Annotated in this window: 55 protein-coding genes (2 of these 55 running past the window's edge); 29 read left to right on the top strand and 26 right to left on the bottom strand. The window is 70.7% G+C overall.

Annotated features, from left to right (window positions below):
- Together ABH940_RS13290 and ABH940_RS13285 are read right to left on the bottom strand one after the other, a co-directional pair.
- On the bottom strand, positions 1-1,070 hold the beginning of the coding sequence (locus tag ABH940_RS13290) for a ricin-type beta-trefoil lectin domain protein (protein WP_370105330.1). Its footprint begins 1,324 nt before the window's first position; only the first 1,070 of its 2,394 coding nucleotides appear in the window; its start codon is at positions 1,068-1,070; the stop codon falls past the left edge of the window.
- Between the two features lie 225 nt (positions 1,071-1,295).
- A complete protein-coding gene (locus ABH940_RS13285) occupies positions 1,296-1,649 on the bottom strand; it encodes a glycoside hydrolase family 95-like protein (protein WP_370063000.1) in 354 nt (117 codons plus the stop codon).
- 27 nt (positions 1,650-1,676) lie between these two features.
- Here ABH940_RS13285 and ABH940_RS13280 point away from each other — a divergent pair, with 27 nt between their 5' ends.
- Together ABH940_RS13280 and ABH940_RS13275 are read left to right on the top strand one after the other, a co-directional pair.
- Positions 1,677-2,153 (top strand): hypothetical protein, encoded by a 477-nt coding sequence (locus tag ABH940_RS13280; protein WP_370062928.1) that lies wholly within the window; start codon positions 1,677-1,679, stop codon positions 2,151-2,153.
- Positions 2,154-2,229: 76 nt separating this feature from the next.
- Positions 2,230-2,871 carry a class I SAM-dependent methyltransferase gene (locus ABH940_RS13275; RefSeq protein WP_370105329.1) on the top strand — a complete coding sequence of 214 codons (642 nt, stop codon included), beginning with the start codon at positions 2,230-2,232 and terminating at the stop codon, positions 2,869-2,871.
- 178 nt (positions 2,872-3,049) lie between these two features.
- Here ABH940_RS13275 and ABH940_RS13270 read toward each other — a convergent pair whose 3' ends face one another.
- Complete coding sequence (locus ABH940_RS13270) at positions 3,050-3,538, bottom strand: GNAT family N-acetyltransferase (RefSeq protein ID WP_370062924.1); 489 nt, start codon at positions 3,536-3,538, stop codon at positions 3,050-3,052.
- Between the two features lie 331 nt (positions 3,539-3,869).
- Here ABH940_RS13270 and ABH940_RS13265 point away from each other — a divergent pair, with 331 nt between their 5' ends.
- Together ABH940_RS13265 and ABH940_RS13260 are read left to right on the top strand one after the other, a co-directional pair.
- Positions 3,870-4,208 carry an RNA polymerase-binding protein RbpA gene (locus ABH940_RS13265; protein ID WP_370062922.1) on the top strand — a complete coding sequence of 113 codons (339 nt, stop codon included), beginning with the start codon at positions 3,870-3,872 and terminating at the stop codon, positions 4,206-4,208.
- A gap of 419 nt (positions 4,209-4,627) precedes the next feature.
- Entirely contained in the window at positions 4,628-4,882 is a 255-nt protein-coding gene (locus tag ABH940_RS13260; protein WP_370105328.1) for a DUF2630 family protein, read from the top strand.
- Positions 4,883-5,182: 300 nt separating this feature from the next.
- On the opposite strand, the gene ABH940_RS13255 is transcribed toward ABH940_RS13260, so the two are convergent.
- On the bottom strand, positions 5,183-6,088 hold the full coding sequence (locus ABH940_RS13255) for a hypothetical protein (protein ID WP_370105327.1): 906 nt from the start codon (positions 6,086-6,088) through the stop codon (positions 5,183-5,185).
- 338 nt (positions 6,089-6,426) lie between these two features.
- Between ABH940_RS13255 and ABH940_RS13250 the strand changes: the two genes are divergently transcribed.
- On the top strand, positions 6,427-7,326 hold the full coding sequence (locus ABH940_RS13250; RefSeq protein WP_370062916.1) for a cyclopropane-fatty-acyl-phospholipid synthase family protein: 900 nt from the start codon (positions 6,427-6,429) through the stop codon (positions 7,324-7,326).
- Positions 7,327-7,393: 67 nt separating this feature from the next.
- Positions 7,394-8,554 carry a hypothetical protein gene (locus ABH940_RS13245; protein WP_370105326.1) on the top strand — a complete coding sequence of 387 codons (1,161 nt, stop codon included), beginning with the start codon at positions 7,394-7,396 and terminating at the stop codon, positions 8,552-8,554.
- 56 nt (positions 8,555-8,610) lie between these two features.
- On the opposite strand, the gene ABH940_RS13240 is transcribed toward ABH940_RS13245, so the two are convergent.
- The 5 genes from ABH940_RS13240 to ABH940_RS13220 are packed head-to-tail and all read right to left on the bottom strand — an operon-like array spanning position 8,611 to position 13,276.
- Positions 8,611-10,137 (bottom strand): cytochrome P450, encoded by a 1,527-nt coding sequence (locus tag ABH940_RS13240; RefSeq protein WP_370062912.1) that lies wholly within the window; start codon positions 10,135-10,137, stop codon positions 8,611-8,613.
- Positions 10,134-10,784 carry an ATP/GTP-binding protein gene (locus ABH940_RS13235; protein WP_370062910.1) on the bottom strand — a complete coding sequence of 217 codons (651 nt, stop codon included), beginning with the start codon at positions 10,782-10,784 and terminating at the stop codon, positions 10,134-10,136. Before ABH940_RS13235 ends, ABH940_RS13240 begins: the two co-directional genes overlap by 4 nt.
- The gene (locus tag ABH940_RS13230; RefSeq protein ID WP_370062908.1) at positions 10,765-11,145 is read right to left on the bottom strand and encodes a DUF742 domain-containing protein; all 381 of its coding nucleotides are present in this window, start codon (positions 11,143-11,145) and stop codon (positions 10,765-10,767) included. The genes ABH940_RS13235 and ABH940_RS13230 overlap by 20 nt, the downstream gene beginning before the upstream one ends.
- Positions 11,142-11,549, bottom strand: a complete 408-nt coding sequence (locus tag ABH940_RS13225; protein WP_370062906.1) for a roadblock/LC7 domain-containing protein — start codon at positions 11,547-11,549, stop codon at positions 11,142-11,144. The genes ABH940_RS13230 and ABH940_RS13225 overlap by 4 nt, the downstream gene beginning before the upstream one ends.
- Positions 11,546-13,276, bottom strand: a complete 1,731-nt coding sequence (locus ABH940_RS13220; protein ID WP_370105325.1) for an ATP-binding protein — start codon at positions 13,274-13,276, stop codon at positions 11,546-11,548. Before ABH940_RS13220 ends, ABH940_RS13225 begins: the two co-directional genes overlap by 4 nt.
- Before the next feature lie 642 nt (positions 13,277-13,918).
- Between ABH940_RS13220 and ABH940_RS13215 the strand changes: the two genes are divergently transcribed.
- The gene (locus tag ABH940_RS13215) at positions 13,919-14,221 is read left to right on the top strand and encodes a putative quinol monooxygenase (protein WP_370062902.1); all 303 of its coding nucleotides are present in this window, start codon (positions 13,919-13,921) and stop codon (positions 14,219-14,221) included.
- 213 nt (positions 14,222-14,434) lie between these two features.
- Here ABH940_RS13215 and ABH940_RS13210 read toward each other — a convergent pair whose 3' ends face one another.
- On the bottom strand, positions 14,435-14,821 hold the full coding sequence (locus ABH940_RS13210; protein ID WP_370062900.1) for a hypothetical protein: 387 nt from the start codon (positions 14,819-14,821) through the stop codon (positions 14,435-14,437).
- 674 nt (positions 14,822-15,495) lie between these two features.
- Between ABH940_RS13210 and ABH940_RS13205 the strand changes: the two genes are divergently transcribed.
- Together ABH940_RS13205 and ABH940_RS13200 are read left to right on the top strand one after the other, a co-directional pair.
- Complete coding sequence (locus ABH940_RS13205) at positions 15,496-19,005, top strand: choice-of-anchor D domain-containing protein (RefSeq protein WP_370105324.1); 3,510 nt, start codon at positions 15,496-15,498, stop codon at positions 19,003-19,005.
- A gap of 248 nt (positions 19,006-19,253) precedes the next feature.
- Positions 19,254-19,472 carry a hypothetical protein gene (locus ABH940_RS13200; protein ID WP_370062896.1) on the top strand — a complete coding sequence of 73 codons (219 nt, stop codon included), beginning with the start codon at positions 19,254-19,256 and terminating at the stop codon, positions 19,470-19,472.
- Between the two features lie 37 nt (positions 19,473-19,509).
- Here ABH940_RS13200 and ABH940_RS13195 read toward each other — a convergent pair whose 3' ends face one another.
- A complete protein-coding gene (locus tag ABH940_RS13195) occupies positions 19,510-21,753 on the bottom strand; it encodes an FUSC family protein (RefSeq protein WP_370062894.1) in 2,244 nt (747 codons plus the stop codon).
- Between the two features lie 332 nt (positions 21,754-22,085).
- Here ABH940_RS13195 and ABH940_RS13190 point away from each other — a divergent pair, with 332 nt between their 5' ends.
- From ABH940_RS13190 to ABH940_RS13170, 5 genes are all read left to right on the top strand, one after another.
- Positions 22,086-23,687: a serine hydrolase gene (locus tag ABH940_RS13190; RefSeq protein ID WP_370105323.1), complete on the top strand. Its 1,602-nt coding sequence runs from the start codon at positions 22,086-22,088 to the stop codon at positions 23,685-23,687.
- Between the two features lie 142 nt (positions 23,688-23,829).
- Positions 23,830-24,657, top strand: coding sequence for a sulfurtransferase (locus ABH940_RS13185; protein ID WP_370105322.1), 828 nt, complete (start codon positions 23,830-23,832; stop codon positions 24,655-24,657).
- Between the two features lie 52 nt (positions 24,658-24,709).
- Entirely contained in the window at positions 24,710-26,374 is a 1,665-nt protein-coding gene (locus ABH940_RS13180; protein WP_370062888.1) for a DUF1416 domain-containing protein, read from the top strand.
- Positions 26,375-26,509: 135 nt separating this feature from the next.
- Positions 26,510-28,348, top strand: a complete 1,839-nt coding sequence (locus ABH940_RS13175) for a glycoside hydrolase family 15 protein (protein ID WP_370062886.1) — start codon at positions 26,510-26,512, stop codon at positions 28,346-28,348.
- 275 nt (positions 28,349-28,623) lie between these two features.
- A complete protein-coding gene (locus tag ABH940_RS13170; RefSeq protein ID WP_370062884.1) occupies positions 28,624-29,403 on the top strand; it encodes an SDR family oxidoreductase in 780 nt (259 codons plus the stop codon).
- Positions 29,404-29,431: 28 nt separating this feature from the next.
- On the opposite strand, the gene ABH940_RS13165 is transcribed toward ABH940_RS13170, so the two are convergent.
- Positions 29,432-30,199 carry an SOS response-associated peptidase gene (locus tag ABH940_RS13165; RefSeq protein ID WP_370105321.1) on the bottom strand — a complete coding sequence of 256 codons (768 nt, stop codon included), beginning with the start codon at positions 30,197-30,199 and terminating at the stop codon, positions 29,432-29,434.
- A gap of 158 nt (positions 30,200-30,357) precedes the next feature.
- On the bottom strand, positions 30,358-31,263 hold the full coding sequence (locus ABH940_RS13160; protein ID WP_370062880.1) for an alpha/beta fold hydrolase: 906 nt from the start codon (positions 31,261-31,263) through the stop codon (positions 30,358-30,360).
- A gap of 80 nt (positions 31,264-31,343) precedes the next feature.
- Between ABH940_RS13160 and ABH940_RS13155 the strand changes: the two genes are divergently transcribed.
- Positions 31,344-31,964, top strand: coding sequence for a TetR/AcrR family transcriptional regulator (locus tag ABH940_RS13155; protein WP_370105320.1), 621 nt, complete (start codon positions 31,344-31,346; stop codon positions 31,962-31,964).
- Between the two features lie 154 nt (positions 31,965-32,118).
- Here ABH940_RS13155 and ABH940_RS13150 read toward each other — a convergent pair whose 3' ends face one another.
- Positions 32,119-32,520, bottom strand: a complete 402-nt coding sequence (locus tag ABH940_RS13150; protein ID WP_370062997.1) for a PPOX class F420-dependent oxidoreductase — start codon at positions 32,518-32,520, stop codon at positions 32,119-32,121.
- A 384-nt stretch (positions 32,521-32,904) separates the two neighbouring features.
- Here ABH940_RS13150 and ABH940_RS13145 point away from each other — a divergent pair, with 384 nt between their 5' ends.
- Both ABH940_RS13145 and ABH940_RS13140 read left to right on the top strand, forming a co-directional pair.
- Positions 32,905-33,999, top strand: a complete 1,095-nt coding sequence (locus ABH940_RS13145; protein ID WP_370105319.1) for a mannosyltransferase family protein — start codon at positions 32,905-32,907, stop codon at positions 33,997-33,999.
- Positions 34,000-34,077: 78 nt separating this feature from the next.
- On the top strand, positions 34,078-34,326 hold the full coding sequence (locus ABH940_RS13140) for a hypothetical protein (RefSeq protein WP_370062874.1): 249 nt from the start codon (positions 34,078-34,080) through the stop codon (positions 34,324-34,326).
- 27 nt (positions 34,327-34,353) lie between these two features.
- On the opposite strand, the gene ABH940_RS13135 is transcribed toward ABH940_RS13140, so the two are convergent.
- Complete coding sequence (locus ABH940_RS13135) at positions 34,354-34,947, bottom strand: transglutaminase family protein (RefSeq protein ID WP_370062872.1); 594 nt, start codon at positions 34,945-34,947, stop codon at positions 34,354-34,356.
- A 999-nt stretch (positions 34,948-35,946) separates the two neighbouring features.
- Between ABH940_RS13135 and ABH940_RS13130 the strand changes: the two genes are divergently transcribed.
- Both ABH940_RS13130 and ABH940_RS13125 read left to right on the top strand, forming a co-directional pair.
- The gene (locus tag ABH940_RS13130) at positions 35,947-37,161 is read left to right on the top strand and encodes a glycosyltransferase (protein ID WP_370062870.1); all 1,215 of its coding nucleotides are present in this window, start codon (positions 35,947-35,949) and stop codon (positions 37,159-37,161) included.
- 327 nt (positions 37,162-37,488) lie between these two features.
- On the top strand, positions 37,489-37,635 hold the full coding sequence (locus ABH940_RS13125; RefSeq protein WP_370062868.1) for a hypothetical protein: 147 nt from the start codon (positions 37,489-37,491) through the stop codon (positions 37,633-37,635).
- A gap of 143 nt (positions 37,636-37,778) precedes the next feature.
- On the opposite strand, the gene ABH940_RS13120 is transcribed toward ABH940_RS13125, so the two are convergent.
- Positions 37,779-38,513, bottom strand: a complete 735-nt coding sequence (locus ABH940_RS13120) for a DUF429 domain-containing protein (protein ID WP_370062866.1) — start codon at positions 38,511-38,513, stop codon at positions 37,779-37,781.
- A 143-nt stretch (positions 38,514-38,656) separates the two neighbouring features.
- Here ABH940_RS13120 and ABH940_RS13115 point away from each other — a divergent pair, with 143 nt between their 5' ends.
- Entirely contained in the window at positions 38,657-38,791 is a 135-nt protein-coding gene (locus ABH940_RS13115; protein ID WP_370062864.1) for a hypothetical protein, read from the top strand.
- Positions 38,792-38,884: 93 nt separating this feature from the next.
- On the opposite strand, the gene ABH940_RS13110 is transcribed toward ABH940_RS13115, so the two are convergent.
- From ABH940_RS13110 to ABH940_RS13100, 3 genes are all read right to left on the bottom strand, one after another.
- On the bottom strand, positions 38,885-39,694 hold the full coding sequence (locus ABH940_RS13110; protein WP_370062862.1) for an SUKH-3 domain-containing protein: 810 nt from the start codon (positions 39,692-39,694) through the stop codon (positions 38,885-38,887).
- 211 nt (positions 39,695-39,905) lie between these two features.
- Positions 39,906-40,787: a helix-turn-helix transcriptional regulator gene (locus tag ABH940_RS13105; protein ID WP_370105318.1), complete on the bottom strand. Its 882-nt coding sequence runs from the start codon at positions 40,785-40,787 to the stop codon at positions 39,906-39,908.
- 77 nt (positions 40,788-40,864) lie between these two features.
- Positions 40,865-41,080 carry a tautomerase family protein gene (locus tag ABH940_RS13100; protein ID WP_370062858.1) on the bottom strand — a complete coding sequence of 72 codons (216 nt, stop codon included), beginning with the start codon at positions 41,078-41,080 and terminating at the stop codon, positions 40,865-40,867.
- A 560-nt stretch (positions 41,081-41,640) separates the two neighbouring features.
- Between ABH940_RS13100 and ABH940_RS13095 the strand changes: the two genes are divergently transcribed.
- Entirely contained in the window at positions 41,641-42,369 is a 729-nt protein-coding gene (locus tag ABH940_RS13095) for a hypothetical protein (RefSeq protein WP_370062856.1), read from the top strand.
- Between the two features lie 66 nt (positions 42,370-42,435).
- Here ABH940_RS13095 and ABH940_RS13090 read toward each other — a convergent pair whose 3' ends face one another.
- Together ABH940_RS13090 and ABH940_RS13085 are read right to left on the bottom strand one after the other, a co-directional pair.
- On the bottom strand, positions 42,436-43,392 hold the full coding sequence (locus ABH940_RS13090) for an aldo/keto reductase (RefSeq protein ID WP_370062854.1): 957 nt from the start codon (positions 43,390-43,392) through the stop codon (positions 42,436-42,438).
- A gap of 48 nt (positions 43,393-43,440) precedes the next feature.
- Positions 43,441-44,067, bottom strand: a complete 627-nt coding sequence (locus tag ABH940_RS13085) for a maleylpyruvate isomerase N-terminal domain-containing protein (protein WP_370062852.1) — start codon at positions 44,065-44,067, stop codon at positions 43,441-43,443.
- A 282-nt stretch (positions 44,068-44,349) separates the two neighbouring features.
- Between ABH940_RS13085 and ABH940_RS13080 the strand changes: the two genes are divergently transcribed.
- The 5 genes from ABH940_RS13080 (at position 44,350) to ABH940_RS13060 (ending at position 48,461) form a co-directional block, all read left to right on the top strand.
- Positions 44,350-44,988 carry a GntR family transcriptional regulator gene (locus ABH940_RS13080; protein WP_370062850.1) on the top strand — a complete coding sequence of 213 codons (639 nt, stop codon included), beginning with the start codon at positions 44,350-44,352 and terminating at the stop codon, positions 44,986-44,988.
- Between the two features lie 105 nt (positions 44,989-45,093).
- Positions 45,094-45,795: a DUF969 domain-containing protein gene (locus ABH940_RS13075; protein ID WP_370062848.1), complete on the top strand. Its 702-nt coding sequence runs from the start codon at positions 45,094-45,096 to the stop codon at positions 45,793-45,795.
- On the top strand, positions 45,792-46,760 hold the full coding sequence (locus tag ABH940_RS13070; RefSeq protein WP_370105317.1) for a DUF979 domain-containing protein: 969 nt from the start codon (positions 45,792-45,794) through the stop codon (positions 46,758-46,760). The genes ABH940_RS13075 and ABH940_RS13070 overlap by 4 nt, the downstream gene beginning before the upstream one ends.
- A 16-nt stretch (positions 46,761-46,776) precedes the next feature.
- On the top strand, positions 46,777-47,406 hold the full coding sequence (pcp, locus tag ABH940_RS13065; protein ID WP_370062844.1) for a pyroglutamyl-peptidase I: 630 nt from the start codon (positions 46,777-46,779) through the stop codon (positions 47,404-47,406).
- Positions 47,403-48,461, top strand: a complete 1,059-nt coding sequence (locus ABH940_RS13060) for a DUF2891 domain-containing protein (protein ID WP_370105316.1) — start codon at positions 47,403-47,405, stop codon at positions 48,459-48,461. Before pcp ends, ABH940_RS13060 begins: the two co-directional genes overlap by 4 nt.
- 76 nt (positions 48,462-48,537) lie before the next feature.
- Here ABH940_RS13060 and ABH940_RS13055 read toward each other — a convergent pair whose 3' ends face one another.
- A complete protein-coding gene (locus ABH940_RS13055; protein WP_370062840.1) occupies positions 48,538-49,662 on the bottom strand; it encodes an alkene reductase in 1,125 nt (374 codons plus the stop codon).
- A gap of 100 nt (positions 49,663-49,762) precedes the next feature.
- Here ABH940_RS13055 and ABH940_RS13050 point away from each other — a divergent pair, with 100 nt between their 5' ends.
- Positions 49,763-50,683, top strand: coding sequence for a sigma-70 family RNA polymerase sigma factor (locus ABH940_RS13050; protein ID WP_370062838.1), 921 nt, complete (start codon positions 49,763-49,765; stop codon positions 50,681-50,683).
- 25 nt (positions 50,684-50,708) lie between these two features.
- On the opposite strand, the gene ABH940_RS13045 is transcribed toward ABH940_RS13050, so the two are convergent.
- The 3 genes from ABH940_RS13045 to ABH940_RS13035 form a co-directional block, all read right to left on the bottom strand.
- Entirely contained in the window at positions 50,709-51,608 is a 900-nt protein-coding gene (locus tag ABH940_RS13045) for a polysaccharide deacetylase family protein (protein ID WP_370062836.1), read from the bottom strand.
- A 103-nt stretch (positions 51,609-51,711) separates the two neighbouring features.
- Positions 51,712-52,350, bottom strand: coding sequence for a maleylpyruvate isomerase N-terminal domain-containing protein (locus tag ABH940_RS13040; protein ID WP_370062834.1), 639 nt, complete (start codon positions 52,348-52,350; stop codon positions 51,712-51,714).
- Between the two features lie 171 nt (positions 52,351-52,521).
- Positions 52,522-53,838: an aminotransferase class I/II-fold pyridoxal phosphate-dependent enzyme gene (locus ABH940_RS13035; RefSeq protein ID WP_370062832.1), complete on the bottom strand. Its 1,317-nt coding sequence runs from the start codon at positions 53,836-53,838 to the stop codon at positions 52,522-52,524.
- A gap of 170 nt (positions 53,839-54,008) precedes the next feature.
- Here ABH940_RS13035 and ABH940_RS13030 point away from each other — a divergent pair, with 170 nt between their 5' ends.
- Positions 54,009-54,635 carry an FMN-binding negative transcriptional regulator gene (locus tag ABH940_RS13030; RefSeq protein ID WP_370062830.1) on the top strand — a complete coding sequence of 209 codons (627 nt, stop codon included), beginning with the start codon at positions 54,009-54,011 and terminating at the stop codon, positions 54,633-54,635.
- Between the two features lie 86 nt (positions 54,636-54,721).
- Entirely contained in the window at positions 54,722-55,678 is a 957-nt protein-coding gene (locus ABH940_RS13025; RefSeq protein ID WP_370105315.1) for a phosphotransferase family protein, read from the top strand.
- Between the two features lie 25 nt (positions 55,679-55,703).
- Here the strand turns inward: ABH940_RS13025 and zwf are convergent, their stop codons facing one another.
- Positions 55,704-56,420: the 3' portion of a glucose-6-phosphate dehydrogenase gene (gene zwf, locus ABH940_RS13020; RefSeq protein WP_370105314.1), read on the bottom strand. Its footprint extends 648 nt past the window's final position; the window shows 717 of its 1,365 coding nt (coding positions 649-1,365); its start codon lies off the right edge, out of view — the gene reads right to left on this strand; it ends in the stop codon at positions 55,704-55,706.

The following is a 56,420-nucleotide window of genomic DNA, read 5'->3' as shown; positions in this document are numbered from 1 at the left end:
TCGAGGTACTGCCAGCCGGGCCGGGCGAACTGCGTGGTGTGCGCGGTCACCCAGGTGGTCTCGCCGATCGTGTAGTTGCCGCTCCAGGGCTGGTTCGCGATGTCCATGCCGTCGGTGGAGAAGTACAGGTTGGGATAGAGCGCGGCGATGACCGGCCAGTTGATGTAGGCGGTCATCTTCCCGTCGATGTAGTCGCGGTTGATGGCGCGGGCCACGGCCCCTGCTCCGGAGTCGGCGTCCTCGGAGCCGTTCTCGCTCGCCCACAGCGGCTGGCCGAGTGCCTGGGCGTTGGCGGTGCTCGGGCAGGAGGTGTAGCTGCCCAAGTAGCCGCAGGGGTAGTGGACGCCGACGATGTCCACGGCGCTCCTGAAGGCGGAGTCGGTGGTCATGCTGTCGGCCACGGACCAGTCCGAGTCGGCGGCCACGACCTTGACGGACCCGTAACCGGCAGTGACCAGGGCGGTCTTGAGGTTCTCGTACCAGGTGGCGTTGTAGCCACGCTCGTTCCAGCCGCCCAGGTAGTCCATGGTCAGTCCGTGGGATTTGGCGCAACCGAGCCATGACAGCAGGTAGTTGATGGTGTCGCTGGACCAGAAGTTGCCCGAGCCGCCGTCGATCCAGCCCGGTGCACCCCAGGCGAGTCCGTAGAGCTTGATGGCGGGGTTGCGCTGCTTGGCCTGCTCCATGAGCCACCACTCGTAGCCCTGGTTGCAGTCGACCGTGCCCTTGGTGTGCTCGATGCTGGGTTCGGCTCCGTCGGTGGAGTTGGTGTCCCCTCCGATCTCCGTCTTGAGGATCTGCAGGGAGGCACCGTAGCCGGGCTTGAACAGGTAGTCGAGCAGTTGGCTGCGCTGGGGTTCGGGATAGTCGATCAGCAGCCGGGAGTTGCCTCCGCCGCCGCTGATCGCGCCGACGCCGTCGAAGCTACGGCCGCTGTCGGCGCCGTTGATCGTGATGCTGGTCGCAATCGCGGCGGTCGCCGCGGACAGGTTGGTCGCCGCAGATACGGCGGGCGCCGCGGACCCGGCGGTCGCCGCGGACACAGCGGACACAGCGGACGCGGGCGTCATCGCGAGGAGCAGAACGAGCAGGCCCAGTAAGGATGCGCGCCGACCTGATCGTCGACGCGGTGATCTCAAGACGCTCACAAGGACTCCCAGGGGACGGTGAGAGATGAGGAACAGGGTCCGGCGCGTCGGACAACCCTCGCCAGCCCTGTTGAGAATTGATCGACTCCACGGCTCAACTACGCAGAATCAATCAGTTCTGAACATAAGGGCACTGTCTGCACGCCGTCAATGGGTGTGCACGGCGACGTCGAACGCTGTGGTCGTGGCACCTGACTGTGCGTCAGACCCTGGGCCAAGGCGGTAGTTCCCCGGTGTGGGCATGCAGACCCGGATGGGCTCACCGCCGCTCTCCACGGCGCAGCCCGTATCCGGCGTGATCGCCGATCCGTCTTCACGGTCGAACCACAGGGGCCCTGCCGTGCTCGGGCACACGACTGCGACCACGGTGTCGGGCTGGGATGTCGTGATCCTGGCTTCGGTCAGGGCGCCGCGCTCCCAGTGGAGGTCGACGGTGACGCCCCCTCGCGCGCGCAGGCCCCGGACGGAGCCGCTGGGCCAGTGCGGGCGAGCAGGGAATATGCACTATCAGGTGCACCCGGAAACCTCTTGGAGGCAACCAGTGACGACCGCCCTGGCACCGCTCACCGGCCGCGCCCTGATCGACGCGCCCCTCTTCGACAAGCTCACCCAGCGCATCACCAAGGACCACCCGAGCTCGACCAGGCGACGGCCGAGCGGATCCTCGATCAGGCGATCGCGTTCCTCGCGACCGCTGCGGTCGCCACCCAGCCGATCGGCCCCAGCGCCCTGGTCGACATTGGCTGGCACACGTTCCTGCTCCACACCCGCGACTACACCGCGTTCTGCGACCGCGTCGCGGGCCGGTTCATCCACCACGAGCCCGACACTGGTGACGGCCCCGGCGTCCCGCTCTCAGCCGCGATCAACGCCCTGCGCGCCAACGGCTTCACCATCGACAGCGAGCTCTGGGGCCCGCTCGGTGACGACCTCACCATGAACGCCGACTGTGACTCCCGCTGCCATCAGTGCCACGCCGGGTGCTCCGACAGCCCCTCCCACTGACCAACACCGCCCCGCAACCTGCGCCCGGTCCCTACCGTTGAAGGGATCGGGCGCAGCCCGTCGGGAAGGAGCCACGATGGAGTCGGCCACGATCGAGCAAGCCTGGGAGCGCTACGCCACCAGCGGGCGCACCCCACGCCGCGACGTGAACGCCGCCGGACAGGCCACCTGGTTCAACTGGACCTCCCACCAGGACTACGGCCCCGACGAGACGATCCTCGGCCCGCTCACGGATCGCAGCGTGCTTGAGCTCGGCTCTGGGACCGGCTGCAACCTCGCCCACCTCACGACCCGAGGCGCCCACTGCACCGGCATGGACGTCTCCCCCACCCAGAACGCCAAGGCCCGCGAACGCTGGGGCCACATGCCCGGCCTCGCGTTCATCACCGGCGAGGCCCTGGAGTTCCTCACCGCCACCGACGAGACCTTCGACGTCGTGTACTCGGTGTTCGGCGCGCACTGGTTCACCAACCCCGACATGCTCCTCCCGCTCGTCCGAAAGCGCCTCAGCGCAGGTGGTGTGTACGCGTTCTCGAACACCGCAGCCGAGGACGTGCCTCCGCTCGGGCCCAAGGCGGCGGTCACGCGGTTCGACTTCACCCGAGCGACCTGGGAGTTCACGCTTCGCAGCCACGGTCTCCACAACGTCCACGTCGAGGTCCTCCCTCCGCCGGCCGACGGCGGACAGCGGACCGGTCTCGCCGTCGGCCGAACCTGAGGAGCGCCGTGGACGAGTACCTTGCCGAGGAGCACGTCCTCGAGGATGACGTAGACGTCGTGGTCGGAGTGACGGGTGGCCATGCCCTCGTGGGCCCGGCCCGTGGAGCCCTGGAGGACGAGCCCGACGGCGGCCGGGTCGGCCGTCGCCTCGGCGGCGAACGCCGCGAAATCCAGCGTCACGCCAGGTTCTTGCGCATCAGCGTGCACATCGTCTCGTACCGCTGGAGTGAGCCGTCCTCGGCCTCCACGTCCCAGGAATCGAGCTCGCGACCGAAGGCCCGGTAGCCCAGGCGTTCGTAGAGGGCGCGGGCGCGCGGGTTGCTCTCCTCGACTCCGAGTTCGGCGCGGGTCAGGCCCCGGGCGCCGATCCGCTGCTCGGCGGAACGGATCAGCAGCGTGCCGATCCCGCAGGACTGGAGGGCCGGGTGGACGCCGAGTTGCCAGAGCGTGCCGGCGCCGGGCTTGACCGTGTAGTCGATGCCGCCGACCGCCACAGGGAGCCCGACCGGCGTGCACACCGCCAGGTAGTCGATCTCGCCCGCCTCGGCGCGGCGGATCTGGTGGACGAGCTCGCGCACGTGCTTGGAGGAACCGGCCCAGCCGCAGGACGGCAGGTCCGCGTCGGCGAGGCCGCGCACCGACAGGTGCAGCCTGATCTCGGTCATCGCCGCATCCCTTCGACTCCGACAGCGGCCGTCTCCCATTTCAGCAAGCCGGCCCCCGCGCCGTCCAAGAGATTTCGGACCGGCCCCGACGTCAGCCGGAAGGGCTTACGCTCGCGGCCGGGGCCGGGCATCCGCGGAGTTCGGGCGTCCGGGGGCAGCAGCGTCACGCGGGCGTCCTCGGGCGTCGGTCCCGCCCTCGCCGCGTATCCGGCGGGGGCCCGGTTCACTGTTCGGTCCGGGGCCCGTGGACCAGGTCGACGGCGGATGGCCGTACGCTGACCCTTTCCATGCTCATCCGTGGCGTGGACATCGAGGCCGAGGAGAGTAGAGCGTGGCACAGGGACGGACAGGCATCAGGGGCGCGCGCATCGGGTCGGGGCCGCTCGGGGAGCCGGAGCGCGGAGACCTCGCCCCCCGCACGACGGCGTCGTTCTGGTGCAGCAACGGCCACCACAGCAGGCCCAGCTTCGCGATCGAGGCAGTGGTCCCGGATGTCTGGGACTGCCCCAAGTGCGGTCTGCCCGCCGGCCAGGACCCCGACAACACCCCCACCGCGGAGAGCAACGCCCCGTACATGACGCACATGGGCTACGTCCGCCAGCGCCGTAGCCAGGAGGAAGGCGAGATCCTCCTCAACGAGGCACTGGCCAAGCTCCGCGGAACCATCTGACAGCACCGGGTCACGGCAGACCCGACACGGCCCCGCCGTCTCCCGGGATCAATGGTCGCTGCCGCTCGTGACCAGCGCTACCAAGGGGCCGGGGCGGCGCGCGACACCTTCGGTGCGCCGCCCCGGGGAGTCGCCCAGGGGAGGGTGGGCTCCGCCGGGTCAACGAGCGCCCGGCCATGGCGGACACGGGCAGCTTCGGGAGGACTGGGCTGTCGTCCGGACGGCCGGTAGCGCGGCCATCAACGAGCGGAATCGCCTACTCGGCCGGGTCGTTGGCGTCGGCGGCCGGGACTCGGCACAAACCCGGGGGTCCAGAACGGTCGCGCAGCTGCTCGGCCCACCGGGTGTTTCCGGCATGCGCCGGGACCGGTGCGGGCCGAGGATGAGTGGTGTCCACCGCAGCGCACCAGGGAGGCCCGATGGCTGGCGAGCAGAACACTGACATCCTCGGCTCGATCGACCGACTGATCGACACCGAGAAGCAGCTCCGCGCCCGGATTGCCGACGGCAGCGCGGACAGCGACGCCGCCCGAAAGGAGTTGGCTGCGCTGGAGGTGCAGCTGGACCAGTGCTGGGACCTGCTGCGCCAGCGCCGGGCCCGGGTGGAGTTCGGCCAGGACCCGGGCGACGCACGGGTTCGCCCGGCCGCCGAGGTGGAGGGATACGAGTCCTGACGGCCGACCGGGTCTGCCGCCGGCAGTCCCACTGTTGCGGCCGGGCCTCGCAGAGTTGAGCGATCTCCGCGACGAGTCGGGACAGCGGTGGTGGTCCAGTCCAAGCCGTCGGCGGAGGGGCGCATTCCCACGCGAACAGGCCCAGGCCGCTGTACCAGAGCCGCGTGGGGCCGCCGGCGGTCGTTACAGACAGCCGGTACCCGTACCTGTACCGGCGCAGCGACGTGAAGCGGGAAGCCGCTGAGTCCGTCGGACGACCGTGGCAGGAATCCCCGCCCCGTTAGGGCAGGGAGCTGGAAGTCAAGGCGTGTAGCTGCTCTGCTTCAGCGTGACGGCCGGGATGCTGCCGGAGTTCAGCGCCGCCGCGAGATCCTGGGCGTCCTGCCGGGTGAACGAGCCGGAGATCTGCGCCTGGCCGCCGGTGATCGCCACGGAGATGGACGGCGCCGAGACGACGGCGCCGTCCAGTTCGACGGCGAGCTCGTTCTGTGGGGTGGTCTTGGTGGCCAACTCACTGGTCACCTGGGTGAAGGCCGTGGCGCCCTGGCTGTCCATGCTGAGGTTCACCATCCAGCCGCCCGTCTGGGGCGAGGAGGCGGCGCTCGCTCGGCTGATCAAGGCCCCGGTCACTGCCGCCGGGCCCAGCGCGAAGGCCGAGGACGCGAGGGTACCGCCGGTGCCGCCGGTGCCGCCGGTGCCGCCGGTGCCGGCAGTACCGCCAGAACCCCCGGTGCCGCAGACGGCGGCGTCGGCCGCCGGGCCGGCCTCCATGTGGCTCGCGGAGGTGGGCGAAGCCGCCGGGCAGGACAGTGCGGCGTAGGCGGACGCGATGTCGGCGGGCGCCGCGCCCTGCTGCGCCGCCTGGCCGGCCCCGACCGTGCGGACTGCCAGGACCGGCCTCAGGTAGAGCGTCCCGCTCCGCCCCAGCGCAGCGAGGCGCCCGCGCTGGTCGCCGCGCATCGTTACGGACACGCCGTCCGCCACCACCTGCGCGTGCACCTCGGCCATGCCGAGCGCGACCGCCCGCTTCTGCAGCATCTGCGCCAACTGCTGCTCCTGCGTGGGGCTCAGCGGCTCCTGTGGCGCGAAGACCGCCACGGTGTGCGGGTCGTCGGCCGGCGTGGACGTGGACGTCGACGAGAGCAGCGAGCAACCGCTCAGCGCGGCGAGCAACAGGCAGGCGGCCAAGGGGCGGTAGGTCTTCACGCTTCGCACGCTAGCTGGCCCGCACTGCGGTCCGTCCGACGATCGCCAAATCGGCCAAATCGTGACGCGCGCATGAGAGTCCCAGCTTTCTCAGCACTCGCCCGCAGTCGCGGCAGCTCAGCATCTGGGTGGCGGCTCCCACCGGAGGGGGTGAAGGCGCGACTCCCGGTTTCGCGCGGGGGCCTTTGCGCCAAATCCGGTCGGTTAACGGCCAAGTGCTGTCCGAATATGACCGGGGCAGCACAGCCCTGGTGCAGGTTTGTGCAACAACTCGTTCCGCATGGCTCAGTTCAGGGGTGGTTTTCGTGGACAACGGGTTCACTCGTGGTTCTGGTGCCTTGGAGACTCTGGAGGACTTCGGCGGTGCGACCCTCGAGTTCGACGCCGCGCAGGTGCCCCTCTACTACGCGTCCAAGACGCAGGCCATCATCCACAAGTACGGTCCGGGTCCACGGATCCACTTCCACGTGGGCCTCTTCGAGAGAGGCGAGACACCGAACACCTCCGTGGCGCAGGATGTGATCCGAAGACGCCTGGTGCGATCACAGGAGGCCATGGTCGAGCGGGCGGCCTGGCTGTGGGACGTGGCGGACCGAACCCCCGAGACGATCCTGGACGTCGGCTGCGGACTTGGCGGCGGGGCGATCCTGTGGGCGCAGCGCTACGGGGCCACCGTGACCGCGCTGACGGTGGCCGGTGAGCACGTACCCCTGATCCACCGGTTCGCTGACGCCGCACAAGTGGGCCACCTGGTGCAGCCCCGGCTCGCGGACGTTCACGAACTGCGCGACGTGCGGTGCTACGACGCCGCCGTCGCCTTCGAGAGCTCCGGCTACATGGACCGCGCACGCCTGTTCCGGGTGATGGCACAGGCCCTGCGCCCCGGCGGCTGGTTCGGCGTGCAGGAGCACTTCGTCCGGCGACCGGAGTGGACCGGCTTCATCGACGGCTACTACCACACCCGGCTCGGCACGCTCACCGAGTACATCACCGCCGCCCGCGAGGCGGGCTTCGAACTCGAGCAGGACGAGGAAGTCACGGATCGGGTCGCGGAGTTCTGGCTGCAGAGCATGGCCTGGTCGACGCTCGAGCTGGATCGTGTGCGCGGGAGCTCGGGCGGCCCCGTGGCCGAGGAGCGACTGACCGAGTCCGCGCTCACCCACGGCACGTTCTACCGGCTGTGGCGGGACCGGGGCATCGAGACCCGCATTCTTCAGTTCCGCCTCCGGGCGGCCTGACGTGGCGTGGCGTCGACTCCTGGGGCAGGAAGCCAGGCAGGAAGCGAGGCAGGAGGCGCGGCCCGCCGTGGACCGTCCGGGACGCGGCGGCCGGGTCCCGGCGATCGGGTGGGAGCTGCCACCGTTCTGGTGTCCCCTCACGCCTGCCAGGTTCCGCGACACGACCGGTCTCGAAGCGCGGGCGATGGCCTGGGCGGACGCGCACGGCCTGTACCCGGACCAGGTCGAGCGGGCTTGGGGACAGGCCACCCACAGCACCGACTTCAGCTGCCGGATCATCCCCTACGCGGACGAGGAGCGGCTGCTGCTGTTCATCCTCTGGAACCACTGGGCGTTCGCCCTGGACGACCTCGTGCACGACACCGGGGAGGCCACCACCCGGGCAGCCGCCGTCACAGCGTTCAACTCCCGTGTCGCGCGCGGGCTGGAGACGCCCGGCGCGGGTGGGGTCTCCCCGGGGCCGCTGTCCGAGGCGTTCGAGGACCTGGTGCGGCGCACCCGCGCGGCCCTCGACCCCTGGGAGTTCCAGCTGGTGCGCGAGGGGCTGCGGGACTGGCTCTTCGGCGCGGCCTGGCAGGCCGGCAACACCGAGCGGGCCGTCATGCCGGATCTGGAGGACTACGTCGCGATGCGTCCGTCGGTCAACGGGACGCGGTTCTCGCTGGCGTGGAGCGTCCTGGCCCAGCGGATTCCCGTGGGGCCGCTCGAGCTGTACGACGACCGGGTGCAGACGCTGACGGACGTCGCGGGATTCGTGGTCAGCTGCGACAACGACATGTTCTCCTACGCCAAGGACGACGGCCAGGACCGGCCCGAGCAGAACCTGGTGAACGTCCTGGCGCACACACGCGGGTGTCCCCCGCGGCTCGCGGTGGCCGACGCCCGGGCGCTCCGGGACCGGGTGATGGGCCTGTTCCTGCGGCTGCGCGCGCAGGTGGCCGCGGACGCGAGCCCGGCACTCGGGCGGTATCTCGACGCACTCGGCCACTACGTCGTCGGCAGCATCGGCTGGATGAACGAGGCCCCGAGGTACGCCAGTCCGCGCAACCGCAACCCTGTCCCCGTCGCGGGGGTGACCTGGGGCGCCCGCTGGAGCAGCGGGCCCAGCGACCCCTCCCCCGAGCCGCCGCCGCTGCGCGCGATGGCCTGGTGGTGGGCGACGGCGCGAGCTGAGCGACGGACCGGGGGTTCGAACGGGGACGGGATGTCGGCGGCAGACCTCAGGTGACCTGGGTCAGCGCTGCGTGATCGGATGCGTGATCACATGCGTGATCGCATGGGTGATCATCGACTGAGCAGCCGGATCAACAGCGCGCGGAGCCGTCCCGGCCGGCGTGCCGGATTCTCCCCGGTCGGCGCGGCGTCCACGCCCGGCCTCGGTGCGGATGCCTGATGCACCTGCCCGGCGCCGCCGCCCAGGTCGGGCGTGACCGTGGGCGCGGCGTCTCCCTGGCCGACCCCCCAGGCCGGCGCGGGTTCGGGAGTCCGAGTCGAGCGCACCATCGACGGGAGGGAGAACTCCACCGGAAGCGCCGTGAGATGACGTGACATCAGGGACGAACGCCAGCGCAGCTCCGCCTCCGGGACCGCGAGCTGAAGGTCGGGCAGCCTGGACATCAGCGTGTCGATGCCGGTGTCCGCGATGGCTCGCGCCATGTCCTGACCTGGACACTCGTGCGGGCCGCCACCGAACGCCAGGTGGGAGCGGTTGCCGTGGACCGGTGTGGTGGGGTCGGGTCGCACCGCCGGATCCATGTTCCCGGCGGCCAGGCCGAGGAGCAGCATGTCGCCCTGGGCGATCTGCTGGCCGCCCAGCTCCGTCGGGCCTGTCGCCCACCGGCCCAGGATGGTGGTGAACGGCGGCTCGTCCCACAGCACCTGCTCCAACGCGTCCGGCAGGGTCATCTGGCCGCCGGTCAGGCTGGCACGGAAACGCTGGTCGGTCAGGGTCAGCCGCAGGGTGTTGGTAATGAGGTTGGCGGTGGTCTCGAACGCCGCGATCAGAACCAGCCGCAGGTGCTGCACGAGTTCGTCGGTGTCGAGCCCGGCGGGGTGAGCGATCAGCCAGGAGGCGAAGTCGGGGCCCGGGGTCTGCCGCTTCCGGTCCACGAGCTGCTCCAGCGCGGCTGCGACGTACTGGTAGCTGGCCACGGCCGTCTCGGTGCCCTGGATCATGTCCCGGGCGGCGGTGACGATGCGCGGGCCGAACTCGTCGGGCATCCCCAGCAACTGGGTCAGCACCAGCATCGGCAGCGGCTCGGCGAACTGGCCCACCAGCTCCGCCGTGCCGCCGTCGCCGAAGGCGTCGATGAGCTGGTCGGCGAACCGGGTGACGTGCCGCCGGACACCGCGCCGGTCGAACCGGGCCAGGCTGTCGGTGACCGCGGACCGCAGCCGCTTGTGCTCGGCGCCGTCGGCGAAGTTGCACAGGGGCTGCCAGGCCGCGATCGGGGTGAGCGGGTGCTCGGGGCCCAACAGCCCCTCCTGGAAGGCGTGCCAGCGACGGGAGTCGCGGGAGAAGCGGGACGGAGTACGGGCCACGTCCAGGTTCTCCCGGTGCCCCAGCACGAGCCAGGCAGGCAGCCCGTCCGCGACCAGGACGGGCGCGACCGGGCCGTGCTCGGCGCGCAGCTTCTCGTACAGACCCATCGGGTCGGTCTCGGCCTCGGGCCCGAACAGTAGGCGCAGCGCGTCCGGCGTCAGCCCGGCGACCGGGCAGCCACCGGATGCTGCCCCGGAGGGCGGCGCGGTCGGCGCCGGGCCGCTCGGGTGGGCGTCGGGGACGGCCCCGTCGGCAGCGGAGAGAGTCACGTGAGCTCCAGAGCGGTCGTGAGCGAGTGGAGGTAGTGCATGAGTGCGAGCAGTACGTCGCGCCCGGAGTCCTGGGCGCGCGCGTCGCAGGTGACGATCGGGACGGCCGGAGGCAGGTCCAGTGCGGCGCGCAGGTCCTCGACGTCGTAGCGGGGGGACTCCGGGAAGGCGTTGACGGCGACGACGAACGGCACGCCGCGTTCCTCCAGGCGCCCCAGCACGTCGAAGCTGACTTCGAGCCGCCGGGTGTCGACCAGGACCACCGCGCCCAACGCCCCCTCGAACAGGCCGCCCCACAGGAACCAGAACCGCTCCTGGCCGGGCGTGCCGAACAGGTAGAGCACCAGCCGTTCGTCGATGCTGATGCGGCCGAAGTCCATGGCCACGGTGGTCCGGGTCTTGGTGCGCACCCCGCTGGGGTCGTCGACCCCGGCACCGGCCTGGGTCATCGTCTCCTCGGTGGTCAACGGCCGGATCTCGCTGACCGCTCCGACGAACGTGGTCTTGCCGACGCCGAAGCCGCCGACGACGACCACCTTCACGGCGGCGGCGGCCGTGTGCGGCAGCAGGTCCTCACGGCGGGGCCCACCGGTTTCCTGAGCACTCTCGTGCCCGAAGCCCTCGGGCTCAGAGCCTCTGTAGTCCATTGATCACTGCCTCGAGCAATTCGCGGTCGGGTAGGACGGCAATCGGAACCGGCCCACGCACCTGGACGCCGCCGCGGCCCTGCAGCTCCGCCAGCAGCACAGTGATGACGCTCACCGGAAGGTGCAGGTAGGCGGAGATCTCCGCGACGGACAGGGGGGTGGTGCACAGGCGCAGAATCGCCGCCTGCTCCGGCGGGGTCATCGGGTCCGGCCCGGCCTGGGTGACGACGAGTGAGACCAGTTCGATCGACCTGTGGCCCGTCGACGCCGACCGGCCCCCGGTGATCACGTAGAGCCGCTCCGGGGTCTCCTCGTCCCACAGGTCGGGGCCGGGCGGCCCGCCGTGGTGCTGGTCGGTCATCCAGCCGACCCGTCGACGCGCGGCGGTGTCGTGAGGTGCTCGCCGATGCGGGCGACCAGGTCGCGCATCCGCTGACCCATCAGGCCGGCGTCGACGCCCTCCTCCGCGAGCACCGCGAGGTAGGCCCGTTCTCCGGCCGCCATCAGGTAGAAGAAGCCGCCGGTCATCTCGATGACCACCATGCGCATCCTGCCGTCGCCCTGCGGGAGTTCGTCAGCGACGGCCCGGGCGAGGCTCTGCAGTCCGGCGCACGCGGCCGCGAGGCGGTCGGCGGTGTCGTCGTCGGTGCCGTACTGGGCCATCCGCAGTCCGTCGGCGGAGAGCACCACCACGTGCCGGGTCTGCGGGACGCTCTCAGCGAGGTCGCGGAGCAACCAGTCCATGTTCGATCGCTGAGAAATCATCCGAGGTCACCCCGTTCGCGCGCACCTGTGTTGTCCTCGCTGTCACCTCCGCTGGCGCCGGGTCGCGGCCCGGCTCCGGCGCCCGGGCTGTGCCCCGGTTGATCGCTGACGCCGCCTTGGAAGGCGGACAGCCACAGTCCCGGCTGGACGCCTTCCCGCTGTTCCGGCTGTTCCCGCTGTTCCGACTGCTCCGGCGCAGCCGCGTGTCGGGCTCGGCCCGCCGCACCGGTCACCGGGGCGGGGCTGCCGGTCAGGTCGGCACGGAGCGCGCGGCGCCGCCGCTGTGGCAGGCCGGTCGCAGGCACCGGCGAAGACTCCCCGGCGGGTAGCGCCTGGGCCGACAGGGAGTCGGGAGCGGGGGCTCCGAGGCCGAGGGCCTCCGCACCGGCGATCCGCGCCTGGGCGGGCACACCGTCGGTACGCACCGAGCCGAGTGGCGCGGGTTCGGGCCGCGGAGCCCCGGCGGACCGGAGTGACGGCGCGACAGAACGTTCGCGCTCAGGCAGCGACGGCCCGTCCCAGCCGGGGCGCGAGCCGGAGGCCGCACCGATGCCGTGCGCCACGCCGGTGCCCGGCGCGCTGGTGATCTGACCCTCGGGAACGATCAGCACCGCCCGCACGCCGCCGTAGGCGGAGGGGCGCAGTGACACCTGGAACCCGTTGGCCTGCGCGAGCCGGCCGACCACGGCCAGCCCCAGCCGCGGCGTCTCTCCGAGGTCGTTGAGGTCGATGCCGGCCTGCGCCTCCCGCAGCATCCGCTCGGCCCGGGCGCGCCCTTCCTCGCTGAGGCTGAGCCCCCCGTCCTCGATCTCCACGGCGATGCCGCTCTGCACCTCCGCCGCCGTCAGATGGACGCGGGTGTGGGGCGGCGAGTACCGGGTCGCATTGTCGAGCAGCTCCGCCAGCGCGTGGATCAGCGGCTCGACGGCGGGGCCGATGACGGCCACCTCGGAGACGGGGTGCAACTCGACCCGTTGGTAGTCCAGGATCCGCGACATCGCGCCACGCAGAACGCTGTAGAGCGGCACCGCCCTGCCCCACTGCCGTCCCGGCCGCGCGCCGCCAAGGACGGCGATGGAGTCGGCGAGCCGCCCGACCAGCGCGTTGCCGTGGTCGAGCCGCAGCAGGTCGTCGAAGACGGCGGGGTCCTCGCCGTGCCGGTCCTCCATGGCCCGCAGGTCCTGGGCCTGCCTGTGCACGACGGCCTGGACGCGCCGGGCGATGTTGACGAAGGCTCGCTGCGCGGACTCGCGCAGCGCCTCCTCGGCGTCGACGGCCTCCAGCACCGTCCGCAGCGCGACCTGCGCGGCAGCCTGGAACTCCGGGGTGACCGTACCTTCGGGAGCGGCGGAGTCCTTCAGGATGTCGTCGATGAAGTCGCCACGCTGGATGCGTTCGACGGCCCTGGGGAGCAGTCCTTCCGCCAGATAGAGGAGTTGAGCCTCCTGCGCTTCCAGTCGGCGGCGTGACAGTTCCTCCCCCGCCAACTGCCTTCTGCCGAGTTCGGCCAGGTCCCGCCGACGCCGGGCGACCTCGGCCGACAGGGCCGCGACCACCAGGGTCGAGAAGAGCCCGCAGCCGAGGACCACCCACCTCCCGTCTCCCGGCACGAAGGCCGACGAGCCCAACGAAGCGAGTGCGACCGCAACGGCGGACAGGAACCAGGGGTTTGGGGAGGGGGCGGTCAGGGAGTGTCCATCGCCGGGCGAGGAACCAGCACGAACCATGGGGGTCCTTGGGAATCGAGGAACGGCATGGTCATGCACCCGTCACTGCGATCCGCAGACGGCACACAGGCATCGGGGCATGAGTCAGCGGATCCCCCGTACGCACCGGGCGTACGTCCCAGTGGGCCACCGAGAGCGCTGACACCATCTCGGGCCGCCCAGCAGCATAGTGGCGAATCGGGAGGCAAGTGCCAGATCCATATGCTTGGGCCATACGGGGTGTGACGCGGCGTCACTTCCAATAGGATGCCAAACTGGACTGTGCCGCAAGCTAGTTGAAGCTCCTGTCACGAAGCGGTGCCCTTGCGCGTCTCGTGGGCGTCCGCAGGCCGACCGTGCAGTTCAGGCGGCCTTGCGGTATTCGCTGAGCACACCCCCAGGCCGGTCGCGCCAGCGTATGTCCAGCTCGATCCGGCGCGGATCGAGCGGCCCGGAAGTCACCCGAACGGGTACCGCGGGCAGGGACCGGAGTCCGACCGGTGCCGTTCCGACCTCGTTGGCGGGCCGCTGTTGGTCCGATCCGGCGGACCAGCCCCGCCGCAGAGCGCGGCGCACCGTCCAAGCCTGCCGCGCGGCGTACCGTCGGCAAGCAGCCCGGGCCCGATACCGCCGGGCAGCTGCCGACGCCGATGGAGCGCATGTATGACCTCACGGCTGGGCCTGCTGGCCCGCATCGACGCACGCCCCGAACACGCCGACAAAGTCGAGCAGTTGCTCACCGACGCCGTGGACCTGGCACGCCAGGAGAGCGGCACCGTGACCTGGTTCGCCTTCAGACTCGGACCCGCGGCCTTCGGCATCTTCGACACCTTCGCCGACGAGCAGGGCCGCGACGACCACCTGAGCGGCCCCATCGCCGCAGCCTTGGGCGACGCCGCGCCCTCCCTGCTCGCCACCCCGCCGCACATCGACCGCATCGACATCCTGGCCTCCACCCCGTTGTAGCCGCCACACCTGCGCCAGCCCCGGGGGTTGCGAGCGCGGGCGACCAGCGCACCCAAAACCGTTCGGGACGCGCGCAGTGAACAGCAATGGGTCCAAGACCCACTCCTGCACGCTGAAGAGGAACGGTGTGAGACCCAACCAGTGGAGGTTCCAGATGTCCGAGCTCACACCGCACGCGTAAGTGACGGCTCCGACCGCACGGGCCGGGCACCCTCACCGGGCCCAGTCGCCGTCCCAGCCGGTCCCGCGGCGCTGCTCCTTCGCCGCCTTGCGCGCGGCCGCCATTCCCGGCGACATGCCGCGGTACGTCGTCCTGTCCTCGCGCCACTCGCGTACGGCGGCAATCTCCATCGCATGGGTGGAGTTGGGGTGCGCGCGTCGGTACGCCGCGAGCCAGGCGGTGAACTCGGGGGACGAATCCGGCGTGCCCGTGCCCGTGGGCGTAGGTGCCGGTGCCGGCGGAGCGGCCGATGCGGTCGGACGGTACGTCGGCGGGGGCGCCGGGCGCGGTTCCGGGCGGCGGAGCGCCAGGGCGATCATCAGCGCGAAGAACAGCACAACCGGCGCCAGCACCAGCCCCAGCACAATCCACCCGACCACGCGGCCACCTCACTTCTCTCGGCCCAGGCATACCCACACAGTCCGCGCACAGTCCGCGCGCGGTCCGAGCCTCCCGGGCGGGCGGCCCTTGCACTCGACCGGGCCCGGATGCCACTCACGTGCCCACGTAAACGGCTTGCGCGGATAGAGCAAGATTCCGGCACTGCTTGCAGCAAACGATGCGGCCGTCAATTCATGCCCGACACCGGCTCAAGCGTGGCGCACGGGACCCCAGCCACAGGGCTCGACCAGGGAACACGTCGCGAGCGCCGCAGTGGTTCCGGCCCCACCGCCTACCTCATGGCTTTTCATATCGCCGCAAAAAACTGGCAATTACAGCGAGAGATATTGCGCAGAGGTGTCGTGGGGATTACGGTTCCAGCCGCGCAACCGTCCCACCTGCTCCCCCTGCCGGACCTTGTCATGCCCGTTTCCGCATCACCCCGTACGGCGTCATGCCCGTTTCTGCGTCATGCCCGTACTGCCTGGTGTCCGTTGCACGGCATCGCTCCGGCCGCTCCGCGCCTGGCACGTTCCCACCCAGGACGTGCCGGACGACCACCCCTTCCGGTTCCAAGGAGCACCTTTTGTCCAAGCTGATACGCACGCTGAGACGCGCTGCGGCAGGGGTCGCCAGTACGGCGCTCCTGACGGGCGCCTTCGCTCTTGCGCCGATGACAACGCCGCACGCGTTCGCCGCCACGCCGGTCGCGACCGGCGGGAGCGGCGCGAGTCTGCCCTACGCGGAGGTGCAGGCGGAGAGCTCGCCCACCAACGGCACGGTCATCGGCCCCAGCTACACCCAGGGGCAGCTCGCCGACGAGGCCTCGGGCCGCAAGGCGGTGACGCTGGCCGGCAACGGCAGCGGACAGTACGTCAGTTTCACCACGCCGGTGGCCACCAACTCGATCGACTTCCGCTACTCGATCCCGGACAGCTCGGACGGCTCGGTCTACACCGCGCCGCTCTCGCTCTACGTCAACGGCGTCAAGCAGAGCGACTTCACGCTCACGAACGCCTACAGCTGGTACTACGGCAGCTACCCGTTCACCAACACGCCGAGCAGCGGGAACCCGCACCACTTCTTCGACGAGGTGCACCGGCTCTTCAACACCACCTATCCCCAGGGCACCACCTTCACGCTCCAGGTGGACTCCGAGGACACGGCCTCCTCCTACAGCCTCGACTTCGCCGACTTCGAGAACGTCGGCCCGGCCCTGACCCAGCCCGCGGGCTCGGTCTCGGTCACCAGCGAGGGCGCTGACCCGACCGGCGCGACCGACTCCACAAGCGCCTTCAACGCCGCCATCACCGCGGCCGGAGCCGGCGGCGCGGTGTGGATCCCGCCGGGGACCTACGACATCCCGGGCCACATCAGCGTCAACAACGTCACCGTCGCGGGCGCCGGCATGTGGTACTCGACGGTCACCGGCACGGCGCCCGGCTTCTACGGCAACTCGGCGCCGAACCCGAGCACCGGCGTGCACCTGCAGAACTTCGCCATCCTCGGCAACGTCCAGGAACGCTGCGACAGTTGCCAGGTCAACGGCATCGGCGGCGCGATGTCGAACTCGACGGTGTCAAACCTGTGGATCGAGCACATGAAGGTCGGCGCCTGGATGGACGGCCCGATGGACTCGCTGACCTTCAGTGGCATGCGGATTCGCGACACCACCGCCGACGGCATCAACTTCCACGGCGGGGTCACCAACTCCAAGGTGACCAACAGCGACATCCGCAACACCGGTGACGACGGCATCGCCACCTGGGCCGACTCCGGCATCGGCGCGGACGCCAACGACACCATCTCGAACAACACGGTCCAGCTGCAGATGCTGGCCAACGGCATCGCCATCTACGGCGGCCACGACAACACCGTCACCGGCAACCTGGTCGAGGACACCGGGGTCACCCAGGGCGGCGGCATCCAGGTCGGCCAGCGGTTCACCTCCACCCCGGTCGGCACCACGACCATTTCGAACAACACGCTGATCCGTGACGGCGACCTCGACCCGAACTGGCAGTTCGGCGTCGGCGCGCTCTGGTTCGACGGCAGCCAGGGCGCTATCACCGGCCCGGTCAACGTGACCAACGACCTGATCGAGCAGAGCCCGTTCGAGGCCGTGCAGTGGGTCGAGGGCACGATCAGCGGCGTCAACCTCAACACCGTGACCATCAACGGGACCGGGACCTTCGCGCTGCAGGAGCAGACCGGCGGCGCGGCCACCTTCCAGAACGTCACCGCCACCGGGGTCGCGCAGACCAACGCGGGCAACGCGCCGAGCTACAACTGCGAGGGCACGGCCTTCGCGATCACCGACAACGGCGGCAGCTCCGGGATCAGCCCGACCCAGTGCAACGGCTGGCCGACCCCGGTCTACCCGCCCTATCCCCCGACCGGCGTCACCGCCTCCCCGAGTGCGCTCGGCTTCGGCTCGCAGGCGACCGGGAGCACCAGCACCGCGCAGACGGTGACGGTGACCAACCCGACCTCCGCCGCCGCGTCGGTGTCGTCGATCGCGGCCACGGGCGACTTCGCCCAGACCAACACCTGCGGCGGCTCCATCGCGGCGGACGGCTCCTGCACCGTCAGCGTCACCTTCTCGCCGACGGCGACCGGAAGCCGCACCGGCAGTCTCACCGTCGACGCGGGAGGGGTCACCAACACGGTCGCGCTGTCCGGTACCGGAACCGCCCCCGGGCCGGTGCTCGGGGCGAGCCCGGCCGGACTGACCTTCGGCGATACCGCCGTCGGCGCCACCGCCTCGGCGAAGGCGGTGACGATCACCAACTCCGGGACGACCTCGGCCTCGGTGTCCGGGGTGTCGGTCAGCGGTGACTTCACGCAGACAAACAACTGCGGCACCATCGCCGTCGGCGCCTCCTGCACGGTGAACGTCGGCTTCGCGCCGACCGCGGCGGGCACCCGCACCGGCACCTTGACCGTGACGAGCAACGCCAACAACTCCCCCACGACCGTGGCCCTCAGTGGGACGGCCGCCGACAGCACCACCGACATCGCCGCCGGGCAGCCGGCGTCGGCCAGCTCCAGCAACGGCTCCTACGTCCCGGCCAACCTGACCGACGCCGACCCGAACACCTACTGGGAGAGCGCCAACGGCTCCTTCCCGCAGTGGGCGCAGGTCGACCTCGGCCAGAACTGGAGCGTCGGCAAGATCGTGCTGCGGCTGCCGCCCTCCACGGCCTGGGGCACGCGCACCGAGACGCTCTCCGTGCTCGGCTCGACCGACGGCACCAACTTCTCCACCATCGTCGGCTCGGCGGGCTACAACTTCGACCCGAACGCCGACAACAACACCGTCACCATCCCGTTCTCGGCGACCACCGCCCGGTACGTGCGGGTCGACATCACCGCGAACACCGGCTGGGCGGCGGGACAGCTCTCCGACTTCGCGGTCTACCCGAGCGCGGGCGGCGGCTCCTCGACCGCAACGCTCTCGGCGGCCCCGACCTCGCTGAGCTTCGCCGGACAGGCCGTCAACTCGACCAGCGCGGCGCAGTCGGTCACCGTCACCAACACCGGTTCGGCCGCCGCGTCGATCTCCTCGGTCACCACCAGCGGGGACTTCGCGCAGAAGAACACCTGCGGCAGTTCCCTCGCCGCGAACGCCTCCTGCACCGTCAGCGTCACCTTCACCCCGACCGCGGCGGGCACCCGTACCGGCAGCGTCAGCGTTACCGGCAACGCGTCCGACAGCCCGCTGACGATCGCCCTGACCGGGACGGGCACCAGCACCGCCCCGACCAACCTCGCGCTCAACACGGCGACGAGCGAGTCGAGCAACACGCAGAACTACGTCTCGTCCAACGTCACCGACGGCAACCAGGCCACCTACTGGGAGAGCGCCAACGGCAGCTTCCCGCAGTGGGTACAGGCCGACCTCGGCTCGGCGCAGAGCGTCAGCCGCGTCGTCCTGGAGCTGCCGAACAGCACGGCGTGGGCCGCGCGCAACCAGACGCTGTCGCTGCTGGGCAGCAGCGACGGCACCAACTTCACCACCGTCGTCGCCTCGGCCACCTACACCTTCGACCCGAACGTCAACAGCAACACGGTGACCATCACCTTCCCGGCGACCACCGAGCGGTACTGGCGGGTCGACATCACCGCCAACACCGGCTGGTCCGCCGGTCAGCTCTCCGAGTTCCAGATCTTCAACAACTGACCTGAGGACAACGAGAGAGGCCAGTAGGACGGGTGCCACCGCGGGAGCCTCCAGCCTCCCGCGGTGGCACGCCATGTTCCTGCGCCCTGTGGCGGAGCCGACCGGTCCGATCGGCTCCGCGGCCCGGTCCCCCCGGAGCGGGGCCTGCCGAGAGCTGTTCGGGTGACCCCCGCACCATCCGGGATGCCGCGTCCCTCGGCCTGGAACACCTGTCGGTGGACCCCTGCCACGCTCCCGGAAGGATCCCGATGCCCGACGACGAACTCACCCGCTTCCTCGCCGCTCTCAGCCCGGCCAGCCGCGCGAAGGTCCGTACGCAGCCCAGCGCGCGACAGCGTGAACTGGCCGAGGCCTGGGAACGGGAACTGGTCGAGGACACCGATCTGGACACGCTCGACGAGGTGTCCCCGGTGGCGGCGGAGGACGAGGCTGCCGAGCGGGTGGTACGGGACCACCTCGACGGATAGCACACGGCGCACCGGCCACGGACCGGACCGGTCCGGGTCACGCGGGCGGTCTCTGCTGCGCCGCGGCGGCGAGGCCGGGCTGGAGGCGGCGGGCGACGTCGACGTGGTCGCCGGTCCAGATGACCCGGACGGCGGTCGCGGTGGCCTGGCCCTCACGGTCGACCAGGTCGGTGCGGACGGACTCGACGAGCCGGGCGGCGGACTCGGGACCCAGCGGGACCGCAGCAGGCACCGGTGTGAACCCGTCCAGGCTGGCCGCGAGACCGTCGTACCAGCCGGTGACGCGGGTGGCCGTGCCGAGGATCGCCCGGTGGGCCTCGGTCTGGTCGGCCCCGGTCTGATGGGCCTTGGTGCGGACCCGACGGCAGTCCCGCCAGAGCGAGACGACCGCGTCCGCGGCCAGCCGTAGCCCGACGACGCCGGTGACGAGGGTGGTCATGTCGGCCAGCGACAGCGGCTTGGCTCCTCGCTCGGCCAGGTAGCTGCGGAAGGCGTCGTCCAGACGTCGCGCGGAGGCCGCCGCGTCACGGCTCTGCTGCGTCGGCTCTCCGGGTGCGGGCGTGGCGGGTGAGGTCTCGTAGTGGCCCAGCGCGTAGGCGACGGCTCCGGAGAGGTAGCGGGCGCTGTCGCGGTAGGCCTGCGCGAGCGCCCGGTCCACGGCGGCCGCGGCGCCGCGCGGCCAGAAGAACAGGGCGACGACGATGCTGACCGCGCAGCCCAGGGCGATGTCCTGGACGCGGAGCAGGACGATGTGCCAGTCGGGGTTCTGGCCGATGTTGAACAGGATCACCAGGGTGACGGTGAACGCCGCCTGCCCGGCGACGAACGAGATCGCGGCGGGCGCGATGCCCGCGACCAGGATGGCCACCGGCAACAGGAACCACAGCACCGTGCCGTGATGCCCGATCAGCTGCAGCAGCCCCGCGCCGACGATCGAGCCGATCACCGTGCCGAGTACCGCGCGCATCGCGTTCTGGCCGGTGTTCAGAGCGTTGGAGCGCAGCACGGACAGGGTGCCGAGCAGCACCCAGAACGAGTGCTGAACGCTGGTCAGGTCGGCCAGCAGGACCGCGATGCCGAGCCCCGCCGCGCCGCGCATGCTGTTGTGCAGCCAGACCGAGCCCCACCCGAGATGTGCGGACGCCCGCTCGCGGGCCGCGGCCAGCGGAGCGGTCAGCGCGTGCGGCTCGCGGCCCAGCAGCCGGTCGGGCCAGCCGCGCTGCCAGGCGGTGGCGGCCAGGTCGACGTTGCCCGCGATCTGCAGCACGGCATAACCGAGCTCGTGGGCGCGGAAGGAGAAGTCGAGCGTGGCGATGAATCGGTAGACCTCCGCGGCGCCCTCGCCGACCGGGCGCTCGACGGGCAGCCGGACCGTGGAGCTGTCCTCCATCGCACCCATGACGACCCGCAGCTCCTTCATCCCGTCGCGGAGCCGGCCGACGTCGCCACGTGGGTCGGTGAGCAGGTCGGCGGCACTGTCGAGGACCTCGGCGGCGGCCAGGCGCACGCTCAGCGCGGCCGGATCACAGGCCGGGGACTCGTCGGTGTAGGCGGGGCGGTCCGCGAGGACCGTGCTGAGCCAGGTGAGCTCGTCGACCAGGCGGACCAGTGTGCGCGAGCTGGTGGACAGTCCGGTGGGTCGGTAGGGGGTCGCGTCGAAGGCCCTGCGCAGGTCGGCGCTGGCCCGGGCGGCGCGGTCGGCCACGGCGTGGCACCGGTCGGCGCCCGGCCGGGACGCGGGCGTGCCCAGGCGGGCGGCGTCGGTGCGCAGCCGTTCGGCAGCGGCCCGGCAGACGCGGGCGGCGGGCCCGCTGAGCGGATCGACCACGGGACGCGGCCACAGCAGGGCGACCGCCGGCAGCGCCGCCGCTGCCGCCAGCCCCGCGCCCGCGAGCCGGTCCGGCAGTTGGGACAGCGGTACGGGTGTCGCCACCGGCAGCACGAACCCCAGCAGCAGGGCCGTCGCGCTCCCGGCCAGCACCGAGCTGACCACACCGGAGAAGAGCACCGCGAAGGCGACCACGACGGTGGTGAGGACGGCGAGCCAGATCCGGTGCGCGACCAGCGTGCCGAGGCAGATGAGGACCACCCAGGCCACGGCCAGTCCCGCCTGCGCGCGCAGCCGCTCCACCATCGGGCCGGAGAAGTCGACCAGCAGCAGCATCGAGAAGGACCCGAAGGCGGCGAAGCTCGCCATCGTCGGCGAGTGCAGCACCTGGGTACAGAGCGCGAACAGCCCCGGCATCACGACCGCGGTCCGCCCGGCCCGCCGGGTCGCCACGAGCCCAGGGTCGTGCGCGCGCAACCATCCCGTCAGCCGCGACCCCGGCTGCTGCTGCGGCACGCGCCGGGACATCCGCACCTCCCGTGGTCCTGGTCGGCGGACACGCTGACGGCGGCCCCTGACGCCGCCCCGAGCCCACCACCCATATGGGGGCATGCGCCCGCCGCCCGCAACACCACCGGGACGACGGCCCGGCGCGCGCCATCGCCCGTCGCCCATCGATCACATGGCGTGATGGCCTGCTCGGCTGCGGTGGCGGCGGACGACGAGGGAATGCACCGTCGATCCATGCGGGCCGACGGTACGCGCCCCTGATCCGGAGCTCGGGGATGCGACTCTCACGACTTCTTGTCTCCGCCGGCGCCGTCACGGCACTGGCCGTCCCCGGCGTTCTCTACGGATCGCGCGACGTCGCGGCACCTCAGCAGGGCACGACCTCCCCCGCCCCCGCGCCGCCCTCCCAACAGCCGCCGCAGCTGTCGCAGGCTCAGGTCTCCGGCGCGCTGGGGCAACTGGACGGTGTGGTCCAGGACGCGATGCAGCACACCGGAGTGCCGGGTGTCGCCGTCGGAGTCGTCTACCAGGACAAGACCGTGTACGCGAAGGGCTTCGGCGTCCGCGAGGTGGGCAAGACTGACCGGGTCGATCCGGGCACGATGTTCCAACTGGCCTCGATGTCCAAACCACTGGCGTCCACCGTGGTGGCGCAGGCGGTCGGGCGGAAGGTCGTCGGCTGGGACGACCCCGTAGTGGCCCACGATCCCGGCTTCGTGCTCAAGGATCCCTATGTGACCGCCCATGTGACGATCGCCGATCTGTTCTCGCACCGCAGCGGACTGCCCGACCACCCGGGCGATCTCCTCGAGGACCTGGGGTACAACGGGGACTACATCATCTCGCACCTGCGCATGGAGCCGCTGTCCCCGTTCCGCGCCAGTTACGCCTACACCAACTACGGCCTGACCGAGGCGGGCAATGCCGTCGCGGACGCGGCGAAGACCACCTGGCCCGACCTGGCCGCCACCAACCTGTTCCAGCCCCTCGGCATGAACCACACCAGCTACCGGCGCTCGGACTACGACCAGGCCGCCGACAAGGCGGCCGCCCATGTCCAGGTCGACGGGCACTGGCAGCCGTCCACCACCGAGAACGCCGACTCCCAGGCCCCGGCCGGCGGGGCCAGCTCGACCGTCGACGACCTGGACACATGGATGCGCCTGCAGCTGGACAACGGCTCCTACAACGGCAAGCAGATCGTCGACCCCGCCGCCCTGGACCAGACCCGGATCCCCCACAACATCGCCAGTCAGCCGCGGGCCCCCGGCGGTGAACCCGGCTTCTACGGTCTGGGCTGGAACGTCAACTACGACCAGCTCGGCCGGCTCCGGCTCAACCACTCCGGGGCCTTCGATCTGGGCGCGGCCACCACCGTCACCCTGCTGCCCACCGAGCAACTGGGCATCGTCGTGCTCACCAACGGACAGCCGATCGGAGTTCCCGAGGCGATCGCCGCCGCCTTCTTCGACATCGCCCAGAACGGCGGTCAGACCGTCGACTGGCTCAGCTTCTACCTCGGGCTCTTCCAGGCACTGAACAACGAGGGCCACTCCCCGACCGACTACGCCAAGCCACCCGCGTCCCCCCAGCCCCCCAAGGCGAGCAGCTCCTACACCGGTAGTTACAAGAACGACTACTACGGGGCCGCCACCTTCACCGTCGCCGGAAACGGGCAGCTGGACCTGGTGCTCGGTCCGAACAAGGAGACCTTCCCACTGACGCACCACACCGGAGACACGTTCAGCTACCGCACCCGCGGCGAGAACGCCGTCGGCCTGTCCGGCGTCACCTTCCACACCGGCGCCAACGGCGCCGTCGACTCCGTCACCGTCGAGAACCTCGACACCACCGGCCTGGGAACGTTCACCCGCTGACGATGCAGCATCAGGATGTCGGCGTTTGACGCGAGCGGTTGACGGGGGTCTGCTGGAAGGGCCACCGTCCGCAGGACAGCGCGGGCGCCGCAGGCCTGGTCAGGCCCAACGGAGCTGTCCGGTCGGCGGAAGGGAGCCGACGGTGAGCAGGACGCAGTCTCTGGTGGACGTCGAGTGGGTGCTGCGACACCTGGACGATCCGCAGGTCGTGGTCGCGGAGGTGGACGAGGACGTCACCGCGTACGACAAAGGCCACATCCCCGGCGCGGTGAAGCTCGACTGGAAGGGCGACCTCCAGGATCCCGTGCGACGTGACTTCGTCGACCGCGAGCACTTCGAGCAACTGATGGCGGACCGCGGCATCACCCCCGAGCACACCGTGGTGCTCTACGGGGGCAACAACAACTGGTTCGCCGCCTACGCCTACTGGTACTTCAAGGTCTACGGCCACGAGCAGGTCCGCCTGCTCGACGGCGGTCGCAAGCTCTGGGAACTCCAGTCGCGCCCCCTGAGCGACGAGGTGCCGAACCGGCCGCGGACCGGTTACGCCGCGAGCGAGGCGGACAGCTCCATCCGGGCCTTGCGGCAGGAGGTGCAGGGTGCGATCGGCCGCAAGAACCTGATCGACGTCCGGTCGCCGCAGGAGTTCTCCGGCGAGCTGCTCGCCCCGGCCCACCTGCCGCAGGAGCAGGCCCAGCGCGGCGGGCACATCCCCACCGCCCGCAACGTCCCTTGGTCAAGGGCGGCCAACGACGACGGCACCTTCCGGTCGGACGAGGATCTGCGGGCGCTGTACCAGAAGGCCGGGGTGGACTTCGACCGCGAGACGATCGCCTACTGCCGGATCGGCGAACGCAGCGCGCACACCTGGTTCGTCTTCCACGAACTGCTCGACCACCCGGACGTCAAGAACTACGACGGCTCGTGGACCGAGTGGGGCTCGATGGTCGGCGTCCCGATCGAGAAGTAGCGGGCTCAACGGCGCGGGCCCAGGGACACGGGCCCGGAAACGAGGGCTGGAGATGACTGGGCCGGTCGCCCCCGGACGCCGTCGGCAGGCAGCCGCGGTGCCTGCGGCGACCGCGGGTACCGAGATCGCCGGGACCGTGGAGAGCGACGGCCGCCCGGTGGAGGGCGCCTGGGTGCGGCTGCTGGACCCGGCCGGCGAGTTCGTCGGGGAGGTGGTCACCTCCTCCGCCGGCGCCTTCCGCTTCCATCTCACCCCGGGACCGTGGGTGCTGCGGGTGCTGTCGCCGCGCGGCAGCGCGGAACTGCCCGTCGAGGTGCAGCCCGGCCGGGTCGAGCAGGTGCACATCCCGCTCTCCGCCCAGTGGCCCGGTCAGTTGGAGGTCGTCCAGATCGCCACGCTCAGCCTCGGCAACCGCAGCTATCTGATCTCCGACGGCAGCACCGCCGTGGCGGTCGACCCGGAGCGGGATCTCGAACGCATCACCACCGTGCTGGACGGGCGCGGCCTGCGACTGGGCGCGGTCCTGGAGACGCACCTGCACAACGACTACGTCACCGGCGGCCTGGAACTCGCCCGTGAGTGCGAGGCGGACTACCTCGTGCCTGCGGGCCCACGGCTGGGCTTCGACGCGGTCCGGGTCGCCGACGGCGAGGACTGCGCCTTCGGCGAGCTGGACATCCGCGTGATCGCGACACCCGGCCACACCGACCACCATGTCGCCTACGCCTTCGCGCCTCGGGGCGGCGCGCCGCGGGTGGTCTGCACGGGCGGTTCGCTGCTCTACGGGACCACGGGCCGCACCGACCTGATGGGCGCGGAGCTGGCCGAGCCGCTGGCCCACCGCCAGTACCGGTCCGTGCTCCGGCTGGCCGAGATGCTCCCGGACGACACCGAGGTGCTGCCCACGCACGGCTTCGGCAGCTTCTGCGCCGCGTCGCCCGCCAGCGCCGTCGACCGGTCGACCATCGGCCGGGAGCGCTCGGCCAACGCCGTCTTCCGGCAACCGGAGCCGGAGTTCGTGACCCAGGCCTTGGCCGGCCTCGAGCCCCCTCCCGCGTACTACCCGCGCATGGCTCCGACCAACGCCGCCGGTCCGGCGCCGACCGCGGGTCTGCCGCTGCCGCCGAGCGCCGGGCTGCCGGAGCTGGCCGAGTGGATCGCGTCGGGAGCGTGGGTGGTGGACGTGCGGCCCCGCGCCGACTTCGCCCACACCCATCTGCGCGGCACGCTCAACTTCGACGTGCGCGGCGCTCTGGCCACCTACCTCGGCTGGCTACTCCCGGCCGACACCGCGCTGGTGCTGCTGGCCGAGGACGAGGAGCAACTCGCCGCTGCACGGCGGGAGTTGCTACGGATCGGGATCGACCGCCCGGCCGCCGTCGCGGTCGGCTCCCCCGCCACCTGGGCGGGCCCGCGCCGGCTGACGTTCTACCCTCGCGTCGACTTCACGGCGCTGGCCGCAGCGCGTGCCGACCGGCCGGTCCAAGTCCTGGACGTGCGCGGCGACCGGGAGTGGCACTCGGGCCATCTCCCGGACGCCCGCCATGTGCACCTTCCCGAGCTGCCCGACGCGATCGCCGACCTCCCGGAGGCGGAGTACTGGATCCACTGCCGCAGCGGATTCCGCGCCGCCATCGGCGCCTCACTGCTCGCCGCCGCAGGGCGCGACGTGGTACTGATCGACGACGTCATCGACCACGCACACCTCACCCGGTGACCCCGGGGAGACGAGGCTGTGGCCCGGCCGAGTCCGGTCCGTACGGCTCCGCCGGGCCACAGCCTCGGGTGGCGACCTACCATGAAGGCTGAGGCTTCGTCTCCGGGCCCACGCCACCGTGGCTGGGAGGTCGGCATGGCGTTCGACACGAGTGGTTTCGCACAGGCGGACGACGGCCGCTACACGCCGATCGCCGAGCACGGCCTGATCGGCGATCTCCGTACGGCCGCGCTGGTGGGTACGGACGGCACCATCGACTGGTACTGCTCCCCGCGCTTCGACGCACCCAGCGTCTTCGGCTCCATCCTCGACGCCGAGCGCGGCGGGTCGTTCCAGCTGGCCGCAGACGTCCCGACGCGCACCCGGCAGTTCTACTTCCCGGACACGAACGTGCTGATCACGCGGTTCTTCGCCGCCGACGGCGTGGCGGAGATCCAGGACTTCATGCCGGTGACCGACGAGTCGGCCGGAGCGGTCGAGGCGGCCCGGCACCGCCTGATCCGGCGGGTGGTCTGCGTCCGGGGAACCCTTCCGTTCCGGGCGCGGATCGCTCCGCGCTTCGGCTACGGCGCCGAGAAGCACACCCTGCACCTCGACGGCCACGTCGCGGTGTTCCGCTCCCCGTCGCTGACGCTGGCGCTCACCGCCACCACACCCCTGGAGGGCGACGGGGTGGACGTGTGGTCGCGGTTCAAGCTTCTCGAGGGCGAGTCCCACGTGTTCGCGCTCGACCAGATCGGCGACGACGTCCCGACCCGGTCCTGTCCGCGCGCCGAGGCGCAGGAGCAGGCCGAGGTGACCGTCCGGTTCTGGCGCCATTGGCTGGCCCGGTCGCGGTACCAGGGACGGTGGCGCGAGATGGTGCACCGCTCGGCGCTGGTCCTCAAGCTCCTCACCTACGCGCCGACCGGAGCAATCGTCGCCGCACCGACCACCAGCCTGCCCGAACAGCTCGGCGGGGAACGCAACTGGGACTACCGGTACGTGTGGGTCCGCGACGCCGCCTTCTGCGTCTACGCGCTGCAGCGCCTCGGGTTCAGCTCGGAGGCCGAGGCGTTCATCGGATTTCTCTGCGACCGCATGAGGGTTGGTTCCGCGGCCGGCCCGTTGCAGATCATGTACGGGATAGACGGACGCAGCGAGCTGCCGGAGTACGAGCTGCCGCACCTGGAGGGCTATCTCGGCTCCGGACCGGTCCGGGTCGGAAACGCCGCCACCGGCCAGCTCCAGCTGGACATCTACGGAGCCATGATCGACTCCATCTACCTGTACGACAAGTGGGGGCAGCCGATCAGCAGCGACGGCTGGGAGAAGGTCGGCGCGGTCGCGGACTGGCTCTGCGACCACTGGGACCAGCCCGACGAGGGAATCTGGGAGACCCGTGCGGGCCGCAGGAACTTCGTGTACTCGCGGCTGATGTGCTGGGTGGCGCTGGAGCGGGCGATCCGGATGGCGAACCGCCGCGGTCTGCCGGCGGACCTGCCCCGCTGGCGGCAGTCGCGCGACGCGATCTACCGGCAGATCATGCAGCGCGGCTGGTCGACCGGGCGCAGGGCGTTCGTCCAGTCGCTGGACGGCAGTGAGCTGGACGCCTCGTTGCTGATGATGCCGATGGCCAAGTTCGTCTCGCCCACCGACCCCAAGTGGCTCTCCACGCTGGACGCCCTGAGCACGGACCTGGTCTCCGACTCGCTGGTCTACCGCTACGACCCGACCAGCACCCCGGACGGTCTGCACGGCCCGGAGGGCACCTTCTCGATCTGCTCGTTCTGGTACGTGGAGGCGCTGACCCGCGCAGGCCGACTGGAGGAGGCCCGGCTCGCCTTCGAGAAGATGCTCACCTACGCCAACCACCTCGGCCTGTACGCCGAGGAGATCGGCCCGACCGGCGAGCAACTCGGCAACTTCCCCCAGGCGTTCACGCATCTCTCGCTGATCAGCGCCGCCTTCAACCTCGACCGCGCACTGGGCTGACGCGACCCACCGAAGGTTCGGCAGGCGGGCCACGGACCGTCATCCCCAACGCCCCGGCACGGGCCGCGCGGTCACTGAGCAGAGAGGGCCGACCAAGCCGACGCGTTCGCCCGATCTCGTGCTCGATCTTCACGTACAGTGCAGCAAAAGGGTGTTCTGATCGGTCGTCACACACTGATCCGGAACACCTTCGTCGCTTCGGCGGCGCGGAACTTCGGATTCACTCGGGATCGGTCCTGGCTTCGACCAGGGCGCCACGGAGGGGAGAGTCGCTCGTGGGGGAACTGGACGGCAAGACGGCACTGGTAACGGGTGGATCGCGCGGGATCGGACGCGCGGTCGCCCTGCGGCTCGCCGCCCAGGGGGCTCTGGTCGCGGTCCACTACGGCAGCAACGACGCGGCTGCCGCAGAGACCGTAGCGCTGATCGGCAAGGCCGGCGGGCGGGCGTTCGCGGTGCAGGCCCGGTTCGGCGAGAGCGGTGCGGTGGACCGGGTGTTCGAGGGGCTGGCTGCTGGGCTGGCGGACCATGACGCGGACGGCCTGGACATCCTTGTCAACAATGCGGGCATCCACTCGGTCAGTACGATCGGGCAGCTCACGGAGATCGAGTTCGAGCGGCTGCTGGCGGTCAACCTGAGCACACCGATCTTCGTGGTTCAGCGGGCGCTGCCGACGCTGCGGGATGGCGGACGGATCATCAACGTGGGCTCGGCGGCGACCCGGATCGCGAATCCCCTCCAGATCGGCTACACCGTCACGAAAGCGGCGCTGGCTGCTCTCAGCCCGTCGCTCGCCAACGAGCTGGGTGGGCGCGGGATCACCGTGAACACCGTCGAACCCGGGGTGGTGTCGACCGACATGACCGCCGGGTGGACCGGTGTCCCCGAGGCGATGGCCGGACTTGAGTCGATCACGGCGCTGGGACGGATCGGCGAGCCGGAGGACATCGCAGATGTGGTGGGCTTCCTGGCGGGTCCTCAGGGCCGCTGGGTCACCGGCCAGATCATCGACGCCTCCGGCGGCACCTACCTCGGCCCGATCACGGCCGGGTGAGCCACCACCGTCGCAACCCGCCTCGCTTCTAAGTCGACGGACTTGTCGACTCCTCGCCGCGCGCCGACTGATCGGGCGGGTCGAGCAGGTGGGGTCCGTCGTTGCGGACGTTGTTCACGGCCAGTGAGACCTCGCGGGCGCCGAGGTGTCCGGCGGCGGGTTCGGTCAGCAGGGCGCGGAGCTCGTCGGGGTCCTGGTGGGCGGGGTCGAGCCAGGCCTCGAAGCCGGCAGGCGCGACGGCCAGGGGCATGCGGGGGTGGACCCGACCGGCGGCGTCGGTGGCATCGGTCGTGATGATCGTGCAGGTGGCCCACCACGCGAGCGGGTCGTCCTCGTCCCGGGTCTTGTCGCGCCACCACTCGTACAGGCCCGCCATCGCCATCGGCGCCCCGTCCTCCGGGGCGATGAACCACGGCTGCTTGTACGCCTTCCGACCCTCACTCGCCGGTACGGCGGTCCACTCGTAGAAGCCGTCGGCGGGCAGCAGGCACCGGCGCTTCGCGAACGCCTTGCGGAAGGCGGGCTTCTCGTGGACGGTCTCCACCCGGGCGTTGATCATCCTCGCACCGACCGAGGGATCCTTGGCCCACGACGGCACCAACCCCCACCGCAGCGGCCGCAGCTCCCGCCCCAGCTCGCCGGTCTCCCGGTCGGCCCGGTCCAGCACCGCCCAGACGTCGTCGGTAGGAGCCACGTTCCACGACGGTGCGAGCGCCTCGGTCGGACTCCATCGGTCGACCTGGAACAGCTCCACCAGGTCCTCGGGCTTACGGGACGACGCGTAACGACCGCACATGAGCCCAGCGTGCCACGCGATCCGTCCGGCCGGACCGCGCGACGCGAGGCGGGGCGACGCAGGGTGGGGCGACGCACGGCCGGGCGACGCACGGCGGGGCGGGGCGGGCAGACTGCGGGTGTTCGGTCAGAGCCAGCGAGGCAGCTCAGCCGCATCGATCAGGCCCGCTGGGCTGTCCTCAGGAAACCCAGGATGCGTTCGTTGACGTACTCGGGGCGTTCGATCGACGGGCCGTGTCGGGTGTCGGTGACGAGTTCGACTTCCGTGTTCGGCATCAGGCGTCGGACGCGGTCGCGCGTCGGCACGGCATGGATCAGCGGGCTGCGGTCGCCGATCAGGAGGAGCGTGGGAGTGCGGATCGCACCGAGTTCGTCGTCGGTCAAGGGAAGTGGGGCAGGTCGGCCCGCCCGGTAGGTGCGGGCGCCGAGGATGAGGGAGCGCTTCAGTTCGGGGTGGTCGAGAACGGGATTGGAGAGCTTGGTGGACAGGTGCGGGAACAGGCGGCGCGGGAGGAGCCCCGCCAGGAGGTTGACCACCATCCAGGTGTAGAAGCGGGCACCGACCTTCTCCAGGCCGCCCGGGTCGAGCAGCGTCGAGGTGGCGATCCGGCTGGGCGAACGGAGCGTCTGGTTCAGCGCGAGCCAGCCGCCGTAAGAGGATCCGACCAGATGGACCTTGGCGAGCCCGAGTCCGTCGAGGACTTCGTCCAGCCACAGGGCGCTTGCTTCCGGTTCGAAAATGGGACCGCGCTGGACGCTGCGTCCCGGGTCACCGGGGGTGTCGATCGCATAGACGGGGTGGTCCGCGCTGAGGGCGGCGACATTGGGGAACCACATCGTCGAACTGCCGCCGGCACCGTGCAGCAGCACGATCGGCTCGCCGTCGTCCGGGCCGCAGCGGTGGACGTGGGTGGTCGCGTGGGTCGTCTCGACGCGCAGTTCCTGCCTGGGGCAGGGCCACAGCCCCATGGCGTCGTCGTACGCGGCCAGGAACGTTTCCCTGGCCCGCTCGCTGGTGAACCGCCCTACCCCTTTGACCCCTTTGACGGCCTTGTTCTTGGCCATGACCGGCTCCCCCTTCGTCGGTTCGGTTCGGTTCAGCGATGAGCCGACCAGCTTTCACCATATGAGCGTATAGTAAAATCATGCCGAAGCGGGTCGACCACGAGAAACGACGCCACCAGATCGCCGAAGCCCTCCTGCGGCGCGCCGGCACCAGGGGCCTGCATGCGGTCGCCATGCGCGACGTCGCGGATGAGGCGGGGATCTCAGTCCCCTTGATCCAGTACTACTTCAAGACCAAGGAGCAGTTGCTCCATTTCGCGCTGGGCTACCTCGCCCAACGGATGGGCGAGCGGGTGCGCAAGCGCGTTCGGGCCGACGGCACGTCACCGACCCCACGCACCATCATCGAAGCCATCCTGGCCGAGGCCCTGCCCACGGACGACGAGAGCCGCACCTTCCACCTCGTCTACACCTCGTACGCCACCCTTGCGCTGACCGATCCGGCTCTCGCCACCCAGCCACTGCTGCGCGACCCCGACGCCATGGAGGACCTCCTGCTCGCGCAGCTGGCTGCCGCACGGGAGGCCGGGCAGACGCCACGGGACATCGACCTGCGCGCCGAGGTGGTCGGCCTGCTCGCGATGTCCGCGGGGCTCGGGACCAGCGTCCTCGTCGGACAGCGCAGCGTGGACGCCGCCTGGGGGGTCCTGAGTCACCACATCGACCGCGTCTTCACGCCGGAGCTGACACCGGCACCATGAGCATCGCTCCCCCGGCACGACCGGGACGACCGGCACGCCCCCCGTACTCAATCCCCGTGCAGGGGGCCTCAGGAGGCTCTGTGGACAAGCGGAATCCGACCCCGACGAGCAGGAGTTGCGATATCGGGGGCTCAACCCGCCTTGAAACGAGCATTCAGTCGGCGAAGGTGCCGACCAGCCGCTGCGGGGTGATCCTGACGACCACCCGCACCACCTCCGGCGGCAGTTCCAGGTACTCCTCGCCCGCGCCGGGCCCCTCGTACTGCTCGGCCAGTGCGACGGCCAGCTTCCGGCCCAGGTCCTCGGCGACCGTCGCGGTACCGCGTACCTCCAGGTATCGCAGCGGGTCGGCCCGGTCGTAAACGGTCAGGCTGACCCGCGCGTCGCGCTCCACGTTGGTGACCTTGCGGCGGCCGGCTGCCGAAGAGAGCAGCAACTCGTCGCCGTCCCGGGCGACCCAGACCACCGAGGTCTGCGGGCTGCCGTCGGGGTTCACGGTGGCCAGCACCGCGGGATTCACATCGTCAAGAAGCCTGCGGGCGGCATCGTTCAACATGATCGTCACGCCTGCGACCCTAGCCAGGCCGCCAAGCGGTGTCGACCGACATGTCCCGTGCCGACGCGCACGCTGGACACCTCCACCGACCAATATCGCGAACCGCAAGACCCTGAGGCTTTTCAGAGGGTGCGGTCGTGGTTCATTCGAGCTACTCATGCGGCTCGGTGTCGTGGTCTGCGGCCGGTGCTTGCTCATCATGGCCTTGCGGGGTTTCGTAGGAAGAGGTCGAGGATGCGCTCCGTGTCCGCAGTACCGCTTGTGGGACCACGTGCCGGGCATGGTGACGAACAGACGTCAGCGGAGACGGAGTCCTGGGATCCGAAGAGGCCGGTCCTGCGCGGTGCCGGTCAGGCCTTGCTGGGCTACGCCGGGGTGCGGACAGTGGGACTGGTCGTGCTGGCGCTGGAGGCGCACCGCCGCGGACTTACGCTGGCCGGTCGCCTCTTCAACTGGGACTCCGGCTGGTACCTCTTCATCGCCGAGCGCGGTTACGACCAGGGCGGCTTGGCCACGAGTCCGTTGCACACCATGCACAGTGACCTGGCGTTCTTTCCCGCCTTTCCGTACATGATGAGGTTTGTTCACCTGAGTTCGCCGCTCTCCCTTCGCGAGGCCGGACTCTCGCTGAGCTGCGTTGCGGCGTTCGCTGCGGCGTGGGGCGTCTACCGCACCGCGCTCGTGTGCCACGGGCATCGGGCCGGCGTGATCGCCGCGATGCTCTGGGGGATGCTGCCCATAGCTGTTGTGGAGAACATGGCCTACTCGGAGTCCGAGTTCACCGCCTTGTGCGCATGGGCCCTGTACTGCGCTCTTGCCGATCATTGGATTCGGGCCGGGCTGCTGGGCTGCCTTGCCGGGCTGACCCGTCCCAGCGGCGTGGCCGTGGTGGCGGCGCTCGGAGCAGCCGCGCTCGTGGAGTCGGCGCGTGTGGTCCGGGCACGCCGTTGCGTGCGTCCTGCGCCGACGGTGCGCTGGTGGCGCCCGTTGGCGGGAGCGGGAATCGCCTCCGCAGGCTGGTCCGGGTACGTGGCCTGGGTCGGCCTCCGCGTGCACGACCTCACCGGGGGCTACCTCACCGTCCAAGAACACTGGGGCTCAGTGTGGGACGGGGGAGATGGCACTTTCCGCGAGTTCCAGACGATTTTCGGGTCGGCCCGCGCCCTGCCTCTCGAAACGGTAGTGGTCGCCGGCGTCGTCCTTGCCGCGCTCCTGCTCCTCGTCGTCGCCGTCAGCGGACGCCAACACGTCCTGCTTGCCGTCTACAGCGCGGGGTTGATGGCGATCGCGCTCGGCGATCACGGCTACTTCATGTGCATGGGGCGGTTCCTCCTCCCCGCTTTCCCGCTGCTCTTCCCTGCGGCGAGCGCCCTGGCGCGGGCGCGTCGCAGGGTTGCCGGCGCGGTACTGGCATCCGGGACCGTGATGTCCGCCCTGTTCGGCGGCTACCTGCTGCTGGTCTGGCCCTTGTGGCCGTGAGCTTGAGACCGACGGGTCGCGAGGCCAGGGGCGAGGTCCGCGCCGCTTGATGGCGAGGCGGTGAAGTAGGCGAAACTCGTGATCGAGGGGGTCACCAGGTGCAGCGCGGGCCAGGAGATCACCGACCGGATCCTGCGCCCGCTCGGCCTGGCCCACACCACACTGCCGCTCACCGACCCCCGGATCCACGGCCGCCACCTGCACGGCTACGACCTGACCCACCACGACGTCACCCTCTTCGACCTCGGCCGGGACCTCCGTCACCAGCCCCCGGCCCCGGCGTCCGACGCCCTCGGGCCGACGCAGACGGCCGTGTTCTACGGCTGAATCCGACCGCGGTGCGGGGCACCGGCTCTAGGATCCGATGATCAGCTCCTCATCAGGAAGCTCACCCGGCAGGTAGCCGTAGCCGGATCGGCCCGGCACCGCCTGGGCGAGCGCCCGGACCAGCAGATCCGGCGGCGCGGCGAAGACCACGGGGTAGTCGCACTCGCCCAGCTCCGGCCGGACCGGCCAGGCCAGCCGCTCCCGTTGCAGGTCGTACTGCGTGCCCACGCCCTCCCGGTTGCCCCGGGCGTCCAGACGGGACCAGCGGCCGTCCAGGTACACGGCGTTGAGAGCGTGCAGCGCGAAGCCGCCCTCGCCGTCCTCCAGCCGCTGGTAACACAGCCCGGTCGGCACGCCCTGCGCCCGCAGCAGCGCGGCCAGCAGGTGGGACTTGCCGTGGCAGATCGCGTTGCGCGCGGCCAGCACCTCGGACGCGCGGAACGCCCCGCTGTACGCGCCCGCGTCAGCGGAGTGCGCCACCTGGTCCCGGACGTGGTGGAACGCCGCCTCCGGGGTGGCCAGCTCGGCGGCCAGCCGCCGCAGCTCCCGGTGCTGATGGTCGATCACCTCGTCCGCCGCGAGGTAGGCGGCGAGGTCGTCTGTCTCCGGTTTCACGTTCATGCCGACCACGGTGCCGCGCGCACCGTCCGCGGCGGGCGCAATTCCATCCAGTGGACAGGGGTGCAGTCAGCAGTACCGCCCGGGCTTGGTCCGCCCCGATCCGGTCACCCGCGGGAGGCCTGTTCCGCGCCTGCACAACGGCACGACCGGTTACGCTGCGGCCAAGCGGTGCTTTGCTCATGGCGATCGGGGGTCCTGTGTCGGTTGGCAGGAACATGGCGCGGTTCCTCGGCTTCGGCCTGGTCATGGCGAGCGTTCCCTTGAGGGCCGCCCTGTGGTCGGGCATCCCGTCGAACCCGCGCCTGCGCCTGGTCATGGCCTTGCCGGGTGTGCGGCAGCGGCGGTCCCGTGCCAGGCAGCGGCTCCTTGGACGCCTGGACGAAGTGGCCTCGATGTTCTCGCTGGAGCAGCTCGGACTGCAGGAGATCGACTCCGCCTGGCGACCGTCTCGGCTCACCCTCCAGCCCGACTACCACCAGGAGGCGCTGGTGTGCCGGCTCCTGGTCACAGGCTTCTTCTCGAGTCCTGTGCCGTACGACGAGCTGGTGCCCGCGATCATTGACCGGGTCGGGATCGGTGACCTCAAGGACAAGATCCGCCTCGGAACCGCTCGGGAGCTGAGCATCTCCGAAGGCGCGCAACTGTCCCTCATGGAGTCGGCGATGGCGGATCCGGCGGGCTTCCACGAGGGATCGCTGAGCCTGCACACCGGCCGAGTGGACGTGCTGGAGGGTGTCGACTGGCAGATACCGGGCGTCCGGGACATCCGGGACCCGTTCAACCCGAAACGGATCACAGACGTTCGGACCCTTCGCTCCCGACAGCGGTGGACTCCCAGCGCCGACGAAGTCCAGCGTGCCCGGGCGCAGAACGCGACACTGATCGCCTGGTGGGTGGCGACCCACTACTACATCCGCCCGAAGCGCGTCCCGTTCTGCACCGCGCGCACGGCAGCAGAGCGACCCGGAGGAGGGGGCGCCTTCTGGGGAGAATCGCTGTTTGCGGATTCTGATCATCACCGCCGGATCACGAGGCGACGTCGCGCCGTTCACGGGTCTGGGTCGGCACCTGCTCGATGCCGGACACCAGGTCACCGTCGCTGCCCATCCTCCGTTCGCACCCCTCGTCGAGGCGTGCGGCCTCCAGTGCAGCCCGCTCCCGGGAGACCCGCAGGAACTCAACCGCTCCAGGGGCCGGGCGGCCACACCCGAGGAAGCCCGGACGGTGATGACGACGTTTCTGGACGGGCTCGCTGACGGAGTGGTGCAAGCCGTGGCCGCCGGGGCTGACCTGCTGCTCACCGCCTTCGGCCCTTCGGCACTCAGCCGAGCGGCAGGGGAAGCGTTCGACCTTCCCGTCCTCGGGACCTACCTCGCACCCGCCTTCGCCACCCGGCTCTTCCCGCTGCCCGGCTCCCCGGCACACGACGACCTCGGACCGGATGGGAACCTCGCCGCCGGACAAGCGGTGCTCCGCCGCGCGGACAAGGTCTTCGCGGGCGCGGCAGAGCGGATGCGCGCTCGCCTCGCTCTGCCCGACGCAACGCGCAGGGTGCCGGTCGGACACGGCGGGCCGGTCCTCCACGGCTTCAGCCCGCTGGTGGTGCCGCGCCCGGAGGACTGGCCGTCCGGGGTCGACGTGGCGGCCTACTGGTGGCCTGCCCGACCGCAGGGCTGGCAGCCTCCTGCCGAACTCGTCGACTTCCTCCAGGCCGGGCCGCCCCCGGTCTTCATCGGATTCGGCAGCATGGCCCCTGGGCAGGGCCAGCGCCTCAGCGAACTGGTGGCTGCGGCGGTGCGGCGCGCGGGTGTGCGCGCGGTTGTGCAGACGGGATGGGCCGGGATGAGCGCAGCGGGAGACGACATCATGGCCGTCGGCGACCTGCCCCATGACTGGCTGTTCCCCCGCACGGAGGTCGTTGTCCACCACGCCGGAGCGGGAACCACCGGAGTCGGACTGCGGGCCGGAGTCCCCACGGTGCCCGTCCCCGTCATGGCCGACCAGCCGTTCTGGGCGGAACGCCTGCACCGGCTCGCGGTCGCCCCTGCGCCGCTGCCGTTCCAGGATCTCACCGCCGGGAACCTCGCAGCCGCGATCACAGCCGCCAGGACCGAGCCCGTCCGCCGCCGTGCGGCCGACATCGCCCACCGAATCGCAGCAGAGGACGGCCCCTCCGCCGTCCTCGCCCGTATCGAACGCGGGTTTGCCCGCTGACCCCGGAGCCCCTTGACGAACCGTGCCTCCAGCAACCACAGTCGTCGTCGCGCGCAGCAACCGCTACCGGGACAGGCCCGCGGTCAGGGCCCCTATGGCTCGTAGCAGTTCACGAGTGACCAAGCCCGCGACGACCATCACGACCACGTCTCCCGCAGTGATCCCGCCTTCCGGGAACGTCTGGCACAGGCAGAGGGCTTCGTTCTCTCGGACCTGCACGGCCACGGCGGGGATCGGCCCTGGACCAGCGTCTCCACCCCCCTCGCCCCGCTTCTCGATCACCCGGATGACGGCGGCTCAGACCTCACACCCACCCAATGCGCTGCGATGACGCCCTGCCTCGAAGCGATCACCGACCAATGGCAGGAGGAGGGCCAAGACGCGCTTGCCAACCAGCACGTCGAGGACGCCCGCCGACTGGCCATCGTCCTGCGCTTCTGCGCAGTCCGTGAGGTCGAGCTGCACTTCATCTGAGGTGAGGGACGGGAGTATGCGGATGGCCCTGGGCACCCTGACGGGTGGCCGGGGCCATCTGCGTTACTCGGGTCAGTCGGGGACGACGTTCGCGGCCTGCGTGCCCTTCGGGCCCTCATCGACCTGCTGGGCGCGAGCCGCATCTATTCGGGGAGTTGGGGAAACGATCCCGGGTTCGGCATGTGGATCCAGCCTTCCGCCCGTGCCGCCTCTAGCTGTGTGCCGGTGGGAGCGAGTGTCAGCTTGAGAGCAACGGCGCGGGCGGTCAAGGCGCACACCAGAGCGTCGAAGGCGTGCTCACTCGCGTCGTAGGCCGCTCGTGCCGCCGAATCGCACCGCACCCACGGTGCCGCGGCCACGAGATCGCCCATGCTGCGTTCTTTGGAGAGCTGCCACTGGTGACGTGAGGCCTTCGGGTAGACCTCGCAGACGCGCCCTGTTCCAGCCCGGTCGATCCGGCAGCCCCGCGCACGCAGGGCGTCCTCCAGGTGAGCCCAGCGAGCGACCATCGCACCAATCCGGTCGAACGGCGCGGGCAGCGGCGGGCTCAGCGGGCGCAGCCGCTCCCAGGTGAGCTGGTCGGTAAGCCGGTACCGCAGGTGATCCTTGCGGTAGCGCTCGCTGTCCTGGCCACGGCCCGGCCATTGACTGCCTGCCAGATGCGCGCTCACCGCGCGTACGAACTCGGCGGGCCATCCGAACGGCGTGTCGATCCCGACTCGGTCGTCGGAGCTCAGGTCCGCGATCAGGTCGACCAGTTCCTCATCGGTGCACCGCAGCCTTGGGGTTTCGACGAAGGCTGCCCCGTGGCGCCAATCCACCACCGCCACCGCCGTCTTGGAACGGTCCGCTGACAAGTCGATCCCCACCGTGAGCACCAGCTCATGGTGCCACTCCCCCAGCTGCCCGTGACAACCCTCTGCGGTCTCCCGCATCGCTGACGGGCCAGACGCCTGGGTCGCCGACGCCCTACTGGCCTGCAGCGGCCGACTCGAGGCCGAGAACTACATTGGGTTTGGAAGTGCGCGAGGCAGCCGTCCGGCTTCGGGTGGAGGAACTGGAAGCCGAGGTCGCCGAGCTGTCTGAGAAGCTGGAGTTGGCCCGGGAGGGGCCGGAGCGGCCGATGCCGACCGGTCGACCGGTCGACCGCGGGTGAGCGCGCACCTCCGAGCTTGAAGCGGCTCGCGCCGCCAACCGGGAACTGACACGCTCGCTGAACTCAAGGTGCTGACGGAGACTGCGACCCTGCTCAGACAGCGCTCGCAACCCTGGTCGGAGCGATACCCAAGACGAGCTTCTCCAACGCCTCCTGGGCAGTTCCGAACGTCGCGGCCCAAGTCTCGATGAGGTAGACCTCGCTGGTCTCGTCGATGCCGAGGAAGAACCTCCCCTCGTCGAGCTCGCCGATCGGAAAGAGGTCCCGGCCCAGCGTTTCGCCCCAGTCAGCGAAGCGGTCCTCCTCGCCCATGCAGCAGTCCGGTTTGAAGTGGAACGGCGTCTTCGCGCAGGTGATGCCCGGCCCGCTGATCTGCACCTCCAGGCCGCCGAACTCGGTCAAGAACCGTTCGGCCGCGTCATGCATGCGGACCAGGCCGCTTCTCTCCAGCGTCTCGCGCCAACCCTTGACGGGGACTGACCGTCCCGGGTGCCATCCGGCCTCCCGCATGGTCTGCTCGACCACGCCGGTGTCCCGCTTCGCGGTCGCGGTCGCGGCGACCCAGGCCTGGTCCACCGGCACGTCCTCCGGCCAGCCGGGCCGCCAATTCGCCCGCCAGACGTCAAAGTCGTCCCGCAAGAAGCGGCGATCCACTGGCTTGAGGCGCACCTGGTGTCGCTGATCGGCCCACCAGACCTCGAAGTCGGCCTCGGTCCCCACGCTCGGCCAGAGCTCAGCGAAGGTCGGCAACAACAACACGTCGACGAAACCGCCAACCGGCAGACCGATATCGACGAAGACTCCGGTCGCACCCGGGTTCGGGACCGCGGTCACGCGCCCCCGGAACCGCTGCCCGAGCCGCAGCCCTGCACGGGTCTGGATCCATTCCTCTTCGCTGGCCACACGCCCAATCCTGGCACCGCAGATCGTTAACGCAACGGGCTTTGCTACTCGGCTGCTTGGTCGGCATCGTTCTTCAGATGAGCTGGGACCACGGATCTTCGCCCGCGTCCCGCAGCCGTTGCTCCTCGCGCCAGTGCATGAACACCCGCTGTCCGGACTCCACGGTGCCTTCCGTCCAGAAGTCGTCGGGATTGGTGACGCGGGATTGGAGCTAACCGGCTGAACGGACTTGCGGCACGGTGATGTCCGGCCCGCCAGTGAGGTCTTGGGTTCCTATGACGCCGAGCAGCCGCAGTTGCTCGACCGCCGGGCCGCCGGGCGGGGCGGTGTAGAACTGGAGCCGCTGCTGGCCGTCCTCGCTGAACAGGTTCTGGCAGTTGATCTCCACGACGCCGAGCGTCGGGTGGATGATTCGCTTGCGCTCGCCGCGTCGGACGGCGACGTCGCCGGTGGCCCAGAGCTGCGCGAATTCGGCGCTCGACCGTCGCAGTCGGCCGACCAGCTGCCGTGTCACGGGGTCATGGTCCCGGCGGGCCACGCCGGCGCGCAGGTCGGACACCAGGACGCGCGAGTGGTGCGGGTGGTCCTCGACCGGGTAGACACCGCGCGAGCCGGGGTCGGTGAACCAGCGGTGGACGAAGCTGGCCTGCGGGCCGGCACCGGTTACCGGCGGGCCCAGCAGTGCGGTGGCCAGTCGGTTCTGGGCCAGCGTCTCATGCAGGTCGGTAATGATGAGAGCCGGCGTGGTGTCCAGCCGGTCCAGCAGGGTCAGCATCGCCGGCTGCACGTACGCCGCAGTGCCGTGTGCGGCAGCAGTGACCGGGCGCCCGGCCAGCAAGAACAAGTGGTCGCGTTCGTCAGTGTCCAGGCGCAGCGCCCGGGCCAGGCCGGTGAGCATCTGGACGGTGGGTTGGGAGCCGCGCCCCTGCTCCAGTTCGGTGTAGTACTCCACCGAGGCGCTGGCCAGTTGGGCGACCTCGTCGCGGCGCAGGCCCGGTACGCGGCGGCGGGTGCCGGCCGGCAGCCCGGCCTCGGCCGGGGTGATCCGGTCCCGCCGCGACTTCAGGAAGGTCCCGAGTTCCGACAGATCCATGTCTTCGAGTCTCTTCCAGTTGCAGGGGTGCAGCCAGGGGATGGCGTCCCCTGGCTGCGTGCCGGGTGCGAAGCGGGTCAGGTCTGCGGTCCGGCGGCCAGCTTGGCCAGGGTCAGGACATCGCCGCCGATGCCCCAGCCCCCGACGGCGACCTCCTCGACCAGGACCATTGTGCTGGCACGGGCGCGCTCTCCGAAGATCCGGACGTACAGCTCGGTGGTCTCGGTGACGATCTGCTCCTTCTGCTTCTCGTCGAGGGTCTTCTCCGGGACCTTGAAGTTGGCGAACGGCATGGTGCGTTCCTCTCGTGACGTAATGTCGGTGTAGTGCGGGGTGTTGCAGGGAGCCGCCTGTGGTGAGCAGTTCCTCCAGCCGGATGCAGCGGAAGCATTCTGCGCGGACCCGGTCGGCGACCGCGCAGACGACTTCACTGCCGTCGCGGCCGGGTCTCTGGCACCCCGTCGTGATCTCCACGATCGCCGGTGTCCGCGCAGCCAACCAGGGTGTACTCACCCTGGTGTCGCCGTCCCCAGCCTCGAATCATCTGTCGCAGACTGGTGCGGGCCGCGGCCAGGTCTCGTTCACGTTCGTCTGCCCGGTCCGCCAGGGGCTGGAGCCTGATCAGCTCATATTCGAGCGCACTCCACGGATCACCGCACCGCTTTGGTCCGGGCCGGTGCTCACCGCAAGACCGGCCGCGCGCGCACTCACAGGACACGTTGCCCGAGCCGGCGTGGCGCTATGGCGTCGCCTCAGCAAACCAATCTCTCCAAGAGCCTCACCAGGCCCCCACATTGTCCTCTTCGGAAGCGCATACCGTGAGCCAGTACAAGATTCCGTTCGAGACCCCTGGATGCCGCTCGTGGATTACTGCGCCTCGTGCCGTCGGCACGTCAACGGGGCCCTGTCGTGTCCTGGTTGCGGCACCTACTTTCTGACCGACTCCCCGTCCGTCGAGAACGCCGAACCCACGACCGCGATACCCGATGAGTCGGCGCTGGTCGCGGTGGCCGCGGGCGGGCGCGCAGCGCGGCGACGGCAGCTGGCGCGGTTGAAGAAGCACAAGCGCAGGGCCGCCACCGCGGCGGTCTTCGCTGTCTTCGGTGGAGGTCTGTCGCTCGCGGCGCTGCCTGACGGTGCGTCCGCCAAGCCAGCGGATGCGAACGCGGCCATGGCGCCCCAGGCAGGAATTCAGGTCAACACTCCTACAGCGGTCGCCAGTACCCCGCCGGCGCAGCCGGTCGCCACCACGACGCCGCAGCCGTCGGCGCCTGCCTCCACGCAGGCTGTCTCGAACACCCACTCAGCGGTGCCGGTGCAGCCCACCGCGGCCCCGATGACGCAGGTCGTCACCCCGGCGCGCACTCAAGCCAGCACTCGGCAGGCCTCGGGCCACTCCGCCGCTCCGCGCACCACCCCCGCCGCCGCGCCCACAACGGCGGCCACTCCCACCACCGGGGCCACGCCGACCTCGGCGCCCACGACCGGCGCCACGCCGCCGAGCTCCAGCGCATCCTCGCCCGCCACCAGCTCCACGAATCCGCCCACCATCTGCCTGCTGGGACTTGTCTGCCTCAACTGATCACGGCGGGCTGGGTGAGACGAACGGCCGTGGCCACGATGCCGCCACCCCTCGCCCGCCGAGCTCTCAGGCAGTGCCGGACTCCGCATCGAGGGCCGCGTCGATCTCCGCCAGTTCCTCGGGCGTCGGCGCCCACTGCCCCGCAGCGGCATTGGCGCGCACCTGCTCGGCGCTGGTCGCCCCGGCGATGACCGAGCCGCAGCCGGGCCGCGCGGCGAGCGCGCCCACGCCGATCTCCAGGATGCTCCGTCCGTGGGCCTCGCCCCAGGCCGCGAGGCGTTCGACCGCGTCGAGACCGGCCTCGGTCACCCGCTCGGGCCGCGACGCCAGGCGTGAGCCTGCGGGCACACCCGTCGCGCGGCGCACCTTGCCGGTCAGCAGGCCGTTGGCGAGCGGGAAATACGGCAGCACACCCAGGCCGTAGTGCAACGCCGCCGGTACCACCTCCCGCTCCGCGCCGCGTGCGAGCAGCGACCACTCGTTCTGGGCCGAGACGAACGGGACTGCCCCGGTCTCCCGAGCCACGTGCGCGGCCTCGGCGATCTGCCAACCGGCGAAGTTGGAGTGCCCGATGTAGCGGACCTTGCCCTCGCGTACCAGCTCGCTGAGCGCGGCGAGCGTCTCGGCGATCGGCGTGGACGGGTCGGGCGTGTGCAGTTGGTAGAGGTCGATGTGGTCCGTCTGCAGGCGCCTCAGCGACTCCTCGACCGCGCGCCGGATGTAGGCCCGGCCGCCCTTCGCCCCCGCGGCGGGCCCGTACCCAAGATCGCCGCTCCGATGGCCGAACTTCGTGGCCAGCACGACCTCGTCACGCCGCCCCTTCAACGCCCGACCGAGCAGCGTCTCGGAGCCGCCTCCACCACCGTAGATGTCGGCGGTGTCGAAGAGGGTCACCCCGGCATCCAGTGCCGCGTCGACCACCTCGCGCGTCTGCGCTGCGTCGAGGCGTACGCCGAAGTTGTTGCAACCCAGTCCGACCACCGAGACGAGGAGCCCACTGTTGCCCAGCGATCGATATTCCATGAGGTCACTCTAGTTCTGACAGGGCGACAGGACCGGTCAGTCCGGTTCCTACCTCATCACCAGGAGCACGGCATCCGTGGTCCGGCCGGCCGCCGCCTCGATGAAGACCGTCGGATCGACCACGTCCACCAGCAGGTCCCGGGTGGCCCGCACTGCTGCGGCAGGCGGTGGAGGGCCGCCGACGGCGTCGATCAGGTCCAGCAGGTGGACGGTCGCCTCCGTCACCGCGATCTCGCGCAGCGCCCCCAGTGTGACCGTGCCCGCCCGATGCGCGACGGGTGTGTCGGGCGGGAGGGCGGCGAGCTCCGCGACAGCCGCGGGGCCCAACTCCGCGAAGCGCCTGATCAGTTCCTCCGGCGTCATGCTGTCGGCCGTCTCCCGGGCCTGCGCGGCGACCAGGTCCGCCGCGCTGTGCGCCACACCGCCGGGCCGGTTGAAGATCCGGAGGATCTCGGCCCCGCTGGTGACCTTCGGCGGCTCCTCCAGCACCGCTTCGCGCAGCCCGGCGAGCATCGTCGGGTCCAGCGCCACATGGGCATACAACGCCCGCACCGACCATCCGGGCAGTCTTGTCGGCCGAGTCCATTCGGTCGGCGCCAGCGCAGCCCCGCGCTCCGCCCAGGAGTGCCACAGCTCGACCAGCAGGTCAGCACTCGACGTGTTCTGATGTGCCATCACGACCTCCCTTGCCGACCAGCGTACGAGGCTGCGGAGCCGAGGCCGCCCGACCGTCCGCCGTGCGGCGTGTCAGTGGCACCGCGCCGGCCGGAAGCGCACGAGTGCACCCGGTGCGGCCCGTGCCGCCGCCTCCAGCGACGCCGGGTCGCCGGGTCGCCGGGTCGCCGGGTCGCCGGGTCGCCCACCATCTCGATATTGTTCAACAATCCAGCAGAAACGTTGAACAAAACCGGCCGCTGGGATTGACTGATCACGGCACGCGGGCAGGGAGGAGCACCGATGGGAACAGGCACCGCGCAGCGAGCGGCGGAGAGCTTGCGGGAGCGGATCACCGAGGGTGTCCTGGTGCCCGGGTCCCGACTGGTGGAGGCTGAGCTCGCGGCCGGGCTCGGGGTCTCACGCAACACCCTGCGGGAGGCGTTCCGGCTGCTCACCCAGGAGGGCCTGCTCACCCACGAGCCCAACAAGGGGGTCCGGGTACGCCGCCTGACCAGCGCGGACCTGGCCGACCTCTACCAGGTCCGGCGGCTGATCGAGTGCGGGGCGCTGCGCGAACTGCGCGGCGGCGACTACCCGCTGGCCGCGGTGCGGGAGGCTGTGCGGGCCGGGGAGCAGGCCGCTCTGGAGGGCCGCTGGAACGACTGCGGCACTGCGGACATCCGCTTCCACCAGGCCCTGGCCGGGCTGGCGGAGAGCCCGCACGTCGACCGGCTGATGGTCCGCGTGCTGGCCGAACTGCGGCTGGCCTTCCACGCGATGGGGGATCCCCGCCGGTTCCACGAGCCCTATCTGGGCCGCAACCGGCAGCTCCTGACCACCCTGGAGGCCGGCGAGGCGGAGCAGGCGGCCCAGGACCTGGCCTTCTACCTGGAGGACTCCCGACGCCAGTTGGTCGAGGCGTACTCCCGACTGCCTTAGGCCCTGTCCGTCCCGGAAAATTTCTCCCGCAGCACCCCTTGCCTGATTGTTGAACAATCCATAGCGTCCTCCGCAACAGAAGCACGGAACACGGAAGGACGCCTCATGATCGTTCTGCTTGGCGTGCTCGTGGTGGTCCTCGGGTTCGCGACCAAACGCAATCCGCTCCTGGTCGTCGGCGTGGCGGGGATCGTCACCGGGCTGCTGGGAAAGCTCTCCCTCTCCGGCATCCTCGCCGCCTTCGGGCAGGGCTTCGCCTCCAGCCGCGCAGTGACCGTCTTCGCCATCACGCTGCCGGTGATCGGCCTGCTCGAGCGCAACGGACTTCAGGCCCAGGCCCGCAATCTGATCGGCAGGCTCGGGAAGCTGACCGCCGGACGCTTCCTCGTTCTGTACCTGCTCCTCCGCCAACTCACCGCGGCCGTCGGCCTGTCCAGCATCGGCGGCCCGGCGCAGACCGTACGGCCGATGGTCGCGCCGATGGCCGAGGGAGCGGTCGAGCGCCGGATCGGCGGGCCCCTGCCGGAGGCGGTCCGGGAGAAGGTCCGCTCCTACGCCGCCAGCGCCGACACCGTGGGCTTGTTCTTCGGCGAGGACTGCTTCCTTGCGGTCGGCTCCATCCTCCTGATCACCAGCACCGTGAACGCCGCCTACCACGTCAGCCTGCAACCGGTGCAGCTCGCGGCGTGGGCGATCCCGGTCGCGGCCTGCGCCTTCGTCATCCACGGCTTCCGGATGCTGCGCCTGGACCGCAGTCTCAGCACCCTGGCGCCGACCGCCGAGAAGGTCCGTGAGGCAGCCGAATGATCAAGTCCGAGTGGTTCTACTGGCTGATCGGAGCGATCTTCCTGGCCATGGCCGGGCAGATGCTCTTCGACCGCAGCAACCCGAAGCGCTTCGGCACCTCGGCCTTCTGGGGCCTGCTGGGCACGGGCTTCATCTACAGCACCTGGGTGCTGAACCACCAGGCCCCGGCCCAACCGCTGGGCCTGGCCGTGCTGGTGACGATCTGCCTGGGCGGCTTCAACCTCACCGGCCGCGGCAACCCGCGCACCACCTCCCCCGCCGAGCGCGAGCAGCGCGCCGCCCGGCTGGGCAACAAGATCTTCATCCCCGCCCTGGTCATCCCGGTGGTCGCGGTGATCTGCTCCACCCTGGTCAAGGCCTGGCGCATCGACGGCAAGCCTGTTCTGGAGAGCGGTGCGGAGACCGTCCTGGGCCTGGGGATCGGCGCGATCGTGGCGCTGCTGGTGGCGATGGTGATCGTGCGCGAGCGCAACCCGGCCGTCCCACTGCACGCCGGGCGCGGCATGCTGGAGTCCATGGGCTGGGCGCTGCTGCTGCCCCAGTTGCTCGCCATCCTGGGCGCGATCTTCCAGGCCGCCGGCGTCGGCACCCAGGTGGGCACGATCGTCAACTACGTGCTGCCGCACCGGCAGACCTTCCTCGCCGTGCTGGTCTACTGCCTGGGGATGGCCCTGTTCACCGCGGTGATGGGCAACGCCTTCGCCGCCTTCCCGGTGATGACAGCCGCCGTGGGCTGGCCGATCCTGATCCAGCAGATGCACGGCAACGCGCCCTGCGTACTGGCCGTCGGCATGCTCGCCGGGTTCTGCGGAACCTTGTGCACCCCTATGGCGGCCAATTTCAACCTGGTCCCGGCCGCGCTGCTGGAGCTCAAGGACCAGTACGGCCCGATCAAGGCCCAACTGCCCACCGCCGGCGGCCTCTTCGTCTGCTGCGTCGCCATCATGTCGCTCTGCGCGTTCTGAGTTCGGAAAGGTCTCCATGCCTCGCGTGCTGCTCACCGGCTTCGAACCCTTCGGAGGCGAATCGGTCAACCCCTCCTGGGAGGCGGTCCGGCTGCTCGCCTCCGAGCCCGACGTCTCGACCGTCCGGCTCAGTTGCGTCTTCGGCACCGCCCTGGACGAGCTGCGCGCGGCGGTCGAGCGCACCGATCCGACGCTGGTGGTCTGCGTCGGGCAAGCCGGCGGGCGCACGGACCTCACCGTCGAGCGCGTCGCGATCAACCTGGACGACGCGCGCATCCCGGACAACGCCGGTCAGCAGCCGATCGACCGGCCGATCGTGCCGGACGGCCCTGCCGCGTACTTCTCCTCCCTCCCGGTCAAGGCCTGCGTCGCGGCGGCCCGCGGGACCGGGCTGCCCGCTTCGGTCTCGCACAGCGCCGGCACCTTCGTCTGCAACCACGTCGCCTACGGGCTGGCGCACCTGATCGCCACCGAGCGGCCAGGGCTGCGCGGCGGCTTCGTGCACATTCCGTTCGCTCCGGAACAGGTCCTGGACGGGCAACGCCCCTCGCTTGCGATCCCGGCGGTGGCCGAGGGACTGCGCGCGATCGTCTCCACCGCGTTGAACGGCCAGGAGATCACCGAGGTGGGAGGTGCACTGCATTGAACGCCCTTGCGCGGGACGCCGCCGCGTCGAACCGCTCCTCGTGGGACGCCTCCGCGTCGAACGCCGGATTCGCCCGCCTCGCGATGGAGAACATCACCCGCGCCTATCCGTACGCCCCCGCGCAGCTGCTGCGCGGCCCGGAGGACCTCGTCCCACCGCGGGAGCGGCACCCGGTCTTCTTCGGCTCCTACGACTGGCACTCCTCGGTGCACATGCACTGGCTGCTGGTCCACCTGCTGCGCACCACCCGTGCACAGCTCGACGCGGAGCTCGACGCGGAGCTCGGCGCGGAGCTCGGCGCGGAGCTCGGCGCTGAGGCGGTCGAGGCGCTGCTGGACACGCAGTTGACGCTGCCGGCCGTCCGGCAGGAGGCCCGCTACCTGCTCGACCATCCCGGCTTCGAACGCCCCTACGGCTGGGCCTGGCTGCTCACGCTCGCCGCGGAGTGCGCGGACACCCGCTGGGCCCAGGCACTGGCGCCCGCGGCGGAAGCGGTCGCGGCGCTGTTGCCGGCCTGGCTGGAGAAGGCCACCTATCCGGTGCGGCACGGCGTGCACAGCAACAGTGCGTTCGCGCTGGGGCTGGTGCTGGACGCTGCGGCCCCGGCCGGCCATCCGGAACTGGAGCGCCCGGTGCGGGCGACGCTGCTGCGGTGGTTCGAGCAGGACCGCGCCGCCCCGGTGCACTGGGAGCCGTCCGGGCAGGACTTCCTCTCACCCACGCTGTGCGAGGCAGAGGCGATGCGGCGGGTGCTCCCCCAGGACCGGTTCACGGAGTGGCTCGCGCGCTTCCTCCCGGAGGCCGGGCCCTTGCTGACGCCGCCCCGGATCTCCGATCGGGCGGATCCGCAGATCGGCCATCTCATCGGGCTGTGCTTCTCCCGGGCGGCGGCGCTGCGCGGCCTGGCACCGTTCATGGCCGGGGCCGGCGAGGCGGCTCAGGCACATCTCGTGGTGGCGGAGGAGTTCCTGGCTTCGACCGACTTCACCACCGCGCACTGGTTGGCGACCTTCGCGGTCCGTGCGCGCATGCCCCGTGGGGTCGCAGCGGGCTGACTGCCCGTCGGCCCGCTCGTCGGCCCTCTCGACGGAGGGGAGTGGGCTGTCGGCGCGCGCCGCACGCCGGGCCCGTTCACACGCCGCAATCACAGGCCGGGTGGTCGAGATACCCGCGGACTCCCCCGGTGTAGTAGGTACTCGGATCCCCCTGAGCCAGCCTGCAGCCGAGCGCGAAGCGGGTGACGAGATCCGGGTTGGCGACGAAGTGCCGGGCGAAGGAGACCGCGTCGGCGACACCGGCCTCGATCGCGGCGTTCCCCGACTCCCGGTCGAAGCCGTTGTTCGCGATCAGCGGCCCGGCGAACAGCCGACGGTAGCGGGCGAACAGGCTGAGGTCCGGGCCATCCGGTCCGGTCGGGTCTGCACCGAGGAGGTGCAGGTAGGCGACGGCCGGACGGTCGTTGAGAGCCGCCGTCAACTCGTCGTACTCGGTGAGCCGATCCGGGTCGAAGGCGAACTGTCCGCCCGTGTTCCAGTACGGCCCCAACCGCACCCCGACCCGCGGCTCACCGCCCCAGGCCGCGGCCACCGCGTCGATGATCTCGAACAGCAGGCGCCGCCGACGCGCCCGGTCCCCGCCGTAGGCGTCCGTACGCCGGTTCAACCTCGGACTCAGGAACTGAGGAATCACATACACGCCCTGGGCGGGCAGTTCCACGCCGTCGAACCCGGCCCGCCGCGCGTTCACCGCCGCGGCCGCGTAGTCCGCCACCGCCTGTTCGATCTCGGCCACGGTCATCTCGCGCGGAGTGCGGGTCGGCTTGGGCCCCGTCGGCGTGAACACCGTCTGACCCGGGTTCACCGCCGACGGGCCGGCGGGCAGTCGTCCGCCGTGGTGGTCCGGGTGGGAGACCGCGCCCGCGTGCCACAGCTGGGCCACGATTCGGCCACCGAGCGCGTGCACGACGTCGGTGACCCGCCGCCAGCCCGCCACCTGCTCCGGGCTGTAGATCCCGGGGACGTTCACCTGCCCGATCCCCCGCTCGCTCACGAACAAGCTCTCGCAGATGACCAGGCCCGCCGTCGCGCGCTGCGCGTAGTGGGCGACGTGCAGTTCAGTCGGCACCAACCCCGGGTTCTCCGCGCGTGCCCGCGTTGTCGGCGCCACCACCACGCGGGTGGGCAGGCGCAGGACGCCCAGGTCGAACGGCCGCAACAGCGGTTGGGTCAGGGCAGTGGTCATGGTCGTCGTACTCATCACCGGGATCCTTCCGATCATCCGCGTTTCTCGCGGGTCTCATACGATCGACGCGAGTCACGCGGCAAAGGTGACCGGAGAACGGGGAGACCGGAGACCCATGGGTGAGGACGCACAGACCGCGACGGCCGAACTGGCCGAGCGGTTCGAGACACTGCGCCGGCCGCTGCGCGCACTCGCCTTCCGCATGCTCGGCTCCGTCAACGAGGCGGACGACGCGGTCCAGGAGACCTGGCTCAAGCTCCACCGCACCGGTGCCGACGAGATCCGCAACCTCGACGCCTGGCTGCGCACCGCCGCCTCCCGGGTCTGCCTCGACATGCTCCGCGCCCGTGCCGCCCGCCCCGAGCAGCCAGGCGCGCATCAACTCGGCGCGCCCCAACTCGGCGGCGAGGAACCTCAGGCGGTCGGTGACGGAGCGGACCCGGAGCAGGAAGCCGTGCTCATCGACAGCGTCGGCCGGGCCATGCTGGTCGTCCTCGACGCCCTCGCACCGGCCGAGCGGGTCGCGTTCGTGCTGCACGACCTGTTCGCCGTCCCCTTCGACGAGATCGCGCCCATCGTCGACCGCTCCCCCGCTACCACCAAGAAGCTCGCCAGCCGCGCCCGCCGCCGCGTGCACGCGGCCCCGGCAGCGCCCCCAACGCAGGTGGCCCGGCAGCGCCGCGTGGTCGAGGCGTTCCTCACCGCCTCACGCACCGGCGACCTCGCCGCCCTGCTGCACCTGCTCACCACCGACGTGGTCCGTCACACCGACCCGATCGCCCTCCCACCCGGCGCGGCCACCGAGGCCCGCGGCGTCCGCGACGTCGCGGACGGGATCCTGGCCTTCGGCCGCCGCGCCCGCCACGCCGCCCCCGCAATGGTCGACGGCACCGTCGGCGCGGTCGTGGCCCCGCACGGCCGCCTGGCCATGGTCATCAGGTTCACCATCGTGGGTGACCGGATCGCCGCCTACAACGTCATCGCCGACCCCGCACACCTTGGTCAACTCACGCTCGCCGTACTCGACGAACACTGAACGAACGCCGAGCGCTTCGCCGGCTTCAACGCGAACTGAACTTCTCTGTCCAGACTCGCTGGATCAGTTTGTAGTCGATCACCACGATGCCCTCCTGGCGCAGGACTTCCCGGGCTTGAGGTGATGTCAGGAACTCGTAGTCAGTGCGTCGGACGAGCCAGCCGTCGTCAACGGCCCGCGAGACCTCATCGGCCAGGCTGGGATGGACAGCCCACTCGTTCAGACCACTGGGAAGATCACGTAGCAGCCGAGCATACTGGGCCGCTTTCCCCGCGCTGTCCAGGGAGAAGCTGTCCAGGAAGTCGTTGTCGACGGCCACCAGTCCTCGTCGCCGGACCACGTCTCGCCCCAGCTTCAGCCAGGTCCGGACCGCGAGGCCATACTCGCCGGCCAGCGCCAACGTCAGGTCGAAGATGTCGTCGCGTCCTCCGTCGGCCAGGCAGTGGAAGTCCAGATGGGTCGGAGTGAGCCCCACGTCGGCGACGGCGTCGATCTGCGCGCGGAACTCCAGCTCGACCTCGTCGAGTCGCGCCTGACCCAGCAGAGCCGCCCGTCCAGCCGATGTTGGCGCGAACAGCTGACCCTTGTCGTCCAGCAGTGACGGCACTTTCTCCTCGCCGGCGAGCGGGCCCCATCGCAGCCGAGGCATCTCGCACACCAGCGTGAGATGGATCCCGAACCCGATCCCCGGTCGCCGGCGCAGACGCTGCATGGCATCCGACGCCGCCGGACACGAGGGCATCACGCTGCAAGAACTGGCGATCCCCTGCTCGATCGACTCAACCACCGCGGCGTTGATCGCCGGATACATCCCGAAGTCATCGCAGTTGACGATCAACAGTCGGGAATCCGGAGGAAATCCGAGTTCCTCGGTGGACTGAACGGACGGCCTCGGAGCACCGGAGGGGAAGGCATCTTCATTCATGCCCGCAGTCTGAAACCTCGCCAAGTCACCTGCACGGCATTTTCCCCGACCTCGGCCGAGCACTCGACCATCCCCAACCCTCGCCGCTCGGGTGGCGCTTGCGCTAGAGCGCCGAGATGGAAACAGGTGCGCGTTCGCTGCGGCTCAGTGCACGCAGGACATTGGTCGCGCCGTGCCGCCGCAGGGCGATCCGGGTGAGCAGGTCCACGACGGTTTCGACGGCAGGGACCGGGAACTCCGGCGTCGGCAACCCGACGCTGTACGCAAGGTCGTCGGAGTGGACGACGAGTTCCAGGAGCCGGCTGGTGATGAAGTCGTCGAGACCGATCGACCACGGCCCCCAGGTGGGGCGTCGAACCCGGCGATTCAGTCTGGCGGGCAGGCTGCCGCGCAGTTCCTCGACGCACGCGGCGACTCGCGTGGCCAGGGCGGCCGGACCCTCGGCTGCGTCTTCCTCACCGCCGGATCGGATGGCCTGGTTGAACGGCGTGTCGAGGTCTGAGCCGATCCAGCTGACTCGCGCGTAGTACTCGTGGATCGAGATGACGGGCTCGGTAGGTACTGGCTCTGCGAGCACGGTGGGGATCAGGAAGACCTGCCCGGCCAGGTGACCCGCCAGCCCCTGGACGCTGAGCTTCGCCAGCGCGGAGGGCTGGAGCCAAGCCTCTGCCACTTCCGGTGCGGCCAACAGGTTCGCCGCTGTGTCCGCCACACTCAGGTAGAGCTCCCTCACCTGCGTCACGTTGCCGTTCTCTCTGTCGCTGTCGGTGGGTGTCTGCCCGGTCCACCTCACGGCACGGGCGACGCACCAATAACGACAGATACGACATCAAGTCACATACCGTCCCCCTCTTGGAAGTCAGGTGGAATCTGTCCGGGGAACCCCGCAGTTGGACGCCGCCACCCACGCATGTCAGACCGAGCGCGTGCGGCGCTGGGGCTGGACGGACTCCGCGACGGCGTCGGCGAGTTCGGCGGCCTCCTCCGGTGCGAGGGTCGCCGTGGTGGCCCGGACGAACGGCGGACTGGCGAGGCGGTGCGGCTCACCGGCACGCAGCAGCCAGCCGCGCTCCTGCAGCGACCGGAGCGTCGTCGCCTCCTCCAGCACGGGGATCATCACGTTCAGCCCCGAGCGCCCCGACGCGGCCACCCCGCGTGCCGCCAGCTCGCCGAGCAGCGCCTCGCGGCGCGTCCGGTAGGTCCGCTCGGCCAGCCGGATCATGTCCTGCACGGCAGGGTCGGTGGAGAGTTCCAGGACGATCTGCTGCAGGATGTGGCTGACCCAGCCGCTGCCGAGCCGTTGGCGGCCCTCGACCCGACTGACCGTCATCGGGTCGCCGGCGACGTACGCCAGACGCAGGTCCGGCCCCAGGGACTTGCTGACCGAGCGGATCACCGCCCAGCGTCGGCGTCCGGTCGTGAGTGTGAAGAAGTCAGTCCCGGCCGTCGGGCCCATGTGGTCGTTCTCCACGACCAGGACCTCCTGGTGGCGCTCCAGCACCGCGCACAGTTCGGCCGCGCGGACAGCGTCGAGGGCGGCTCCGGTCGGGTTCTGGGCCCGGGGGGTGAGGACCAGCGCCGCAGTCTTCCCCGTCAGGGCCGCCTTCAGGGCGTCGGGCACGAGGCCGCGCTCGTCGACCGCGACCGGCACCGCGGTCAGGCCGCACGCCCGCACCAGGTCCAGCACGCCCGTGTAGCAGGGGTCCTCGACCAGGACCTGGTCGGCGGGGCGCAGCCACGCGGACAGCACCCGCTCGACCCCGTCCATTGCCCCGCTTGCCAGGCACAACTGCTCCTCGCCGATGCCGAGTTCGGCGAACTGGAGGGATGCCCGCCCGGCCAGCGCGGGCAGCATCGTGGGCGAGCTGTAGCCGTCGTGGCCGAAGTTCACGACGTGGGCGGCGCGGGTTACCGACGGCATCAGCTCGGGATCGGGATTGCCGTCGCTCAGGTCCCTGGCCCCGGCGGGGACCGCTCCCGGCACGCGGCTGATCAACGGTGGTCGGGCGCTGATCCGGGTGTTCCGGCCGACCTCGCTGGTCAGCACGCCGCGGATGCGCAGATCCCGATAGGCGGCGGCCACGGTGGCGGGGCTGATCTGCAGGTGGGCAGCGAGCGCCCGCACGGAGGGCAGCACGTCGCCGGGCGCCGCCTGCCCGTCGCGGACGGCGCGTTCCACGCTGTCGACCACCTCGCGTGAGGTCCGGCCTTCGATACGTACAAGATCCACGGCCGCAAGTGTACTAGTACACCGCCCGTGCACCGATAGGCGGGAGCGGACACCGAGATCCCGGCCCTGACCGCTTGCGGTCATCCCCAGACCCGGATTAGTGTTCCATGACACTTGAAGAAGTGTTCTAGCACGGTTGGGAAATTCTGCTTCTCCTGTGAGGACGTCCAGTGCTCGAACAGCCCCTCTACGCACTCACCGATCCCGACGAGCTCCGCTCGCTCATCGCCGGCCGGGGATGGGCCACGCTGGTCAGCGCCGTTCCCGACGGCGCCCCGGTGGTGTCGCACGTGCCCGTCATCCTCGACCCCGATCGGGACGACGCCACCGTGCTCGGCCACCTCGCCCGTGAAGACGCGGAACTGCACGAGCTGGGCCGACACCGCACGGTCCTGGTCTTCGAAGGCCCCAACGGGTACATCTCGCCGAGCTTCTACGAGAGCGGCCCCTACGTGCCCACCTGGAACTTCGTCGTCGCGCACCTGCACGGCACCCCCGAAATCCTCAGCCCCGACGAGACCTACGAGGTGCTGGACAGGACGGTCGACCACTTCGAGGCCGCGCGGCCAACTCCCTGGCGCCTGCCCGAGGTCGAGGAGTACGCACGGCGCATCGCCCCCGGGACCACGGGGTTCCGGCTCACCCCGAGCCGCGTGGTGGCCAAGGCCAAGCTCAGCCAGGACAAGCCGCACGAAACAGCCCAGAACGTCGTCAACGCGCTCCGGCGCGACGAGGACGTCCACCGCAATCCCGCACTTGCGGAGGCCATGTCGAAGGCACTGAGCCTGCCGGTGTAGCGCGCCGAGAAAGCCAGGACCTGCCCTGCGCCGCCCAGCCCTGCCCCGCACCCGTTGAGGCGAAGTAGACCCGATACTCTCCCCTCGTGATCACCAGTGAGGACCAGGGCTGGGCCGCCACCCGTGCGTGGGTGGAGCGGCGGTTCGCCGCCGGGGAGCGGATAGCCGACGTCACGCGCCTGCGCGGCGGCTGGACGTCCGAGATGCGACGACTGGACATCGTCGGAGCGGACGGGGGTGGGCGCGCGCTGGTGCTGCGTTCGTTCGTCACACCCTTCTACCGCCGCCACGCCGACGGCCTGCTGACCCGCGAGGCCGCGATCCTGCGCCTGCTCGCCGACACGGACATCCCCGCCGCCACCCTCGTCGACGCCGACCCGACAGCGACCGCCTGCGACCACCCGTCCCTGCTGATGTCCCTGCTGCCCGGCACCGTCCGCCTGGACGACCACGGCGCCCGGCACCGCGCCGACCTCCTGGCCGCCCAGCTGGTGCGCATCCACCGAGTCGACGTCACTTCGCGGACGAGGCCGCGGACCTGGCAGCCTTGGACCTCCCCGGAGCGGGTGCGGCTGCCTGAGCAGACCACGCGTCCGGACCTGTGGCGACAGGCCGTCGACGTGATCCGGCAGGAGCCTCCCGCCCACCGGTCCTGCTTCCTGCACCGCGACTACCACCCCGGCAACGTCCTGTTCGACGGCAGCAGCGATGACGTCCGCATCAGCGGCGTCGTCGACTGGGTGGAGACCTCATGGGGCCCGGCCGACCTGGACGTCGCCCACTGCTCGACCGCGCTCGCCCTGCTCCACGGCGTTCCCACGGGAATGAGCTTCGCCGACCGGTACCTCGCCGCAGGAGGAGAGCTCACCGACGACAACGCGGCGCACCTGTACTGGCGCCTGCTCGACGCCCTCGCCTTCGCCCCCGACGCCGAGAAGGTCGCCGTCCCCTGGCGGGCACTCGGCCGCCACGACCTCACTGCCGCCCTGCTGACGAGCAGGCTCGAGCAGTACCTGCAAGCCCTCCTCGAACGCTACGCGTAGCCGCCGGCACCCTCGCAACTGCGGCTCAGGCGACCGGGTCGTGCCAGAGGTCGCCGCGGGGCAGGAGTGCGTCGGCCTCCTTCGGGCCCCAGCTGCCACGTTCGTAGGGGTGGACCGGCACCGCGTCGCCGAGGACGGGGTCGACGATCCGCCAGGCGGACTCGACCGTGTCCTGCCGGGCGAAGAGCCAGCGGTCCCCGTCCAGGGCCGCGCCGATGAGCCGGTCGTAGGGGCGCATGTCCGAGCCGGGCTGCTCGGCGAAGATCAGCTCCTCGTGCTTGGCGTGCCACCCGCCGCCCGGCTGCTTGCCCGCCAACGCCAGCCCGACCTGCGTCTCCGGCCAGACGCGGAACCGCAGCCGGTTGCTGACGGGTCCGGGCCGGATCCCGAAGAGGTCGTGGGGCGCGGCCCGGAAGACGAAGCTGACCTCCGTCGCGGTCACCGGCAGGCACTTGCCCGCGCGGATCACGATCGGCACGCCCGCCCAGCGCCACGACTCCGCGGCCAGCCGGACAGCGGCGTACGTCTCCGTCGTCGACTGCGGGGCCACCCCGGCGACGTCCCGGTAGCCGGCGTACTGACCGCGCACCACATGGTCGGGCGTCAGCGGACGGATCGAGTTGACGACCGCGGCCTTCGCGTCCCGCCACGAGTCCAGGCCGGTGCCGGACGGCGGCTCAGCCAGCGCGGTGGCGAGGACCTGGAGCAGGTGGTTCTGCACGACGTCACGGATCGCGCCGGT

Source organism: Streptacidiphilus sp. BW17 (assembly GCF_041262485.1).
Taxonomy (GTDB): Bacteria; Actinomycetota; Actinomycetes; order Streptomycetales; family Streptomycetaceae; genus Streptacidiphilus.
The sequence above is the reverse complement of the archived record's forward strand: the minus strand, read 5'-3'. Positions and strand labels throughout refer to the sequence as shown.

What these genes read in the sequence shown, in the direction of transcription:
- ABH940_RS13275 (WP_370105329.1), top strand. Translation starts at nt 2,230, where the DNA reads ATGGAGTCGGCCACGATCGAGCAAGCCTGGGAGCGCTACGCCACCAGC.
- ABH940_RS13270 (WP_370062924.1), bottom strand. Translation starts at nt 3,538, where the DNA reads ATGACCGAGATCAGGCTGCACCTGTCGGTGCGCGGCCTCGCCGACGCG.
- ABH940_RS13260 (WP_370105328.1), top strand. Translation starts at nt 4,628, where the DNA reads ATGGCTGGCGAGCAGAACACTGACATCCTCGGCTCGATCGACCGACTG.
- ABH940_RS13235 (WP_370062910.1), bottom strand. Translation starts at nt 10,784, where the DNA reads ATGGACTACAGAGGCTCTGAGCCCGAGGGCTTCGGGCACGAGAGTGCT.
- ABH940_RS13230 (WP_370062908.1), bottom strand. Translation starts at nt 11,145, where the DNA reads ATGACCGACCAGCACCACGGCGGGCCGCCCGGCCCCGACCTGTGGGAC.
- ABH940_RS13225 (WP_370062906.1), bottom strand. Translation starts at nt 11,549, where the DNA reads ATGATTTCTCAGCGATCGAACATGGACTGGTTGCTCCGCGACCTCGCT.
- ABH940_RS13220 (WP_370105325.1), bottom strand. Translation starts at nt 13,276, where the DNA reads ATGGTTCGTGCTGGTTCCTCGCCCGGCGATGGACACTCCCTGACCGCC.
- ABH940_RS13215 (WP_370062902.1), top strand. Translation starts at nt 13,919, where the DNA reads ATGACCTCACGGCTGGGCCTGCTGGCCCGCATCGACGCACGCCCCGAA.
- ABH940_RS13205 (WP_370105324.1), top strand. Translation starts at nt 15,496, where the DNA reads ATGACAACGCCGCACGCGTTCGCCGCCACGCCGGTCGCGACCGGCGGG.
- ABH940_RS13200 (WP_370062896.1), top strand. Translation starts at nt 19,254, where the DNA reads ATGCCCGACGACGAACTCACCCGCTTCCTCGCCGCTCTCAGCCCGGCC.
- ABH940_RS13190 (WP_370105323.1), top strand. Translation starts at nt 22,086, where the DNA reads ATGCGACTCTCACGACTTCTTGTCTCCGCCGGCGCCGTCACGGCACTG.
- ABH940_RS13180 (WP_370062888.1), top strand. Translation starts at nt 24,710, where the DNA reads ATGACTGGGCCGGTCGCCCCCGGACGCCGTCGGCAGGCAGCCGCGGTG.
- ABH940_RS13175 (WP_370062886.1), top strand. Translation starts at nt 26,510, where the DNA reads ATGGCGTTCGACACGAGTGGTTTCGCACAGGCGGACGACGGCCGCTAC.
- ABH940_RS13165 (WP_370105321.1), bottom strand. Translation starts at nt 30,199, where the DNA reads ATGTGCGGTCGTTACGCGTCGTCCCGTAAGCCCGAGGACCTGGTGGAG.
- ABH940_RS13160 (WP_370062880.1), bottom strand. Translation starts at nt 31,263, where the DNA reads ATGGCCAAGAACAAGGCCGTCAAAGGGGTCAAAGGGGTAGGGCGGTTC.
- ABH940_RS13155 (WP_370105320.1), top strand. Translation starts at nt 31,344, where the DNA reads ATGCCGAAGCGGGTCGACCACGAGAAACGACGCCACCAGATCGCCGAA.
- ABH940_RS13150 (WP_370062997.1), bottom strand. Translation starts at nt 32,520, where the DNA reads ATGTTGAACGATGCCGCCCGCAGGCTTCTTGACGATGTGAATCCCGCG.
- ABH940_RS13135 (WP_370062872.1), bottom strand. Translation starts at nt 34,947, where the DNA reads ATGAACGTGAAACCGGAGACAGACGACCTCGCCGCCTACCTCGCGGCG.
- ABH940_RS13125 (WP_370062868.1), top strand. Translation starts at nt 37,489, where the DNA reads ATGACGCCCTGCCTCGAAGCGATCACCGACCAATGGCAGGAGGAGGGC.
- ABH940_RS13105 (WP_370105318.1), bottom strand. Translation starts at nt 40,787, where the DNA reads ATGGATCTGTCGGAACTCGGGACCTTCCTGAAGTCGCGGCGGGACCGG.
- ABH940_RS13100 (WP_370062858.1), bottom strand. Translation starts at nt 41,080, where the DNA reads ATGCCGTTCGCCAACTTCAAGGTCCCGGAGAAGACCCTCGACGAGAAG.
- ABH940_RS13095 (WP_370062856.1), top strand. Translation starts at nt 41,641, where the DNA reads ATGCCGCTCGTGGATTACTGCGCCTCGTGCCGTCGGCACGTCAACGGG.
- ABH940_RS13090 (WP_370062854.1), bottom strand. Translation starts at nt 43,392, where the DNA reads ATGGAATATCGATCGCTGGGCAACAGTGGGCTCCTCGTCTCGGTGGTC.
- ABH940_RS13085 (WP_370062852.1), bottom strand. Translation starts at nt 44,067, where the DNA reads ATGGCACATCAGAACACGTCGAGTGCTGACCTGCTGGTCGAGCTGTGG.
- ABH940_RS13080 (WP_370062850.1), top strand. Translation starts at nt 44,350, where the DNA reads ATGGGAACAGGCACCGCGCAGCGAGCGGCGGAGAGCTTGCGGGAGCGG.
- ABH940_RS13075 (WP_370062848.1), top strand. Translation starts at nt 45,094, where the DNA reads ATGATCGTTCTGCTTGGCGTGCTCGTGGTGGTCCTCGGGTTCGCGACC.
- ABH940_RS13070 (WP_370105317.1), top strand. Translation starts at nt 45,792, where the DNA reads ATGATCAAGTCCGAGTGGTTCTACTGGCTGATCGGAGCGATCTTCCTG.
- pcp (WP_370062844.1), top strand. Translation starts at nt 46,777, where the DNA reads ATGCCTCGCGTGCTGCTCACCGGCTTCGAACCCTTCGGAGGCGAATCG.
- ABH940_RS13055 (WP_370062840.1), bottom strand. Translation starts at nt 49,662, where the DNA reads ATGAGTACGACGACCATGACCACTGCCCTGACCCAACCGCTGTTGCGG.
- ABH940_RS13050 (WP_370062838.1), top strand. Translation starts at nt 49,763, where the DNA reads ATGGGTGAGGACGCACAGACCGCGACGGCCGAACTGGCCGAGCGGTTC.
- ABH940_RS13045 (WP_370062836.1), bottom strand. Translation starts at nt 51,608, where the DNA reads ATGAATGAAGATGCCTTCCCCTCCGGTGCTCCGAGGCCGTCCGTTCAG.